A 55,702-nucleotide genomic window follows, 5' to 3' on the forward strand; every position below is an offset into this window, starting at 1 on the left:
CCAAGGGCGAAAAGCCCGGCCGCAAGGGGCTGTTTTCGAGCGAGAAGACGACCCAGGAATTCTTCATCAACACCGACGACCTGGAAGCCGCGCGCCAAGGCGTGTCCAGCTACGAAAACCATGCGCTGATCCCGCACGAAGCCTACCAGGCGCTCTACGCCGCCGGCGAAGCACAGAAGGTCTTTGCCGGCTACAAGGTCCACATCCTGTCCAACGGACAGGTCATCTCAGATGTCTGACCGTCACACCACGGAGCACACTTCATGGACACCGGCCTGACCACCATTCCGGAAGCTTCGATCGAAAAGCACCGCGCCACCGCGCAGAGCTTCATCACCCGCATCGTCGTGCTGGAAGACCCGTCGCGTGAATCAGGCACGGCGCTTGCCGGCACCAACCGCCGCTTCGTCTCGACCGTCTCGGTCGGCTCGGTGCGCCGCACGCGTGAGGTCGAGCTGTCGAAAACCGTCGGCGCCATCCATCCCGACGACCAGTTGCTGACCATCCCGCAGCACACGCTGTTGTTCCGCGCCCGGCGTGGCACGGCAATTGCGCTGGCCATATCGGACGTCTTTGCCGAAGGTTCGGACCTCGAAAGCCTGCAGGCCAGGAACACCCGCGCCCCGCTCGAAGGCGACGAGGCGTCCACCTTCAAGAAGCTCTTGTCGGCCTCGGCCTACATCTCGGCCTTCAGCCTCGCTTCCTATCTGTTCCAGCTGATCGACAGCGACGGCGAGGCACCCAACGACATGCCCGAGCCAGACTTCCTGTTCGACACGCCCCAGGATGCGGTGAAATCGATCCTCGCCGGCCTCGATAAGGCGATATCGGGCTCGTCCGACGATACCGACCTGACGACCAGGGCACGCGCCTTCGCGCGCGTCGCCATCGACGGGCTGCTGGCGCGCAAGGGCCGCTTCGACGGCATTGGCCCGTTCGAGAACGCCCATATCCGTATCGATTCGGACGACTTCACCCTCGACGGTTTCGACGTCGCGCCCGGCAAGCGCTCGAAGCCACTGGTGATGACCTTCAAGAAGCCGGAAGAGGTGGTCGGCAACCACATCGCCAAATACCAGTCGGTCAAGCTCGCCAGGATGCTGATGGCCTACGACTTCGAGCGGGAGCTGAACCCTTTCGTCGAACTCGGCGGCTTCCTGTTCACCTTCATCGGCGACGGCGCGCCCGGCACCGGCAAGACGACGCTGATCCAGATGATCGCCGGTCTCGTCAACGGCTACTGCCAGGTCGCCGGCTATCCCTTCGCCTACGAGAATTTCGGCGTCGACCAGATCTCGTCCTACCAGGGCAAATCGGGCCAGAACTGCCGCCAGTTCATCAACAATGTGCTCAATCCGCGTGTCATCGGCTTCGGCACCATCGACGACATCGACCAGGTGGCGGCGCGCCGTTCAGACGACCGCGCCTCGGCCGGCCAGCAGGAGATCACCGGCGTTTTGATGGATGCCTTCGCCGGCGCCGGCACCGTGGTGCGCGGCAACTGCGCATTCGGCATGTTCTCCAACTATCCCGAAAATGTCGACGATGCGCTGCGCCAGCGTGCCGGCGCCCGTTGGCTGGTCGACGGACCGCAGACCCGCGACGACTACATCGACATCTTCGTGCTGCTTGCCGGCAAGAACCACAAGATCCCGCTCGGCGACCACGATCTCTACGCCGCGCAGGAAATCCAGCGCGCCGTGACCGAGGCCTATGAGGAGCACGAGAAGCCGCAGGAAGACGGCCTGATGAAGGTCTACGAGCGCTACATGAAGGAGAACGGCGCGCCGAAATCGATGGCCGATATCGGCACCTATCTGCATCTGATCAAGGATGCCGAGCCGCGCTTCACCGGCCGCGCCATCAAGAACGTCACCGACGCCATCAAGATGCGCGCCATGGACATTGAGCTTCCCGACGACTGGTTCGAGAAGCCGGAAGCCTTCATGCACAAGAGTTATGACGAGAAGAAAGCCATGATCGAGGAACTGCGCGGGCCGTTCTCGATGGACATGGTCATGCAGGAGATCAACCGCTACGCCGACAGCGAGTTCCGCTATTCCGACAAGTCCGACGACGCCGCGGTGGAAAAACTGCTGCGCGACGCACGCCTGCGCGAACGGGCGGCGCGCGAGATGGAGGAGATGAAGAAGAAGGGGCTGTGGAATGCGTAATGTTCCGACCTCTGCAAAAGCTCGTCGTCAACGAACAGGCTGCAATCACAACGCTGAAGGCCGAGGCGCAAACGGTGACGCCCCCCTCTCCCCGTTCTTCACGGGGAGGGGGGCGTCAGCGTTGACGCTTTCCAGGCAAAGCCACTCGGAACTTTCCGCATGACCGCCAAGAAACCCGACCTTTTGCGCGACAATGAGCTGATCTATGGCCGGTTGCTGACGGTCGACGAGCCGCACCTGATCCAGCGCTACAACAAGGCGCTGGCCGCGTTCGGCTTGAAGCCCACCAAACTGAAGGGCTTCCAGATCGACCGCACCGGCTTTTCGCCCGAAGTGGCCGAGGAATGTGACGACTACGATTATCTCGACCCCAACGAGGTCAATCGCCGCTTCATCATCCTGACGCCGTCGCAGATCGACCTGCCGGTGGTGCACACCGCCTTCTCCAACACCTCGCAGCTGATGTTCGAGTTCATGTCCAAGAACCAGCGCGCCATCGACGCGCTGACCATCAAGGACGTCATCTACGGCGAGATCGAGGATTCCGTTCCCAAGGTCAACGACATCGAGGACCTGCTGTCGATCAGCCAGGTGGAGTTCAAGGTGCTGTCGGCCGAGGACGTGCTGGGCAAGGCCGCCGAGCTCGGCAAGCTGGTCGACCGGCTGAAGCAGGAGCCCGACGCCTGGCGCGACAACGCCATGCTGACGCGCATGGTGGAACTGGCGAAGGTCTGCGGCGACATCCGCGAGAACGCGCTGGTGCCCGACCAGGTGATCTTCCGCCACAATGCCTACTGGACCAGCCATTTCGGCGGTCTTTACGTGTTCGTCGACCCGGACATGACGACGGTGATCAGCGATCCGTCAGCACCCGGCTTCCGCCGCTCGCGCCCGTGGCAGGTCAGCTATCTCTCGATCAACGATGCCGACAAGGTGTTCAAGTTCCTCGCCACCACCGGCCGCATCGAGCTGCCGCGCGCCTCCTGGATCGAGGCCTCGGGCTATCTCGAGCACCGCGCCGAAATGGTGGTGCGCGCGCTGATCCGCGACGCCGAGCCCGACCGCAACCTGACCGATGTCGACAAGGTCTGGCTGCAGACCTGGATCCAGAGCCATGCCGACCTGATGACCCGGGACGGCAATTTTCCCTTCCTCAACGCCGCCAAGCGCGAGATCGCCCAGCTCGGCCACCTCAAGATCGAGGATGTGTTCCCGCAGCAGCGCTTCCTGGTCATCCGCGCCAAATCAGATCACCCCGACGCCTGGCTGACCAATCGGCTGATCTCGGATTTCGTGCCGTCGGACTTCGTCTCGCGTTACGTCTTCAACAAGCAGGGCTTCTACAAGGACTATGACGGCTTCAGCGACGCCTGGCGATCGCATGTTGTGGACGTTCTAAAAACCACATATTTGAAGGACAAGGTGGCGTTCCGCACACGCCTCTATGGCCTGACTGACTAGAACGAAATGAACCGTCATTTCGTTCTAACTTATTGTTTTAGCGTGTGATGCTACCCAAAAAGTCTGCAACTTTTTGGCATCATGCTGAGGGGGTGACATCGCCATGCTTGATCCGATCGTGAACTTCTTCACCCGGATTTTCCAGTGGATCGGCCGTGGTATCGGCCTCTTGATCGGCGTCATCCTGTGGCCGTTCCTATGGGCTGGGCGCTGGTATACGCAGCGCGGCTGGATCCTCAAGGCGGTGGTCGGTGTGGCCTTGCTGGTGCTGATCGGCCTCTATGCCAACTTCTTCTACGCCACCCAGTGGTGGAACAATTTCAACCCGAACTATCCCGACACCTACACGTTCGAGAAGCGCAACGTCTCCGCCGGCGAACAGGTTACCGCCGGCGCCGGCACTGATACCGCCAAGACCTGCGGCAACTCCGGTATTGCCCAGATCGCCGCTGACTTGACCGACTTCAACGTTAACCAGAATGCCTGGATCTCGTCGATGATCCTCTACAAGCTCGGCCTGTTCGGCATCGACTGGGACCACACGCCGTGGATGGACAACAAGGCTTCGTTCCAGCGCGGCATCAACCAGGCGGTGCGGCGCACCGCGACCGAACTCGCCGACAATCTCGGCCGCGTTCGCACCACCTCGCAGATCGACAGCGATCTGCAGAATGCCCGCGGCAATCTGCAGTTCGACGAGGAGACCTGGTATTTCGGCCTCAACCCGTTCGGCCCCAAGACGCCGACGCCAAGCTATTACCGCGACGCGGTGCGCATGCTGCGTTCCTTCAACGCTCGCCTCGCCACCTGCCAGGCGACCTTCGACGCCCGCGCCGACAATCTGAAGCAGTATATCGACCGCATCTCATCCGACATCGGCTCAACCTCGGCGATCCTCAAGGAACGCGCCGAGAACCACAACAATGGCTGGTTCGACTTCCGCGCCGACGACCGTTTCTGGTTCGCCTATGGCCAGCTCTACGGCTATTACGGCCTGATGAAGGGTGCCCAGGCCGACTTCGAGGACGTCATCAAGGAAAAGCATCTGCAGAACCTGTGGGACACGATGGACTCGCAGTTCGTCTCGGCGCTGAAGATCCAGCCCTTCATCATCGCCAATGGCCGCGAGGACGGCTGGATCATGCCGACGCATCTGACGACGATGGGCTTCTATGTGCTCAGGGTGCGCTCGAACATGGTCGAAATCAGCAACGTGCTGACGCAGTAAACGCCGTTCAGCTCAGGGCATGGCGCCCAAAAGTGGTCCCGGTTTTGGGACAACAACAAAGACCTGAAGCGCATCGCCTGAGTCCGATCGAACGCGATGCGCTTTGGCCAGACGATGGCGAATTTGCGCCGTCGCCTCTGTCGCATTCCGTGCATTGTGCGGCTGTTTTGAGACGGCGGAACGGCGCGTCCTCTGGCTTCTATACGGCGCGCAACGGAGCCGGAAAGAACCCGAGAACAGGTCGGCCGGTCCGCAGAGGAATTTTCTCTAGAGGAAACATAGTTGCATGCAAGTTGACGCCGCGGCAGCGACAGGGTTAGAACATGCCCGCGCCCGGTTCCAACCTGCCTGCCAGTGAGATCAAACCCGTCCCCTCCACAGTCCAATCCAGAGGAAAGCCGTCATGGCCGAAGTGAAGTCCGACATCGAGATCGCGCGCGGCGCCAAGAAGAAGCAGATCCAGGAGATCGGCCAGAAGATCGGCATTCCGACCGAACACCTCTTGCCCTACGGCCACGACAAGGCCAAGATTTCCGCCGAGTTCATCAAGTCGGTGAAGGGCAACAAGGACGGCAGGCTGATCCTCGTCACCGCCATCAACCCGACGCCCGCCGGCGAAGGCAAGACGACGACCACCGTCGGCCTCGGCGACGGACTGAACCGCATCGGCAAGAAGGCGATCGTCTGCATCCGCGAGGCTTCGCTCGGTCCGAACTTCGGCGTCAAGGGCGGTGCAGCCGGCGGCGGCTACGCACAGGTCGTGCCGATGGAGGACATGAACCTCCACTTCACCGGCGACTTCCACGCCATCACCACGGCGCACAACCTTTTGTCGGCGCTGATCGACAACCACATTTACTGGGGCAATGAGCTCGGCATCGACACCCGCCGCGTCGTCTGGCGCCGCGTCATGGACATGAACGACCGCGCGCTGCGCGAGATGATCTGTTCGCTCGGCGGCGTCGCCAACGGCTTTCCGCGCGAGGGCGGCTTCGACATCACCGTCGCCTCGGAAGTCATGGCCATCCTGTGCCTGTCGACCGACCTCAAGGACCTCGAGAAGCGCCTCGGCGACATCATCGTCGCCTATCGCCGTGACAAGTCGCCGGTCTATGCCCGCGACCTCAAGGCCGACGGCGCCATGGCCGTGCTGTTGAAGGACGCCATGCAGCCGAACCTGGTGCAGACTCTGGAAAACAACCCGGCCTTCGTGCATGGCGGCCCGTTCGCCAACATCGCGCATGGCTGCAACTCGGTCGTCGCCACCACGACGGCGCTCAAGCTTGCCGACTATGTCGTCACCGAAGCCGGCTTCGGCGCCGATCTCGGCGCGGAAAAGTTCTTCGACATCAAGTGCCGCAAGGCTGGCCTGAAGCCGGCGGCGGCCGTCATCGTCGCCACCGTGCGCGCCATGAAGATGAACGGCGGCGTCAAGAAGGAAGACCTCGGCAAGGAAAACATCGAGGCGGTGAAGAAGGGCTGCGCCAACCTTGGCCGCCACATCGAGAACATCCGCCAGTTCGGCGTGCCGGCGGTGGTGGCGATCAACCACTTCTATTCCGACACCGACGCCGAGATCCAGGCGATGAAGGACTATGTCGCTTCGATGGGCGAAGAGGCGATCCTGTGCAAGCACTGGGCCAACGGCTCGGCCGGCATCGAGGAACTCGCCAACAAGGTGGTGGCGCTGGCCGAATCCGGCGCCTCGCAGTTCGCACCGCTCTACCCCGATGCGATGCCGTTGTTCGAGAAGATCAACACCATCGTCCAGCGCATTTATCGCGGCTCGGAAGCGATCGCCGACAAGTCGGTGCGCGACCAGTTGCACGCCTGGGAGCAAGCCGGCTACGGCCACCTGCCGGTCTGCATGGCCAAGACGCAGTATTCGTTCTCGACCGACCCGAACCTGCGCGGCGCGCCGACCGGCCACACCGTGCCGGTGCGCGAGGTCAGGCTGTCGGCTGGTGCCGGCTTCGTCGTCATCATCTGCGGCGAGGTCATGACCATGCCCGGCCTGCCCAAGGCGCCGTCCTCAGAGAAGATCTTCCTCAACGAGATGGGCCAGATCGAAGGCCTGTTCTGAGAATTTCAAGATCGTTGCGAGACTTGAAAGGGCGGCTACTGGCCGCCCTTTCTGCTTTCCGAGGACAAACCTGGCTACGCGGCGCTGCGCGCCAGCGCCCGCTGGTTGGACGTATAGATCGTGTCGCGCTCGGGCAGCACGCCCGTCTTCAGGCACTCGATCCATTCGCCGGTCTTGAGCACCGCCGCGAAGCGCGACTGCAAGATGATCGTCACCACACGGTGGATCTCCTCGGCCGAGGCGTAGCCGGCGCTGTTGGCATAGGGCAGCGAGCCGGTGGCGTCGGACAGGAACTCGACGGCGAAGCCCATATGCACGGCGTGGATGATGGTCGACAGGTCGCAATTATGCGTCATGTAGCCGACGACCGTGATCGTATCGATGGCGTTAGCGCGCAGCCAGTCTTCGAGATCGGTGCCGGTGAAGGCACTTGGCATGGTCTTTTCGACATAGTGGTCGCGGCTTCGCCTCGCTATCTCGGGATGCAGTTCGGCGCCATGGCTGCCCTTGGCGAAAACTGGCGATGTCTCGGGTGCCAGTTGCTTGATCACCACCACCTTGACGCCGGCGGCGGCGGCCGCATCCATGGCCTGGGCCACATTGACGACGCTGTCGCGGAACGGCGGATGCTTGATCGCGAGATTGCCGCCATCATAATCGTTCTGGACGTCGACGACGATGAGAGCGCGGCGCGGTGCGGTTTTGACTGGGTCGGACATGATGTTTTCCTTTCCGGCTTGAATGCGATGGGCCGAAAATAGGTGGGTCGCCAAACGACCGAAAGTGTCCCGATTGACATCATTCGAAAGAATTGGGACAATTCACTTTCACTTGCTGGAAGCACCATGACCGATCCGATCGTTGCCGTCCTGGCCTTCGCCGGCATCAGCCCATTCCATCTCTCCGTGCCATGCCTGGTGTTCGGCGAGGACAGGACGGCGCTTGGGCTGCCGCGCTTCGAGTTCCGCATCTGCGCGGTCAAGGCCGGCCCGATCCACACCGAAGCCGGACTGACGGTTGCCGCGCCGCATGGGCTCGAAGGGTTCGACGGCGCCGACATCGTCATCATCCCAAGCTGGCATCATCTCGGCGAGGCGCCTGCGCCAGTGTTGATGGAGGCGCTACGCAGAGCACACGGGCATGGCACGTTGATTGTCGGCCTGTGCCTCGGAACCTTTGCCATTGCGGCGGCCGGGCTGCTGTCAGGCCGTCGCGCCGCGACGCACTGGGCCTATTCCGAGCGGCTGCAAGAACTCCATCCCGACATCGCCGTCGATGCCACGGTGCTCTATGTCGACAATGGCGATGTCGTGACATCGGCCGGCGTCGCGGCCGGCCTCGACTGTTGCCTCCACATCGTGCGCGCCCGCTACGGTGCGGAAGCAGCACTCCGGCTCGCCCGCCAGATCGTGCTTTCGCCGCATCGGCAAGGCGGGCAGGCGCAGTTCATCGAGCATCCGGTGGCAAAAAGTGCTGCCGCCGACCGGTTCACCCAGGCGCTCGACGCGGTTCGCGCGACGCTTGGCGAGGCGCACAGCCTGGACCGCGTTGCCGAAGCCGCCGGCCTGACACGGCGCACCTTCACCCGCCGCTTTCAGAAATCGATCGGCAGCAGTTTCGGCGATTGGCTGACCAGCCAGCGGATCGAACTGGCGCAACGGTTGCTGGAAGCGACCGAGAAGTCGATGGACATGGTGGCCTTCGAAGCCGGCTTCGGCAGCGCCACGTCGCTGCGCCAGCATTTTTCGGCGCGTCTCAAGACGTCGCCGGCGCAATACCGGCGTGAGTTCTCCAGGCGGGCCGATCAGGACGAACCAATGGCACACGCCTGATGATAGAGAACGGCCAAAGGCGCCGCATCACTGCGGCGCCTTGGGTATTCCCTGATCCAGACAGTCATGCGACGTCTTCCGACGATGGCGCGCGTTTGCGGCCGGTCAGCATGGCGCGAACCAGATTCTCATGATGCCGCAGGCTGGCCAGCAGTACGCCGCCGACATGAAGCCCAACGAGCACGAGAATTCCATTGCCCAGAATCTTGTGCGTGTCCTCCACCCAGGCCACGCCCCACCAGGCATCGGTGGTCTGCATCCAGCCGGTAAGCGCAATTCCCGCCACGCAGGCCAGAAGCGCCAGCACCATCGCGCCGCCGGCAGGGTTGTGGCCGAGATAGCGCCTTTCGAGACCCTGCGCCACATCGGCTATGTACAAGCTCACCGTGCGCGGCCCACGTACGAACTGACGGAAGCGTGTGTATCCCGATCCCGCCAGCCCGGCGATCAGCCGTGAGGCTATCAAGACCCCCGCACTGTAACCGGCCAGTTCATGCACCTTCATGATTTCGCCGGAAGAAAGCCACGCCACCGCAACGCACAGGACCAGCGACCAGTGAAAGAGGCGGACGTAAGGGCTCCAGACCTTGACCAATTGTTCCCGTGTCGACTCGACCGAGGTTTCCCGTGTCGAAACGGTGGCGTTCATGGCGATCAACCGTCGTCGGAATCGGCGCCGACCGACTCGAGCGTCTTGGGATTGAACACGGCTTCCAGCTTCTTGCCGTTGGCATCGAGGGCCTTGGCTTCATAGCAGCCGTTTTCCGTCTTGATGCTGCGGACCTTCCAGCCCTCGCTTTCAAGCTTCTTCTGCAGCGCTTCACGCGGCTGCCACTGGTCGGTCGGCACATCGCATTTGTCGGCAGCGAAAGCCGGTCCGGCAACAGCCATCACCAGCGCGGTCAGGATCAAAGTCTTCATCTTGTTTTCTCCATCGGCCAATTCCGATGTCGCGGACCCTGACCGTGAAACCTGACAGCAGCCTGAACGCGTATCGGATCGTTCAAAAGCCGCAGTTGGCTTTCATTCAGGTTCCTGTCAGCCTTGTTGCGCATGGAGACGGCGTGTTGCTGAACACGGAGGCAAGGTGCGCGTTCTGCTTATCGAAGACGACCCCGTGCTGGGCGAGGCGGTGCGCGATCATATCGCCGCCGACGGCCATGCCGTGGACTGGAGCACGACGCTTGGCGATGCCGGCGATCACCTGCATGTCGTCTCCTATGAACTCGTCCTGCTCGACCTGCATCTGCCTGATGGCAAGGGGCTCGAATTCCTGAAAGCGCTGCGCCGTGAAGGCACCGACACGCCAGTCATCATCCTGACCGCGCGCGACCAGCTCTCCGACCGGATAGAAGGGCTGAATTCCGGAGCGGACGACTATCTGGTCAAGCCGTTCGATCTCGGCGAACTATCCGCGCGCCTTGCCGCGGTCGCGCGCCGCTATGCAGGGAACCCCAATCCCTTGATCCGGCTCGGGCCGGTTGAAATCGACCAGGCCGCCCGCCGAGTCGTCGTGAACGGCAGGGAGGCCATTCTGACGTCCCGCGAATGGGCGGTGCTGGAGCAATTTTTGCGCCGGCCCGGCATGACCGTCGGCAAGAACCAGATCGAGGATGCGCTCTATGCCTTCGGCGCGGAGATCGAAAGCAACACCGTCGAAGTCTATGTCAGCCGGCTGCGCAAGAAAATCGGGCGCGAGGCCCTCACGACCGTAAGAGGGCTAGGCTACCGCCTGGCATTCCCATGAGGTTCTTCGACAGCCTTGCCGGTCGCCTCGTTGCCTCGCTGATCCTGGTCACGGTCGCCTTCGGGCTGGTCGCAGCCGGCACGGGAAGCATTACCCTGCATCGTGAAATCAACGAAGCCATGGACAGTTCCATGCAGGAAGCGGCCCGCCGGCTGCTGCCGCTGGTCATCGACGATCTTTTCGAGCGCGAGGTTTCGCAATCGCCGCGCAGGCTGGCAGAGGCCGTTTCGGACAATGGCGGTGGTCGCCTCATCTTCCAGGTGCGGGACGGCGGCGGCCGTGTTCTCATACACTCCTACAATGCTCCCGCGGAGCCGCTCACGGCTGAACTCGCACAGGGCTTTTCGGAGGCCGCCGGCTGGCGCATTTACACCGAGCCGGCGGTCAGCGGCACGGTTTTCATCCAGGTCGCCGAGCTCGATTCACGACGCAATGAGGAGACGCTCGAAGCCGCCACTGGCTTCCTGATACCGATGGTCATCCTCATTCCGTTGAGCGCGCTTGTCGCCTGGCTGACCCTGGCGCGTTTCCTGAGGCCGATTTCGACACTACGCGGCGAGATCAGCGCCCGTCACGGTGACAACCTCGCTCCGATCCGCACAGAAGACCTGCCCTCGGAACTTGCCGCCATTGCAAAGTCGGTCAACAGCCTGATGTGGCGCCTCAATATGGCGCTCGACGCCGAAAGAGAATTCACCGCCAATGCCGCGCATGAATTGCGCACGCCGATCGCCGGCGCGCTGGCCCAGACGGAGCGTCTGATTGCCGAAGCTCCCGACGAGGCCTCGCGAAAACGCCCCCGCCAGATCAAGCGTGCCCTCTCCGACCTCGCCGACCTGTCGGAAAAGCTGATGCAGCTGGCGCGAGCCGATGCCGGAGTAGCGGTCGCCGGCAAGTCAGCCGATCTTGCCGCGGTCGCGGCATTGGTGGTCGAAGACTTTGAACAGCACAGCGAAAACAAGGGCCGCCTACGCCTCGAGATGCCGGTGAAAGGCAAGGCGCTGGCCGCGATCGACACCGATGCACTGGCCATCGTCCTGCGCAACCTTGTCGAGAATGCCTTGCGGCATGGCCCCGAAGGTGGAGAGGTTGTCGTGCGCATCGACGAAGACGCCCGACTTGACGTGATCAACCAAGGCCCGGTGGTTCCAGCCCCAGGCAGCCTGATCAAGCGGTTCGAACGCGGCGCAACGCGCGCCGAGGGATCGGGCCTCGGGTTGGCAATCGTCAGCCGGATCCTGCAACAGATCGATGCGACGCTGGTTCTGAACTCGCCGGCATCCGGCCGGCAAGACGGCTTTGAAGCGACGATCCGGTTTCCCCCGCGTAGCGTCAGCCGCGCTTGACCGCCCGCGCCGGATTGCCGACCACCGTGGCGTTGTCAGGCACGTCGCGCGTCACCACCGCGCCGGCGCCGACGATGGCGCCCTCGCCGATGCTGACGCCGCCAAGGATGATCGCACTACCGCCGATCCAGGCATAGGCGCCGATCTCGACCGGCTTGGCGATCTCCAGTCCCGCTTGCCGCCCGGCGGCCTCCTGGTGATGCTCGGCGCAGTAGATCTGCACATTGGGGCCGAGCAGCGTTCCCCTGCCGATGCGCACGCTTGCCGTGTCGAGGATGGTGCAACCGGCATTGAGAAAGACGCCGTCACCAAGAAAGATGTTGAAGCCATAGGCGCAGTGGAACGGCGCCTCGATGCGGGCGCCCTCGCCCACACCGCCGAGCAGTGCTTTCAAGCCCGGCCCGAGGTTTCCGCGCTGCCGGGGCGGCAGGCAATTGTGCTCGAACACCGCGTCGCGCGCCGTGACGCGCAAGGCTTCCAGTTCGCCGTCGAGGCAGGTGTACCATTTGCCGGCCGCCATCTTCGCGCGCTCGCTTTCCGTCATGACGGCGTCTCCCTGTGAGGTCCTTGCCAAAGCACACTTGCAATGGACGGGAAAGTGCCAGCGTCTCGGCAACACCGGGCGCAAGAATCCGTCCCGATTTTGCGGGGTCATGTGCTGGTCAAATGCCCGGCCTATGCTAGCCTGCCCCTTGCTGGACGTCCGTCCGGCGATGAGGGGATCGACCATGCTGTATATTCTAGCACTTCTGATCGGCGTCATTGCCGGTCTTCGCGCCATGACCGCGCCCGCCGCCGTCGCCTGGGGCGCTTATCTCGGCTGGCTGCCGGTCGCCGGCACATGGGCCAGCTTCATGAGCCACTGGGCCGCTGTCGGCATCTTCACCATCCTGGCCATCGCCGAGCTGGTCACCGACCAGCTGCCGTCGACGCCGAGCCGCAAAGTGCCGCAGCAATTCGGCGCCCGCATCATCATTGGCGCCTTCACCGGCGCCGTGATCGGCGCGACCGGCGGCGCCACCATCGGCGGCCTGATCGCCGGCGCCATCGGCGCTGTCATCGGCACGCTCGGCGGTGCTGAAGCACGTGGCAGGCTGGCGGCCGCGTTCGGCAAGGATCCGCCCGCCGCCTTCATCGAAGACGCGGTGGCAATCATCGGTGGCCTGCTGATCGTAGCGGCGGTGGCATGACGGCGAAAACCTTCGACGCCATCATCATCGGCGCCGGACAGGCCGGCCCTCCGCTGGCCGGTCGGCTGAACGCGGCCGGCATGAGCGTGGCGCTGATCGAGCGCAAGCTGGTCGGCGGCACCTGCGTCAACACCGGCTGCATGCCGACCAAGACCATGGTCGCCAGCGCCTATGCCGCGCACCTCGCCCGCCGCGCCGCCGACTATGGCGTGACGCTCAGCGGCCCCGTCGGCGTCGACTACAAAGCGATCAAGGCGCGCAAGGACAAGGTGTCGAACGACGCCCGCGCCGGGCTCGAAACCTGGATCGCCGGCATGGACAAATGCACGCTCTATCGCGGCCATGCGCGCTTCGAATCCGCCAACACGGTGCGCGTCGGCGATGAGCTTCTGACCGCCGGGAAGATCTTCCTCAACACCGGCGGCCGCGCCTCGGTGCCGGACCTGCCGGGCATCCACGACATCGACTATCTGACCAACTCTTCGATGATGGATCTCGACGTGCTGCCGCGCCATCTCATCGTCGTCGGCGGCAGCTACATCTCGCTCGAATTCGCGCAGATGTTCCGCCGCTTCGGCTCGGAAGTCACCATTATCGAAAAGAGCCCGCGCCTGACCGGCCGCGAGGACGAGGATGTCTCGGCCGCCATCCTGTCGATCCTCGAAAACGAAGGCATTACAGTCCATCTCGGCTCCGACGACATCGCTTTCGCCAAACAGGGTGACGACATTGCCGTGACCTTTTCCGCCGGCAAACCTCCAGCGGTCGGCTCGCATGTGCTGCTGGCACTCGGGCGCACACCCAACACCGACGATCTCGGCCTCGACAGGGCCGGCGTCGAGGTCGACCGGCGCGGCTTCGTCACCGTCGACGACCAGCTGCGCACCAGCGTGCCCGGCATCTGGGCGATGGGTGACTGCAACGGCAAGGGCGCCTTCACCCACACCTCCTACAACGACCATGAGATCGTCGCCGCCAACCTGCTCGACGATGACCCGCGCAAGGTCAGCGACCGCATCGAAGCCTACGCGCTCTACATCGACCCGCCGCTCGGCCGCTGCGGCATGACCGAGGCCGCGGTGAAGAAATCCGGCCGCCGCGCATTGGTCGGCCAGCGGCCGATGACCCGCGTCGGCCGCGCCGTCGAAAAGGGTGAGACACAAGGCTTCATGAAGATCCTCGTCGACGCCGACACCAGGGAGATCCTCGGCTGTTCGGTGCTTGGCCCGGGTGGCGACGAGGCGGTGCACAGCGTGCTCGACCTGATGTACGCCAAGGCGCCCGTCGACACGCTGGCGCGTGCCGTGCACATCCACCCCAATGTCTCGGAACTGCTGCCCACCATCGCCCAGGAGCTGAAGCCGCTGGCGTGAGGCACTCGAGCCAAGCTCTCGACAATATGCATTGCTGCATTGCAGCAATGCATATTGCCCGTAGCACGGCTCCGCGTTCATTCTGGAATTGAACCGATTCAGTCTGGACGTTCCATGCCCTTGCCGATCCTTGCGCTTGCCATCGCGTCCTTCTGCATCGGCACCACCGAATTCGTCATCATGGGCCTGCTGCCGGAGGTCGCCGCCGACCTCGGCGTGTCCATCCCTTCGGCGGGCCTGCTGGTCACCGGCTATGCGCTGGGCGTCGTCTTCGGCGCGCCAATCGTGGCGATGGCCACCGCGCATCTGCCGCGCAAGCCGGTGCTGGTCGGTCTCGCCGCGCTGTTCGTCGTCGGCAATCTGTTTTGCGCCATCGCACCCAACTACTGGATGCTGATGGCCGCGCGCGTCTTCACCGCCTTCGGCCACGGCGCGTTCTTCGGCATCGGCTCGGTCGTTGCCGCCAGCCTGGTGCCGCGCAACAAGCGCGCCAGCGCCATCGCGCTGATGTTCGCCGGGCTGACGCTGGCCAACATCCTTGGCGTGCCCGCCGGCACCGCGCTTGGCGAAACCTTCGGCTGGCGCGCCACCTTCCTGGCCGTGGTCGGCATCGGCCTGATCTCGGTCGCTTGCATCGCCTGGCTGGTGCCATCCGACGTCACCGAACCGAGCGGTGGCGGTCTGCGTGGCGAGCTGCGCGTGCTGGGCAAGCTGCAGGTCTGGCTGGCGATGCTGATCGCCGCCCTTGCCTCGGCCAGCCTGTTTGCCGTCTTCACCTACATTAAGCCCTATCTGACCGACGTCTCCGGCCTGTCCACTTCAGCCGTCACCTGGGTGCTGCTGCTGTTCGGCGCCGGCATGACCATCGGCAACATCATCGGCGGCAGGCTGGCCGACTGGAAATTGATGCCGACCGTCATCGGCACGCTGCTGTTGCTGGCGCTCCTGTTTGTCGGCTTCATGCAGTTTGGCGCTATCGCCAGCGTCGCCATCAGCATCGTCTTCCTGTGGGGCCTGTTGATCTTCGTCGTCGTGCCGCCGCTGCAGATCCGCGTCGTCGAGGCGGCTTCCGAAGGGCCGAACCTCGCCGCCACGCTGAACCAGGGCGCCTTCAATGTCGGCAATGCCGGCGGCGCCTGGATCGGCGGCGCAGCCCTTTCCGCGGGCGTTTCCTATGCCAACCTGCCGCTGGTCGGCGCGGCATTGGCGCTGCTTGCGGTCATCGTCGCGGTGCTGTCGCAGACGCTGGATCGGCGCACGCCTGTCGTCGCTGTTCAGGCTCCGGCAGAATAACCGCTTGCGCCCATAGCGCGGCAAGCTGGACCAATCGACATCGGCCCCTTCGGATTGCATGTCCTGTCGGTCTTGATGGAGGAAAGTCATGCAGAAATCGATCGAGCGCATCGCCGGCGAAAGCGAAGGTGTTTCCTACGAATTTCCGCTGTTTAGCTTGGCCGGAACCGACAAGGCGGCTCCGTCAGCCTATCTGCAGGCGGCGCTCCACGCCGGTGAATTGCCGGGCGTCGTCGCCATCGACGCGCTGGTGCCGATGCTGGTCAAGGCAGAAGCCGAAGGCCGCATCAAGGGCGACATCACCATCGTGCCCTGGGCCAACCCGATCGGCCGGGCGCAATATCATTTCGGCGAGCATCAGGGCCGCTTCCATCTCGGCACCCGCACCAATTTCAATCGCGACTTTCCGCTGCTTGCCGCACCCGACGCTGCACTCTTGCCCGACACCACCCTTGGCACCGTCGACCAGCGGCTGAAGACCCGGCTGGTGCAGCTGTCGCTCGGCCACGACATCGTGCTCGACCTGCACTGCGACGACGAGGGCCTCGCCTATCTCTATGTCCACACCAGCCTGTGGCCGGCGATGGCCGACTGTGCCGCCGCCATGGGCGTCGATGCGGTCATGCTGTGGAGCGAGGACACCGACGGCACGTTCGAGGGCGCCTCGATCATGCCCTACCAGAACGTTCCCGACGACGTGGCGAAACTCGACCGTCGCGTCGTCACCACGGTCGAATATCGCGGCATACTCGATATCGACAGCGCCTTGGCCGCTGCCGACGCCGAAGGCCTCTACCGGCTGCTGGTGGCGCGCGGCGTGATCGCCGATACCACCCTGCCCGCACCCGGTCCTTTCACTGGCGTCGTGGCACCGTTGGAAAACATCGAGATGATGCCGGCGCCCCGGGCGGGTGCCGTGCTTTACGACGTGAAGCCCGGCGACCGCGTCGCCAAGGGCGCGCGGCTCGCCACCATCGTCCACGCACCGGGTGAAACCGATGGCCGCACCGAAGTCCTCGCGCCGCAGGACGGCATCATCCTGACCCGCCGCTCGCGCCGCATCATCCGCGCCGGCGAGGATCTTTTGAAATTGGTCGGCGACAGCAAAAGCGCCGACGCGCGGTCGGGGACACTGGAAGACTGAGTGCAGACCTTAAATCGCAAAGCTCAAGGGCGTGTTGAGATTAGGTCAGGCCGAGTCGAAAATGGTGGGTTCCGAGAACCGGAGCGGAGCGTACGTAAAGTACGTGAGCACCGGAAGCGCAGGAAACCGCCATTTGCAGGCCGGCATCACCTGAATATCAGAATGCCCTATCCCGAAATGGCCTGCCGCGCCTTCGCCTCGAGCCATTCGGCCATCTGCCGGTATGGCACCGGGCCGTGGCTGATGCGGGCGACGCCGAGTTCCGCCAGCCGCTGGCGCGGCGGCACATGCGCCAGCGCGATGATGTTGACCGGCAGCGCAATTGCCTTGCAGAGCGCCTCGATCAAGCCCTCATCGCCAAGGCCCGGCGCAAAGAAGCCGTTCGCTCCGGCCTTTTCAAAGGCATGCGCCCGTTCGATCGCCTGGTCGAGCAACGCCTTGTCGTGCGCATCCGGTTTCGCCTTGAGGAAGATGTCGGTGCGGGCGTTGAGGAAGGCCGGGATGCCCGAGGCCTTGACCGCCGCCGCCGCGGCTTCGATCCGCTTCACCTGCACCGCGATGTCGTGCAGGCCGGTGCCGCCGACGATCTGATCCTCGAAATTGAAGCCGATGGCGCCGGCCTGCACGGCACGCGTCACGGTGCGGGCGACGGTTTCCGGATCGACGCCGTAGCCACCCTCGAGATCCATGGTCACCGGCAAATCGACGGCAGCGACGATACGCTTGATGTTGTCGAGCGCCAGCTCCAGCGGGATTTTCTCGCCATCGGCATATCCAAAGGCAGCCGCCACCGGCCAACTCCCCGTGGCGATCGCCTTGGCCCCTGCTTTCTCGACGATCTTCGCCGAGCCCGGATCCCAGGCATTGTAGAGAACGATCGGGTTTCCCTTCACGTGGAGGGAATGGAACGTCCGTGCGCGGTCGATCTGCTCGGTCATTGAGGTCTATCCCGTGTTGCTGTTGTTGGATGCCAAGGTAGACGGCACCGCCGGCTCTGGCGATGTGCCATGACTTGCGGAAGCGACAGCCACTGAACAGACTTTTCAAACCTGTTGCGCATCCGGTTTTTCGCAGCTATGGATTTCGCCATGAACATGCGTTCGACCAAGACCATTTGGTGGTGGGCCTGCTGACAGCGGCCTGTTCGAACGCGTACGCGTGAAAATAGAGGGTGGCCGCAACGGAATGTCCGGGCGGCCATTTGTTTTTTCAAGCCATTCCCGGGTCCGTTGCCCCAAGAAGCTGATGGAGACGGCAATGACGATGAAGGTTCTGGAGAACGGGGCGGAAAGTTTCGTGACGGCGGGTGGCATCACCATCACCCGCGAGCGCCACGACCGGCCCTATGCGGGCGCCATCGACGCCTACGTCGACGGGCTGAATGCGCGCCGGGGCGCCGTGTTTTCCTCGAACTATGAATATCCCGGCCGCTATACGCGCTGGGACACCGCCATCATCGATCCGCCGCTGGTGATCTCGGCACGTGGCCGCACTGTCCGCATCGAGGCGCTGAGCGGCCGTGGCGAGGCGCTGTTGCCGGTCATCGGCAAGGCGCTCGGCGGCCTGGCCGATGTCGCCATCGCCGAGAACTCGAAGAAACTCATCCGCCTCGAGGTCGCGAAACCCGGCCGTGTCTTCACCGAGGAGGAACGCAGCCGCGTCCCCTCCGTCTTCACCGTGCTGCGCGCCATCACCGCTCTGTTCAAGACCGAGGAAGACGCCAATCTCGGCCTCTATGGCGCTTTCGGCTACGACCTCGCCTTCCAGTTCGACCCGGTCGACTACAAGCTCGAGCGCAAGCCAAGCCAGCGCGACCTCGTCCTGTTCCTGCCCGACGAAATCCTCGTCGTCGACCATTATTCGGCCAAGGCCTGGACCGACCGCTACGACTATGCCGGCGACGGGTTTTCGACCGAGGGACTGGCGCGCGATGAAATCGCCGAGCCGTTCAAGACCGCCGACCGCATCCCGCCGCGCGGCGACCATGAGCCGGGCGAGTACGCCAATCTGGTTCGCAAGGCTATGGATTCGTTCAAGCGCGGCGACCTGTTCGAGGTCGTGCCCGGCCAGATGTTCTATGAGCGCTGCGAGACGCAGCCGTCCGAGATTTCGCGCAAGCTGAAGGCCATCAATCCCTCGCCCTATTCCTTCTTCATCAATCTGGGCGAAGGCGAATACCTGATCGGCGCCTCGCCGGAGATGTTCGTGCGCGTCAACGGCCGCCGTGTCGAGACCTGCCCGATCTCAGGCACCATCAAGCGCGGCGACGACGCCATTTCGGACTCCGAGCAGATCCTGAAATTGCTCAACTCTAAGAAGGACGAATCCGAGCTGACCATGTGCTCGGACGTCGACCGCAACGACAAGTCGCGGGTCTGCGAGCCGGGTTCGGTGCGCGTCATCGGCCGCCGCCAGATCGAGATGTATTCGCGCCTGATCCACACAGTGGATCACATCGAGGGCCGGCTGCGCGAAGGCATGGATGCCTTCGATGCCTTCCTGTCGCATGCCTGGGCGGTCACCGTCACCGGCGCACCGAAACTATGGGCCATGCGCTTCATCGAGCAGAACGAGAAAAGCCCGCGCGCCTGGTATGGCGGCGCGATCGGCATGGTCAATTTCAACGGCGACATGAACACCGGCCTCACCCTTCGCACCATCCGCATCAAGGACGGCATTGCCGAGGTGCGCGCCGGCGCCACATTGCTCTTCGACAGCATTCCCGAGGAAGAAGAAGCCGAAACCGAACTGAAGGCATCCGCCATGCTCTCCGCCATCCGCGACGCCAAGACAGGCAACTCCGCCAGCACCGAGCGCACCACCGCCCGCGTCGGCGACGGCGTCAACATCCTGCTCGTCGACCACGAGGACAGCTTCGTCCACACGCTGGCCAATTATTTCCGCCAGACCGGCGCCAATGTCTCGACCGTACGCACGCCGGTCCCCGAAGAGGTTTTCGACCGGCTGAAGCCCGACCTTGTCGTGCTGTCGCCCGGCCCTGGCACGCCGAAGGATTTCGATTGCGCCGCGACCATCAGACGAGCCCGCGCCCGTGAGCTGCCGATCTTCGGCGTCTGCCTTGGGCTGCAGGCGCTGGCCGAGGCCTATGGCGGCGAACTGCGGCAACTGCATGTGCCGATGCACGGCAAGCCGTCGCGCATCCGCGTTTCGAAGCCGGGCATCATCTTCTCCGGCCTGCCCAAGGAAGTCACCGTCGGCCGCTATCACTCGATCTTCGCCGATCCAGTGCGCCTGCCCGATGATTTCATTGTCACGGCCGAGACCGAGGACGGCGTCATCATGGCCTTCGAGCACCGCAAGGAGCCGATTGCCGCGGTGCAGTTCCACCCGGAATCGATCATGACGCTCGGCCACAATGCCGGCATGCGCATCATCGAGAACGTCGTCGCCCACCTGCCGCGCAAGGCCAAGGAAAAGGCCGCCTGACGACCATGGCCGAAGCCGAGAACACGATGGCGATGGCGGCCAAGGCGGCCGCGAAGCGCAAGGTCGCCAACCTTGCCTTCTGGTCGATCGTCATTGCCGCAATCGTGCTCGGCCTGAAGCTCGCCGCCTGGTACATCACCGGTTCCGTGGCGCTCTATTCGGACGCGCTGGAATCGATCGTCAACGTCATTGCCTCGGTCGCCGCCTTCTGGGCGATCCAGGTCAGCCACAAGCCGGCCGACCAGGACCATCCCTTCGGCCATCACAAGGCCGAGTATTTCTCGGCGGTGCTCGAAGGCGTGCTGATCGTTCTCGCCGCGCTTTTGATCCTCAACGAGGTCTGGCGCTCCTGGCAGATGCCGGCGCCGCTCGAACAGCCCTGGAAAGGCCTTGCCGTCAACGGCGTCGCCACGGTGATCAATGCCTTCTGGGGCTGGACGCTGATCCGCACCGGCAGGGCCGAGAAGTCGCCGGCGCTGGTCGCCGACGGCAACCACATCGTGACCGACGTGGTGACTTCGATCGGCGTCTTCGGCGGCCTGGTCGGGGCAGTCCTCACCGGCTGGCAGATCGTCGACCCGGCACTGGCCGTCCTCGTGGCGCTGAACATCCTGTGGCAGGGCTGGCATGTCATCGGCTCGTCGATGGACAGCCTGATGGACCGCGCCGTCGACACGCAGGCGCACATGCGCATCCGCGACGTCATCTCGGCCAATTGCAAGGGCGCGCTTGAAGTGCATGACCTCAAGACGCGCATTGCCGGCCGCGCCACCTTCATCGAATTCCATCTGGTCGTCGACGCGGACATGTCGGTCGGCGCCAGCCATGTCATCTGCGACCGTATCGAGGACGCGCTGAAGGTCGAAATCCCCTCGGTGCGCGTCACCATCCATGTCGAGCCCGACGACGAGGCGAAGCTGCCGAAGGGCACGACGGCCGTGCCCTTCGCCTGATGCCCTTCAGCTCACGGTGCGCAGGCCGATTGCGGCATCGGCTGCAGCCGGTAGACCTTGTCGTCGGACTTCGTCTTGCCGTCGGCGGCCTTCGAACACAGGTCGACGATCGCCAGGCTGCTGTTGGGATTGGCCAGCATCATCGTGCCGTCGGCGCCGCGCTTGAGGAAAATCTCCTTCTGCGCGATGTCGCAGGAGAAGTCGCTCATCTTCGAACTCGCCGCACAGCGCCACTGGTCGGCCTCGCCCTGGCAGGTATAGGTCTGCGTCACCTCAGCCGATTTCTGCCGCGTGGTGACGGTGACGGCAATGTCGGCGCCGTCGGGCCAGTTGGCAGCGTCGCCCCCTGAAGCAAAAGACGCCAGTTCGACAGATCCGCGGAAAACCCGGATCGACTGCGTCAGCTGGTCGGGATGCGCAACGAGATGGGCCGCATCGTAGTCGCGCCCATAGCAGAAGGCCTGGTCCGGCTTCAGCCGCTCGCGCAGCGGCGGGCCGAGCGCCGGGTCGATCGGATCGATGCGCGCGAACTCCGCCTTGCAGGTCGCGGCCAGCATCGGGTCGAGGCGGAAATTGTCGTCCTCCTTGCCCAGCGCCTGCCTGTCATATTCGGCTGCGCCCAGTTCTTCTTCCGACCCGGCGTCGAGATAGAGATCTGGCTGCACGTCGGTGAGGATCAGGCGTCCCTTGTCATCGACTTTCAGCGAGGCCAGGGTGCGGTCGCAATCCATGCCGCAATGGATCGGGCCGGTCTTGCCGTCCTCGGACTCGTGGTTGCACCAGCCGCCGGCCCATTCCGGCGCCTTGGCGCCGCGCACGGTGGTGGCGACGAAGGCATTGTAGGACGAGTCGGAATTCGCGGCCGGCTCCTCGTTCGGCCTGCTGACCGGATCATGGCCGTAGTAGAAGAAGATCCGCGCCACCTTCTGCTTCGGATGCGCCTTGAGGTGCGCTGCGTCATAGACGCGGCCGAAACAGGCATCGGCGCCGTTGGGGCTGAGTTCGGTGAGCTTGAGTGCGTCATCGGCGAAGGCTGAACCGGCAAGCAGCACGACGCCAAATCCGGCGCTGGCTACTGTCTTCCATTTCCCAGATGCCATGTGACCCCTCCTCGCATCGACAGGACGTACCGTCAATTTATGCTAGTATTGCGGCCGCAGCCACGCATTTTGCGGTGAGCCGCCAAGCGGAGGAGAATGCGATGCGCCGGCGCGATATGTTCCGTGCGGTTCTTGCCGGAACCGGAACGCTTTTTGGCCTGCGGGTGGTGCAGGCAGCCACCACTGAGCCGGCCAGGTTGAAGGTCGCCTATCATCTCAGCGATCTCGGCAAGGTCAATTTCGTGCTCGGCAACATCAAGAACCACTATGACGGCACCGGCGGCAATGTCGACATCGCGCTGGTCGTGCATGGTCCAGCCCTTGCCGCCTTCAAGTCGAAAGGCATATCGGCCGCGGTTTCCGGGCGCTTCGCCGGCCTGGTGCAGCAGGGGCTCGATCCGCATGCCTGCGCCAACACCATGCAGGGCATGGATATTACGCTCACCGACCTGCTCGACGGCTTCCATGCCGCCGACAAGGGCGGCGTCGTCAAGCTCGCCGAACTGCAAAGCCAGGGCTATGCCTATCTGCGCCCCTGAGGCTTGAACACCGAGGTGGCAAAGGCCTACGAAGGGCGGCAGACATCCCGGAGGAACAACAGTGCCAGCCACCAATACGCTCAGCATCCCCGATCTCGCCGGCAAGGCGGTGCTGGTCACCGGCGCCTCGACCGGCATCGGCGCGGCACTCGCGCTGGCCTACGCCGCGCAGAAATCCAGGGTGGCGCTGCATTACAATTCGAGCCGCGAGGCCGCCGAGAAACTCGCCAAGACCATTCGCGACAGCGGCGGCGAGGTGTTCCTCGTCCAGGGCGATTTTTCCGTCCCCGCCGACGTCGAACGCGTCGTCGAGGACAGCGCGCAGCATTTCGGCCGCCTCGATGGGCTGGTCAACAATGCCGGCGGCATGCTTGGCCGCGTGCCCTATGCCGAGCAGACCGAGGCGCATTACGAGGCTGTGATGGACCTCAATGCGCGTTCGGTGCTGACCGCCTCGCGCAAGGCCATCCCGTGGCTGAAGAAACAGGGCGGTTTCATTGTCAACACCTCGTCGATCGCCGCGCGCAATGGCGCCGGCGGCGGTGCTGGCCTTTACGGCTCGGCCAAGGCCTTCGTCTCCAATGTGACGCGCGGCATGGCCAAGGAACTGATCGGCTTCGGCATCCGCGTCAACGCGGTGGCGCCCGGCACAATCCTGACGCCGTTCCACGAGCGCTATTCGACCGACGAGCAGATCAAGGGCATGGTCGCGACCATTCCGCAAGGGCGTGCAGGCACCGCGCAGGATTGCGTCGGCGCCTACCTGTTCCTCTCTTCCGATCTTCTGAGCGGCTACATCACCGGCCAGGTGATCGAGGTGAATGGCGGCCAGTTGATGCCTTGAGCCGCTATCTGCATACTGGCGATCTGCATATCTTGTCGAAAACCTTGAAGGGAGACAAAGGAATGTACGGACTGATCGGCAAGATGCGGGCGTCGCGCGGCCAGCGCGACGCGGTCATGGAGGTCCTGCGCGCCAGCACCAGCACCGGCGCCCTACCGGGTTGCCTGAGCTACATCATCGCCCGCGACCCCGCGGATGCCGATGCGATCTGGGTCACCGAAGTGTGGACCGACGCCGAAAGCCACAAGGCCTCGCTGCAGCTTCCCGAAGTCCAGGCGGCGATCGCCAAGGCGCGGCCGTTCATCGCCGGCTTTGAATTCCAGGTGGAAACCCACCCCGTCGGCGGCTTTGGCCTGGCCGACGCCAAGACCGGCTGAGGCAAACATCCTTTTTCGGCGCAGCGGGGTTCGCATCGCCCGGCTTCGAGTCTAAGACCAAACATGGATTCCTCGGCCGAGCCGCCACCCCCGGACCTGCCCGTTGTCGAACGCATGGCCCGGATGCGCAAGCTCTGGCAATGGCTGGCGATCCTTACCGTCTCCGCCCTGTTTGCCGGAGCGCTGGAACTCGCCGCCCTGCCGGCGGCACTGCTGATCGGGCCGATGCTGGCGGCCATCGTCGCCGGCACCAATGGCGCCACCGTGCGCGTGCCGCGTCTTCTGTTCGGCGCCGCCCAGGCGATTGTCGGCTGCCTCGTCGCCAGCTCGATCTCGGCCGATATCTTTCCGGTCTTCTACCGGGAGTGGCCGCTGTTTCTCGGCGTCGTGGTGGCCACGGTCACGGCCTCCAGCCTGCTCGGCTGGCTGATCAGCCGCTGGCGCATCCTGCCCGGCACCACCGCCGTCTGGGGCTCGTCGCCGGGTGGCGCCACCGCCATGGTGCTGATGGCCGGTGCCTTCGGCGCCGATCAGCGCCTCGTCGCCTTCATGCAGTACCTGCGCGTCATCTTCGTTTCGATGACTGCGGCACTCGTGGCAAAGATGTGGGTCGATACGTCGGGCATCGAGATCCCGCCCATCGTCTGGTTTCCACCGATCGATCCGCACCCCTTCGCCGCCACAATCGGCATCGCGCTCGTCGGCGGCCTTCTTGGAAAGCTGCTCAGGCTGCCCTCGCCGTTCTTCCTTGGCACCTTCATCTTCGGCACCGTCATCCACCTCGGCCTTGGGGTGGAGATGCAATTGCCGCAATGGCTGCTGGCGGTCAGCTACGCGATGGTCGGCTGGTCGATAGGCCTGAACTTCACGTGGCCAATCCTGCGCCATGCGACGCGCGCTCTGCCGCAGATCATCGCCTCGATTGTGGCGCTGATCGCCTTTTGCGGCGGCCTTGCCTTCATGATCAGCCATCTGCTCGGCATCGATCCGCTGACCGCCTACCTGGCGACCAGCCCCGGCGGCATGGACAGCATCGCCATCATCGCCGCCGCCGCGCAGAACGTCGACATCTCCTTCGTCATGGCGCTGCAATCGGCGCGCTTCCTGATCGTGCTGCTGATCGGCCCGAGCGTGGCGCGGCTGGTGGCGAGAAGCGTCAGGCAGTGACCCTCAGGACGCGAAGCCCTGGTACACATGCTTTAGCCCGCCCTCGGATGATGGCAGGCGACAAAGTGGTTCTTGTCGACGAGCGACAGCACGGGGCGTTCGTGGCGGCACACCGAAGTCGCCGCCACGCAGCGCGTATGGAAGCGGCAACCTGACGGCGGATCGAGAGGGCTCGGCAAATCGCCCTTGAGCATGATCCGCTGGGCCGGCCGGTTGTCGACGTCGGGAACCGGCACCGCCGAACGAAGCGCCATGGTGTAGTGGTGTCGCGGCGCCGAAAAGACGGCGTCGACCGGTCCGGTTTCGACGATCGAGCCCATATACATCACCGCCACCCGCGACGAGAACTGCCTGACCACCGAGAGGTCGTGGGCGATGAACACATAGGTCAGGTTGAACTCGTCGCGCAGGTCGCAAAGCAGGTTGATGATCTGCGCCTGGATCGACACATCCAGCGCCGATACCGGTTCGTCGGCTACGATCAGCCGCGGCCGCAGCGCCAGGGCGCGTGCGATGCCGATGCGCTGGCGTTGTCCGCCCGAGAATTCATGCGGAAAGCGCTGGGCATGCTCGGGAAGCAGTTCGACGCGGACTAGCAGCTCCTCAACGCGATCCGCCATTTCCGATCGCGACCGTTTTTCGTGCACGCGGAACGGGTCCGCCAGGAGATCGCCGACGCGGCGGCGTGGGTTGAGCGAGGCGGCGGGATCCTGAAACACCATCTGCATCTGGCGGCGTATCGGCCGAAGCTGCCGTTGCGAGGCCTTGGTGATGTCCCGGCCCTCGAATTCCAGCGACCCGGAGGTGATTTCGGTGAGCCGGACGAGGCAGCGTCCCAGCGTCGATTTTCCGCAGCCCGACTCGCCGACGATGCCAAGCGTCTCGCCGGGGAAGATGTCGAGCGAGATCTGCTCCACGGCATGGACGACCCGCCGTTGAAAGGGCGAGCGTCCCACCGGATAGTGTTTCGACAGATCGCTGGTCCGCACCAGCGGCTTTGGCCTGGTCTCGGTCATGCCGGCACGGCCCTGGCGGCGAGCGTCCTGCGCAGATCCTGGCGGCCATCCTGCGGAAGAAAACAGGCCGACCGGTGCCCGACCGCACCACCAAGTGAAGGCTGCGCGGCGCAGGCTTCATGCCGGAACAGGCAGCGCGGCCCGAAGGCGCAGCCCTGCGGCATCTGGCTCAGTTTCGGCGGACTGCCGGGAATGGCCGTCAGCCGTGCGGGACGTGGGCCGTGCATCGGCGGAATCGAGCCGAACAGGCCCCACGCATAGGGGTGAAGCGGCTCGCGGAACAACTGCCCCTTGCCGCCTTCCTCGACAACGCGCCCGGCATACATCACCAGCACGCGATCGGCGACTTCAGCGACCACGCCGAGGTCATGGGTGACCAGGATCACCGCGGATCCGAACTCATCGCGCAGTCGGCCGATCAGCTCCAGGATTTGCGCCTGCACCGTCACGTCGAGCGCCGTCGTCGGCTCGTCGGCAATCAGCAGCGCCGGATTGCATGACAGCGCCATGGCGATCACGGCGCGCTGGCGCATGCCGCCGGACAGCTGGTGCGGATAGCGGTCGACGGCGCTGTCGGGGCTCGGCAATCCAACCGCGTCGAGCAGGTCCACCGCCCGCTTGCGCGCGGCGGTGCGCGACACCCTCTCATGCGCGCGGATCTGCTCGGTGATCTGGTCGCCGATCGTATGGACCGGTGTCAGCGCCGTCATCGGATCCTGGAAGATCATCGCGATCTGCCGGCCGCGAATGGCGTCGAGCGCACGGCGCTTGAGCCCCAGCAACTCCTGGCCGAGAAAACGCACCGACCCGGTGATGACGGCACTGGGACTGCCGATCAGCCCCAGTATGGCAAGCAAGGTTTGGCTCTTGCCCGAGCCGCTTTCGCCGACGACGCCGAGGATTTCGCGCCGCTCGAGCGAAAACGAGACGCCGCTCACGGCAGGCACCACGCCACCCTCCGTGCGGAACGAGACGCAAAGGTTCTCGACGGCCAGCAGTGGCCTGTCAGTGGGCATCTTGTCAGTGGGCATCCCGAACCCTCGGATCGATGAAGACAAAGGCGACGTCGACGATGAAATTGGCCGTGACCACGAAGAACGAGGCATAGATGACCGTCGCCAGGATCATCGGCAGATCGAGCGTCTGCAAGGCCCCATAGGTGAGCTTGCCGACCCCTTGCAGGCCGAAGACCACCTCCGTCAGCAAGGCGCCGCCTCCGACCAGGGCGCCGAAATCGAGCCCGAACATGGTGACGAAGGCGACGAGCGAGGTTCTCAGCCCATGATGCAGCAGCACCCGCCGCTCGCCGATGCCCTTGGCGCGCGCGGTGCGGATGAAATCCTCCTGCACGGTCTCGATGATCGAGGCCCGCAGCACGCGGCCGTAAAGTCCGATGTAGAGCGTGGCGAGCGTGAACCAGGGAATGACCAGCGCCTTGAACCAGCCCCAGGGATCTTCGGTGAAGGGGATGTAGCCGAGCGGCGGCACCCACGAGAACAGCCAGCTGTCATGCCAGCGGCTCTGTGTGATCAGGTTGGCGACTTCGCCCAACCAGAAGACCGGGATCGATACGCCGATCAGGCTGAGGATCATCAGCGTGCGGTCGAGCCATGTGCCGCGCGTCGCCCCGGCGACCACGCCGACGATCAACCCGCCGAGAACCCACAGGACCGCGGCGCCAAACACCAGCGACAGGGTGATCGGGATCGCCTCGAGCACCGTTGGAACGACCTTCTGGCCGCGATTGACGAAGGAGGTGAGGTCGCGGCTGATGAAGAGCCGTTCCATCATCAGCGCGTATTGGACGGGCAGCGGCCGGTCGAGACCGAAATCGTGCCGTACCTGGACCAGCGTCTCCTGCGATGCGTTGCGTCCGGCAATGCGCGCCGACGGGTCGGCGCCTGGGGTGGCGAAAAAGATCAGGAAGGCGACAACGCTGATGCCGAACATCACCAGCACCATCTGACCGAGCCTGGACAGGAGCGCCGTCAGCATCAGGCGACTCTGATCGAGGATTTCGGGTCGAGTGCGTCGCGCACCCCGTCGCCCAATATGTTCAGCGCCAGCACGCAGATGACGATTGCCAGCCCCGGCGCCAGGGCGACGATCGGGCGCGAATAGAGAAGCCCCTGTCCGTCCTGGATGATGGTGCCCCAACTGGCGTCGGGCGGCTGCACGCCGATCGACAGGAAGGACAGCGAGGATTCGGTCATCATGTTCAGCGCCAGGATGAGCGGTACGAAGACGATGACCCGGGTGATCACATTGGGCAGGATATCATACAACAGGATGCGCCAGGGCGACGCGCCGATGCCGATCGCCGCGGTGACGAACTCGGCCTGCATCAGGGACAGGACATGGCCGCGGATGGGTCTGGCGGCATAGGGGACGTAGACGATGCCGATGATGAAGATCGGCAGCCAGAGACTGCCGGAGCGGATTTCGATCGGCCCGATGGTGATGCTCTGCGTGATCAGCACGATCGACAGCGAAATCGCCAGCAGGAAGATCGGGAACGCCCACAGAACGTCGAGAATGCGCGACAGCAAGGTATCGACCAGACCGCCGAAAAAGCCGGAGACGACGCCGAGCAATGTCGCCAGGCCAAGGCATATCAGCGCCGCGGCGCCGGCGATCAGCAGCGAACTGCGCCCGCCGTAAAGCAGGCGCGCGGCGACGTCGCGGCCCTGATTGTCGGCGCCGAGCATGTAAGGCCCGAAATCCCAGGTCGGTCCGAGCGGCGTGAAGCCCAGGCCGAGGCCTTCGGTCGAAGGCTCCAGCACCTGCCTGGTCTGGCCGTCCATGACGATCTCGCCGTTGAGGTTGGTGGCGAAGGGATCCGTCCGCGCCACATGGCGGGCGTAAAGCGGGGCCGCCAGGCAAGCAGCGGTGATCAGCACCAGCACACCGAACGCCATGATGGCTGCCCGATCGGCCTCGAGCTTGCGCCACGCCGTGCGCCATGGCCCCTCGGCGCCCCGGCGGCTCCGAACCAGCGCTTGTCCGCCACTCGAATTGTCCATGATGGGTATGAATTTCAGATCGGCGGGAAAAGCAACCGCGGCGGAAGATTGCGCATCGTTCCGCCGCGGACCGGATTGGGCCTGATCGCTCAACCCCCGATCACTCGACCCATGACTGGCTCATGATCCAGTAGAATTGCGGGCTGAAGACGAAATTCTTGAGCCGCGGCGAGATCAGGTCGACGCGCTTGGGCGTGAAGAGCACGGCCACCGGCGCTGCGTCGGTCACAGCCTTGTCGACCGCGGTCCACAGCTGCGCACCCTTGGCCGGATCCGCGATCGTGGCGGTCTGGGCATCGCTCATCTTCTGGTCGATCGCCTTGTCGCAGAAGCCGGAGATGTTGACCGAGGCGTCCGAGCCGGGCGTGAACGAGGCGCAGCTGAACAGCACCTGCAGGAAATCCGAAGGTGCTGGATAGTCCTGGAACCACTGCGAGACGGAAATCTGCACCTTGTTGTTGGTGTTCTGGATGTAGGTGAACTGGATGTTCTGAGAAATCGGCTTGACCGAGGTCTTGTAGCCCAGGCCGTTCAGCACATCCTGCAGATACACGCCGATCGATTTCGACACTTCGGTGTCCTCGGTGATGATCGTCACCTCCTGGCCGGCCGTTCCGGAGGCGGCGACCAGCGCCTTGGCTTTCTCCAGGTCGGGTGCGGACCATTTCTCGCCGGGATTGGCAGAGAACGGGCAATAGGGCGCGTAGGACGGGAAATCCGGCGGCAGGATCTGGCAGAACGGCTGTGCCAGATTGCTGCCGCCGAACAGCTTGACGATGGCCGCGCGATCGATGGCGTAGTTGACGGCCTGCCGCACGCGGATGTCGTTGAAGGGCGCGAGATTGGTGTTCATCGGCGCATACCACATCGCCGTCAGCGGATGCACGGACACCTGCTTGGCGTATTTCGTGCCCAGCTCCGCCAACCGGTCCGCCGGCGGCGGATCGAACATCCAGTCGGCCTGGCCGTTCTCCACGGCGGTGACCGCCGCCTCGTCGGTAAGACCGAAGCCATAGTCTATCTCGTCGGGATATCCGGCCGGCTGCGCCTCCTTGCTCCATTCCTTGAAATGCGGATTGCGCACCATCTTGAGCAGGCTGTTGGGATCGTAGCTGGCGATCATGTAGGGCCCGGTGCCGGGAATGGGCACGGTGCCTGAATCCTTGACAGGCGCTTCGGCGGGCAGGATCGCCGCATGCGGGATCGAAATCTTCTGCAGGAAGTCGGGATCGGGCGCGACCAGATTGAAGGTCACGGTGCTTGCCGCCTCATCGGCGACGACGCCGCCCTCGAGCGTGCAGGTCGCTGGCGCCTTGAGGCATTTGTCGGCGCCGACGATGCCATTGTAGAGCGTACCCGTGGTCGGGCCGCTGATCTTGAACATGCGCTGGAACGATGCCACGACATCGGCCGTCGTCAGGTCCGATCCGTCGGCGAACTTGATGCCCTTGCGCAGCGTGAAGACGTATTTCTTGCCGCCGCCTTCCGGCTTGGGCAAGCTCTCGGCCAGGTCCGCCACGACCTCGAAACCGGTCTTGTCGCCGGTCTTGCGGAAAGTCACCAGGCCATCATAGAGGACGTAGTTGATCTGGAAATATTGCAGCGTGTAGTTGATGTGCGGATCGATCGTGCCGGCAGCCGCGTTGGCGAGAAGCTTGAGCGTTCCGCCGACCTTGCCTTCCTGTGCGGCGGCACCGGTGATCGGCCCCATCAGCATGAGGCCAGCCAGGCCCACACCGGCCATCATTGCGCTAAAAGCCTTCCGGGATCGCATCGTCTTGCTCCTCTAGGGAAAGTGGGTGATTGCAAACCGTGACGTACGCCAGGTGGCGCACGTCGGATCGTGATCCATCGCACACAGCCTATGGCGCGCGAAAGCCGCCGGGATAGCTGTGAATTAAGATAGTTTTGGCCCTCCGATCCATCGCGGACAACAAGGCGTGATCGCATATTGCTCATTTGTTGGGCATTTGGCGAACATGCACGTTTGACAAACATAGGCTGGCGAGTAAGCTTTTGCTCATGCAGGGTGTGTCCGGCGATTTCGAAAGTGAATTTCATACGGGGATGGGTGTCGACGCCGCGATGGCGGCGGCGATGCGCGTGCTTGCGCCCGCTGGCTTCACCTCGCTGATCTACGACTATACGCCGGTCCCGGTCAGCCATGACGGCGAGCTGATCACGCCTTCCCTGATGGCGCTCGCCAACGTGCCGACCGGCATGCAGGACCTCTGGTGCAAGGGTGGCTACTATCAGCTCGATCCGGTGCAGGAGGCGGCACTCACGGTGTCACGACCGTTCCTGTGGTCGCACAAGGGGTCGCAGAGCCCGGTCATGCGGCGCATCCTCCAGCGCAAGCATGATCCGGTGGTAGGCTACCTCCTGGACACCAAGATGACATGCGGCGTGACCGTGCCGATCCGCTTCGGCGGCGGCGATCTCGCCACCTTCACCGCGATCCGCCTCGATCCGGAGCCGAATTTCGAAGCCGAGGCACAGAGGATGCTGCCCGGCATTGGCGACCTTGGCCACCTGTTCCATGATTGCGTCTATGCCGGTTTCGATCAGCGCACCAGGACAAGCCAGTATTTCCACCTGACATCGCGGGAACGTCAGTGCCTGAGCCTGGCGGCTAGCGGGTTGACGGCCAAGCAGATCGCCCATGAGATCTGCCGCAGCGTGCCGACCGCGACGCTGCATCTCAACGCCGCCAGCCGCAAGCTCGGCGCCCGCAACCGCTTCCATGCCATCGCCCTGGCGGCCCATTACCGGTTGCTCGGACCGATCGGCCAGGGCCAGAACCTGCCCCGCCAACACCGCCAAAACTAACGTTATTGCTAGCTGGTCGGCTGCCGGTCCGCCTCTATACCCTTTGCCGCGAACAACGTCGGAGACCGCTGATCGGCGGGTCGCCGCGGAGCCAGCCAGGCGGAGGGACACGATGGACGATCTTGCAATATCGGAAGGTTACAGCGTCTACGGGCCATACAGGACCTGGTACCGTGTGACCGGAGACCTGGGTTCCGCCAAGCTGCCGCTGGTCGTTGCCCATGGCGGGCCCGGCTGCACCCACGACTATGTCGACAGCTTCAAGGACATTGCCGGCTTCGGCCGCGCCGTGATCCATTACGACCAGATCGGCAACGGCCGATCCACCCATCTGCCGGACAAGGGCGGCGACTTCTGGACGGTCGAATTCTTCCTTGGCGAACTGGATGCGCTGCTCGCCCATCTCGGCATCCAGCAGCGCTACGCCCTGCTCGGCCAGTCCTGGGGCGGGATGCTCGCCGCCGAGCACGCGGTGCGCCGGCCATCGGGCCTCAAGGCTCTGGTGCTCGCCAACTCGCTTGCCTCGATGAAGCTGTGGGTCGAGGGCGCGGGGCAGCTGCGCGCGGAACTGCCTGCGGCGGTGCGGCAGGCGCTCGACCGCCACGAAGCGGACGGCACGACGGACCATCGCGATTACCTCTCGGCGACCCGCGCGTTCTACGACCGGCACGTCTGCCGCGTCGTGCCTTGGCCGGCGGAGGTGGCGCGCACCTTCGCCGCCATCGACGCCGATCCCACCGTCTATCACACGATGAACGGTCCCAACGAATTCCACGTCGTCGGCACCATGCGCGACTGGACGATCATCGACCGGCTGCCGTTGATCGAGGCGCCGACATTAGCCTTTCGCGGCTTTTTTGACGAAGCCACGCCAGCCTGTGTCCAACCCTTCCTCGACCATATTCCCACGGTCGAAGGCCACGTCTTTCCGCTCTCGAGCCACATGCCGCATGTCGAGGAAAGACAGGATTGCATGGCTGTCACCGAAGCCTTCCTGGCCCGTCATGACTGACGCGCGGTAGCGCGAACATCGACAGGAGACCGACTGGGATCCTGAGATCCAGGTCAGGTCGGCATCACCTGAATATCAATGCGCCTTAATCCAGTCTGTGCATCAGGTCCTCATCCAGCCAGCGGCCGAAGAAATAGACCAGTTGCTTGTGCCACCACGGCCAGTCATGGCTGACATCGCCGCCCCAATAGTCGACCCAGGCGGGAATCGACCTGTCGCGCAGGATCTGTTCCAGCTTGCGTGTCTCGACCAGCATCCGCTCTTCCCAGGCGCCCTGTCCGCAGCAGAAGATCAGCCTGAGCGCCTTCAGGCGGGCAAGCAGTTTGGGGTCGACGATGCCTGGCAGATAGTCGAGCGGCGAGTTGTAGAAGATATCGCCTTCAAGTGCCTTGCCGAAGAAGTCGCGGGCCGAATAGACGCCCGACAGCGAAATCACGCCGCTGGCGAGTTCGGGAAAGCGAAAGACGAAGTTCGACGAATGGTAGCCGCCCATCGAACAGCCGGAGAACAGCGGCTTCAGCTTGCGCCCACCATTGGCCGTTGCTGCCGTGGACAGGAATTCCGGCAGCGCCTCCTCGCGCACGTAGCGGAAATAGGCTTCGTGCCGGGCGATGCGATGCGCGGCGTCGGCATGCTTGTCGAAGAAGGATTCCGAATCGATGCCGTCGACCGTGAACAGCTGGATACGGCCGGTGTCGATGAACTCGGCCAGCGCGCCGACCCCGCCGGAATCCTCGAACTGGTAGAACCGCCCTTGCGAGGTCGGGAACACCACCACAGGCCGGCCGGCATGGCCGTAGCGCTTGTATTCCATATCGCGGCCGAGATTGCGGGCGAAGTTCTTGTGATAGGAGATGTCCATCGCCTCACGCCTTTTCCGCGTGGATGTAGGCGACCGCTTCGCGCAGCGCCGCCGCGTCCTTGGAGCGCATCTGGTAGGCGTAATTTCCCATGGCGCGGCTGAAAACCTCTTCGATGGCCTGATGGTGGACGATCTTATCGCGATGCGCGGCTAGCACGTCCTCATGGCTGTGCAAATAGCTGAGCCGCCGCTTGCGGCTGGCATAGGCGGTGAAATACTTGCCCTCGTAGGGCCCGCCGGCGGCATCTTTCACCACCATGTCGGCCCATGCCGCGTAGACGTCGATGTCGAACGTGTAGTTGATCGCATCGGTCATCCAAGCGCCGGGCGGACGCATGTTGACCTCCAGCGCGATGACGCGGTCGTCCTTGGTCTCGAACAGCTCGATGTGGAAGAAGCGTTCGCGCACGTCGAACGCCTTCAGGATCTTGCGGCCGGCCTCCTCGACCGCCGGGCTGATCCGGGGAAAGCAGGTGTAGCTCATGTGGCGGTCCTTGTTGACCACCTCCATGACGCTCTGGTCGTAGCGGTGGCTGGCGGCCAGCACCACCTCGCCATCGCGGTTGACCAGCCCGTCGAAAGTCACCACCAGCCCCTCGATGAACTGCTCCATGACGAAGGTCACGTCCTCGGGCTTGTCCCTGAAGAACTGGTCGAGCTCTTTTGCGTTGGAAATCTTGAAGGTGTTCGAGGCGCCGGAGCCGCTGTCGGGCTTGACCACCACCGGATAGCCGACACGGCGGATGAAGGTCATGGCGCCGGCCCGGTCGGAGCATTTGCGCTGCGCGATGGTGTCGACGCCGCTCTTGCGGAAGAAGGCGCGCATGCGGCTCTTGCGCTTCAAATTCTTCACGAAATCGAGCTTGGTGCCATAGATGTTGAAGTCGGTGCGGATGTTGGCTTCCAACTCCAGCCAATGCTCGTTGAGCGATTCAAAACGGTCGATGCGGCCCCATTTGTGGATGAAGTGCCCTATCGCCCGGAACACCGGATCGTAGTCCTCCATGTCGGCGACACGGTAGTATTCGCTAAGCGCCGCCTTCAGCTTGCCGTCGAGCGCGTCATAGGGTGCGTCGCCGATGCCGAGCACCCTGGCCCCGGCCTTCTTCAAACGGTCGCAGAAATCCGCGCCATTGGCGGGAAAATGCGGCGAGAAGAACACGAAATTCATGGATGACCCCCTCCCGGCAACAGCACATCGCACCCCGTCGACGCCCAAGTCTGGCGTATTTGCGGCGCGTGGGGAAGAGCACTCAGGTCAGGGACGATATCCAACGGATCCCGGCCCGCCATGCGGCCCCCACTTGCCTCTCACACGCCGCTCCTGTAAGAGAACCGCCATGAACACGCGCCCCACCAACGCTTCCCGTCCGACCGGTTTTTCCGGCGAGACGGTGCGCGCGCTGGCTTCGACCCTGCTTCTTCTCGGCCTTATCGGCGATCGCCGGGTTCGCTGAAGGAGCGCCCGGCGGTCGAACCGCCGCGCAAGCGCATGCTCCTTGGCCAGTCACAAAATTGGCAAGTCACGTCAAGCGAACGAAATTCTGATAAAGGCGCCGCTCGCTATCGATCCACCCCGAGGGTGGAACCTGTGAGCCGCCGGGAGAAACAACGATGAACGCACGAGAAGAGATCCGCTCCGATGCCGCGGCAGCCGGCAAGGACGCGGCAAAAGCCATGCCTGAGGCAGCCCGGGGCATGCCTGACGCAGCCCGCAAGTACCAACCTTACCCCACAGTAGGTCTCACCGATCGCACCTGGCCCTCGAAGGTCATCGACAAGGCGCCGATCTGGTGCTCGGTCGACCTGCGCGACGGCAACCAGGCGCTGATCGATCCGATGGGCCACGAGCGCAAGGCGCGTATGTTCGCGCTGCTGCTCGACATGGGCTTCAAGGAGATCGAGATCGGCTTCCCATCGGCCTCGCAGACCGATTTCGATTTCGCCCGCTGGTGCATCGAAGAGGGCAACGTACCCGCCGATGTCTCACTGCAGGTGCTGGTGCAGTGCCGGCCGGAACTGATCACCCGCACCTTCGAGGCGCTCAAGGGCGCCACCAACCCGATCGTCCATTTCTACAATTCGACCAGCGAGTTGCAGCGTCGCGTCGTCTTCGAAAAGGACGTCGGCGGCATCAAGCGCATCGCCACCGACGCCGCCAAGATGATCACCGACATGGCGGCCAAGGCTGGCGGCGGCTACCGCTTCGAATATTCGCCGGAGAGCTTTACCGGCACCGAGCTCGAGGTCGCGCTGGAGATCTGCAACGCCGTCACAGAGATCGTCAGGCCGACGCCCGACAACAAGCTGATCATCAATCTGCCGTCGACGGTCGAGATGTCGACGCCCAACATCTACGCCGACCGCATCGAATGGATGTGCCGCAACCTCGACAATCGCGAGAACCTGCTGATCTCGCTGCATCCGCACAACGACCGCGGCACCGGCATCGCCACCACCGAGCTCGGCCTGATGGCGGGCGCCGACCGCGTCGAAGGCACGCTGTTCGGCAATGGCGAGCGCACCGGCAATGTCGACATCGTCACGCTGGCGCTCAACATGTACACGCAAGGCGTCGATCCGGGGATCGACTGCTCCGACATCAACCGGATGAAGGACGTCTACGAATATTCGAACCAGCTGAAGATCCCCGAGCGCCACCCCTATGTCGGCGAACTCGTCTACACTGCCTTTTCCGGCTCGCACCAGGACGCCATCAACAAGGGCATGAAGGCGTTGAAGAAGGCCAACACGAGCCTGTGGGAAGTGCCCTATCTGCCGATCGATCCGGCCGATGTCGGCCGCAGCTACGAAGCGATCATCCGCATCAACTCGCAGTCGGGCAAGGGCGGCATCGCCTATGTGCTGCAGGCCGATTACGGCCTCAACCTGCCGCGCAATTTGCAGATCGAGTTCAGCCAGGAGATCCAGGCGATCACCGATGCCGAGGGCAAGGAAGTGCCGGTCAGGCGCATCTACGAGCGCTTTCTCGAGACCTATGTCGATCAGCCGGGCGCGCGGCTGAAATTCATCGACCACCACACCTATCCCAGCACCGAGATCAAGGGCCGGCGCGTGGTCGAGGCAGTCATCCTCGACAACGGCAAGGAAGTGACGATTACCGGCACCGGCACCGGTCCGATCGACGGCTTCGTCGATGCGTTGTCGCGCCATCTTGGCATCGAGATGTCGGTGCTCGACTATTCCGAGCACTCGATGCAGCGCGGCTCCAACGCCTCGGCCATCTCCTATGTCGAGATGGAATATCCCGGCGGCAAGCTGTTCGGTGCCGGCATCAACACCAACATCGTCGCCGCCTCGCTGGAAGCGGTGATGTCGGCGGCCAACCGTATCGTTGGCCGCAAGGCAGGCTGACGCATGTCACCCAAAAGTGTGCAGCGGTTTTGGGTGACCTGCATAAAGGCTTGAAGCGCGTCGACTGAATCCGTTTCAACCCTACGCGCTTTAGAGTCATCGGCACGAAGACCGGAACCCGGTTGTCGTGCCGCGATTCTTCGGGGCCGTTCAAGGCGGCGGTGCACGGCGCGCCTCGTCAGACGCTCGGCACTACGATCAGGCTGTCATTTTGCGACTGTTCTCAGGATCATTAACCACCGAAGAATTATCCGGTGGGGTACGTGATCGCATAATGGGTGTATACTTGTGTAGCGGTGCGAGAACTATATGATCGCACCTCAACCTGTGCCGACTTCGAGAGGATCGACACTTGCAGCATGCCACGCCTGCCGCCCCCGCAGTGCGCGAGACACTGGAGCGACTGCTTGCCAGCCAGACGTTCGGACGATCCGAACGCGCGCGCAAGCTGTTGCGTTATCTTGTCGAACGCGAACAAGCCGGCGAAGCCGACAGGCTCAAGGGCTTCTCCATCGCCATGGATGTTTTCGGCAAGGACGGCGATTTCGATTCGTCCACCGATGCCGTGGTGCGGGTTCAGGCGGGCAGGCTGCGCGAGCTTCTGCAGCATTATTTCGCCAATGAGGGCGTGGCCGAGCCTGTCCGCATCGCCATTCCGCGTGGCGGCTATGTTCCTGCCTATGAGTTGAACGCGATCCGGCTGCCGGCCGAGGCTATGCCGGAACTCAAGCTGGATGGCGCCGCGCCCTCGGATCCGACCAGTGACGCCGGCACGGACATGCCGGATGTGTCACCGGCCTCCGCGACGCCCACCCCCTCGGTGGTGCGCCATCTCCGCTTCTTCTGGATGGCGATCGCCCTGGTCATCGCCATGCTGGGCGTGCTGATCCTTCGTCAGGGCAGCAGCGCCTTGCTGGCCGGTGGCGACACGTCGGCGACGCTTGAGACCGCCGGCACAACCAGCAGCATCGCGCCATCGGCAATGGCTGACGCCCTGCCGCTCGTCTATATCGACGTCAAGGCCGAAGGCGCCGACGCCAGCCGTGTCGCCGCGTCGCTGCGCGCCGGCCTGAGCGGCTTCGATACGATCGACTTCATCGGCCGCGACACCGCCACCGATCCGGCCGACGATGCCACCAGCTTCATATTCGACATTCTGCCTGGACCGAATGCCGGCGATATCACGATCGAACTGCAAAGCATGGCCTCCGGACGCGTCCTTCTTTCACGCAATCTGACCCCTGCCGACAGCGCACCAGCCGTGGTCGAAGACCGTATCGCCGACATGCTGAGCTCGGCGCTTCCCGCCTCGGGCACGATCTACAACTATATCGAGCAGACCAGCGCGCCAAACGGTCTGACGCAATGCCTGCTGCTCAACGACAAATATTATCTCGACCAGAACGCTAAAACCCATGAGGCTGCCTATCGCTGCCTCGAAACATTAGCCAATGGCGGAACGAAATCCTCGCTCGTCTATTCGGAACTTGCCTCCCTGCATCTCGAAGCGGTTTCCGATCATTACGCCTATCCACCCAATGCGACGATTGAGAAGGCCGTGGAGTTTGCCCATCGCGGCGTGCAAATGGGCCCGACCAGTCCTTATGCGCATCGCTCCTACGGCTACGTCAGTTCGCGCCTCGGCAATACGGACGAAGCGATCCGCTGGATGCGCAAGGCCTACGAACTCAATCCCTACGATCTCGGCATGGCTGCCGCTTACGGCTACGGGCTGATCTTCGCCGGCCGATACGCGGAGGGAACGCCGATACTCGACCATGCGGCGGAGACCTTCAGCGGCCATTCGACATGGTGGGACTACGGGCTGTTCATCGGTGAATTCATGCTCGGCGACATGAACAAGGCCGTCGCGGCCAGCATCGCACTGAGGACGACGGCAACGAAATCGCACTATCTTGCGGCGCGGCTGATCGGCGCCAAGGCTGCCGGACAGGACCATCTGGTGAGCACGCTGCTGGACGAACTGAACACCGAATTCCCTAAATTTGCCGCCGATCCGCGCGCGACCTTCGTCGAGCGGAAATATCCGTCCGACCTGACCGACCGGTTGGTCCAGGCTCTGCGCGCCGCCGGGCTCGGCAACGCAAGCTAATACCAATCGACACCCAAGGATGGAGCGCGCCACGTCCCGATGGTTTTCCCGCGCTCCGGCCGCCGAATGCCGGTTGGTCGCCGAGTTCCGTCCGCAACTGTACAAATCGCGAAGATTTTACTGGTCATCACGCAAGACTGGGAGCAATTCAGCCACAGTTGGTATCGCGCATCCTGCAATAACAAAAAATCAGCTTTCATGACCGCATCGCTTTTTGCCGCCGAACAGGGTGTTGGCTCGAAGGCCATCGTCCTGCTGCATGGATTCGGCGGTTGCCACGATGTCTGGCGCGAGGTGATTTCCGCTCTGGCGCCTTCCACGCACACGCTGGCCTATGATCTGCCGGGGCATGGGCTGTCGCTCGATTTTCCCGCGGCCGGTCCGGCCAAGGTGGCGGCACGGGCCGTGCTTGCCGATCTCTCGCAACGGAGACTGAAGCGCGTTCATCTCGTGGGCCACTCGATGGGCGGTGCGGTGGCGATGCTGATGGCGTTGGCCGAGCCCGCGAAAGTCGCCTCGCTGACGCTTCTGGCGCCGGGCGGTCTTGGCCCCGAGATAAACGGCCCGTTGTTGCGCCGCTATGCCGGCGCAGCGGACCGGTCCGAGATTCGGGCTTGCCTTGCTGCCATGTCCGGCCCCAGCAGTCTGCCTTCGGAGCGCATCGTGGATGTGCTTTGCGAGATGCGCGGACATCCTGGACAGGTGCCGAAGCTCGTCGAGATCGCAGCCGCCATGACCATGGACGACCGGCAAGGTGTCATCCCGCACGATCGTCTTGATGGATTGAACATGCCGGTGATGGTGGCGTGGGGAACCGATGACGCGGTGCTGCCCTTTACCCAGGCGGATGATCTGCCGGCGCATTTCCATGTGCACCATGTGCTGGAGGCCGGCCATATGCTGGCCGAGGAAGCACCCGACCTCGTCGCCGAGATCATTCGCCGCAACACCAACCGGCGGGCCAGGCCACAGCGCCCGAAATTCGCCGCCGCAGCCGGTTGACCTTTTCGCGCTGACCTCGATCTCGCCAGTGCATTTTGCCGGCGGCTGTGTTAACCCCGTGTTAACCAAACCCGCGAGGCAAACGCCGATGAAGGAAGCAGGCGAGAAGACCAACGACCAGTCGAAGAAGCTGTCCGATGCCATCCGTGATGTGAAGAATGCCTTCGCCGACCGCGACGATGTCGTCGTCGATATGCGCGAGGCCCATCGCATGCGCCTCGATCTGCTCGCCGCCGAACTGGCGCCGGTTTTTGCCGACGTTCCCTCCGACATGGACAATTTCGACTTCGTCGTCTCGTCCGGCTTGCAGCCGCGCCTGTGGATCGACGCCGTCAGCCATGTCGCCATGGGACGCGACCGCCGCACCTATCGCTTCCTCAAGGACACCCGCATTGGCCGGGTGGTGTTTGCCGAATCGACTGAGATGAAGCACGTCGCCGATCAGGTCACGCGCTATGTCGCCGAGCGGATCGTCGAGCGTCAGAGGATGATGGAAGGCGGAGTCGAGCCGGCTGTCGCCGGCATGAAACGCGCCGATGTGCCGGAGGCCGAACCGCCACTGCGGGCGATGACGCGCAGCAAGGGCTGGTCGGCGTTTCTGTCCGGCCTTGGGTTGATCGCCGCCGGCGCGCTGGTCGGACTGGTGGTATCGGTCGTCCTGTTCTGGGACCGCATCGTGGCCATGGGTCTCAGCTTGCGGCCATAGCCGCGCCGGCATCAGCACCCAGTTCCAGCGTCTGCAGATCGGATGGCGGTATGGCCGGCCCGGTCAGGCCGCGTCGCGTCAGCCGGATCCGCCAATCGCCCTTTTCGCCGTCGATGTCGAACAGATTGTACTGCGCCGCCGGGTGCTTGCCGCCCGGCGCCTGGCCGGCGGCAGCGACGCCGACCACCGGAACCCTGGCGCTTCGGGTGCCGATGAAGAAGAGCGACGGCAGATGCGAATGGCCGTGCAGGACAAGTTCGGCGCCATGGCGGCGAATGATCTTGTGGAAGCGGGCAATGCCGAACAGCCGCTTGTGCTGCGGGACGGCGCCGCGCACCGGCGGATGATGGATCATGATCGCGCGAAACAGCCCTTGTCCGGCCGTGGTGTCGAGCAGCTTGCCGAGCCGTTTCGCCTGACCCTCCATGAAGAAGCCATTGGCCATGAACGGCGCCGTGGCACGCGCCGTCGAGACGCCAATCAGCGCGACATCGCCGCGCACCCGCAGATAGGGGAATGCGTTGCGGTCGACCGGCGTGTTGATGCCGTCGCCGCTCATCCACGCCGCCCAGGACCGGCAGGCCTTATCGAAGGCGCCGGGCACATAGGCATCATGGTTTCCAGGAACGACCGAAACATCATGCGGCGGTCCCAGTGTCTCCAGCCAGTGCCTGGCCATCTCGATCTCGCCGTCGAGCGCCAGATTGACCAGATCGCCGGTGATGGCGAGGTGGTCGGGCGTGTTCGCCTTGATGTCGGCGACGATCGTGTCGATGACGGCATCATGCATGTGGCGGCGGCGGTTGCGCTGCCAGTTGACATAGCCGAGCACGCGCTTGGAGGCGAGATCGCGATAGGATACATCGGGGAGCGGCCCCAGATGGACATCGGAAATATGCGCGAGCCTGAACATCCATCCTTCATAGGCGACGGGCGCCCCGCTTTCCACTCAAGGTTTCCTTTCCACCCACGGTTTTGCATCTGATGGCGACGAACCCGGACGATGCCTTCCGCCAGGCCGGTTGGGCGGGCCTCAGGGCCCGGCTGTTCCATCTCTATTTCGTGCTGAGGCGGCCGATGACGCTTGGAGTGCGCGGCCTGATCCACGACACCGCGTCCAATTCCATCTTCCTCATTCGTCACACTTACGTGCCGGGCTGGCAGCTTCCCGGCGGCGGTGTCGAAGCCGGCGAGACGTTTGTCCAGGCGCTGGCACGCGAACTGGCCGAGGAAGGCAACATCGCACTGACGTCGCCGCCAGCGCTGAAGTCGATGCATTTCAATCGTCACGCCAGCCGGCGCGACCATGTCGGTTTCTACCTGATCGAGCATTTCAGCCAGGCGGCGCCAAAGCTGCCGGACCACGAAATTGCCGAGGCCGGCTTCTTTCCCCTGGATCGTTTGCCGGACGGCATCACACCGGCAACGCTGCGCCGGATCGCCGAGGTTTTCGGCGGTGAGCCACCCTCGCCCTACTGGTAGGTCACGCCGCTTTCTTGAACCGCGCCCGGTCATGCGGCACGCCATAATCGAGTTCCGGGCCAACCGGCACGATCCGCGTCGGGTTGATGGTCTCGTGGCTGCCGTAATAGTGCGCCTTGATGTGGTGCAGGTTCACGGTCCCGGCGACACCGGGCACCTGGTAGAGGTCGCGCAGATAGTTCGACAGGTTCGGATAATCGGCGATGCGCCGCAGGTTGCACTTGAAATGGCCGACATAGACCGGGTCGAAACGCACCAGGGTGGTGAACAGCCGCCAGTCGGCCTCGGTGATATGGTCGCCGACAAGATAGCGTTGCCTTGAGAGACGGTCCTCCAACGTGTCGAGTGCCGCAAACAACTCGCCAAACGCTTCCTCATAGGCGCCTTGCGTGGTGGCAAAGCCGGCGCGGTAGACGCCGTTGTTGACCGCGGGATAAACCAGCGCGTTGATCGCATCGATCTCGCCGCGCAGCGCCCGCGGATAGAAATCCAGGCTGGCATCGCCCCATTCGTCGAAGGCCGAATTCAGCATCCGGATGATCTCGGAGGATTCGTTGGAGACGATGGTCTGCTGCTTTTTGTCCCACAGCACCGGCACCGTCACCCGGCCCGAATAGGCAGGATCGGCCCTGGTGTAGATCTGGTGCAGAAAGTCGAGGCCATAGAGCGTGTCACCGGTTGCGCCATCCTGCGCCGCGAACTTCCAGCCATTGGCGCCCATGAAATGATGCACCACCGACACCGAGATAATGCCTTCCAGTCGCTTCAGCGCTCGAAAGATCAGCGTCCGGTGCGCCCACGGACAAGCGAGCGAGACATAGAGGTGATAGCGACCGGGCTCCGCCTTGAAGCCTCTGCTGCGGCCCTCGGCCGGCCTGCCATCACGGGTGATCCAGTCGCGCCACTGCGACTGCGCCCGCACGAACTTGCCGCCGCTGTCCTTGGTGTCGTACCAGCGGTCCTGCCATTTGCCGTCGACCAGCAATCCCATCGCATGTCCTTTCCTGTTTGCGTTCCATGTAGGGCGCGAGGCCCCGCTATGGAATCGCCTGGCGCTGAACAGACCGTCAAGCGGTCGGGTGGACCATCAAGCCGCCGATTGCAGCGGCAAGAAATTGATGCTAGCGGACAATCCGCATGTTCGACTTTGCTTGGATCCGGTTTGACCGACGACGAAAGGGCGCCCGCGCTTGATGAAGCGCTGACTGGCGAATGCTGCCGTTTGCAGCAAACCTTTCCTCCTATACCGGAACGCAAAGACCATGAGCCTTGCCGACGTGAAATACCTGCCGGAAATCCCGGCGCATGACCTCCAGATCGAAGCCATCAACGACGAAGCCTTCGGGCCCGGCCGCTTCGTGCTGGCCGCCTACAAGATCCGCGAGGCTGGCGGACACGAACGCTCGCTGTCCTTCGTCGCCGTCGACGGCGACCTCGTCGTCGCCTCGGTGCGCATGACCCGCATCGCCGCCGGGGCCGGCCGCGCCTTGATGCTCGGGCCGCTTGCGGTGCGGCCAGCCTTCAAGAATCTCGGCATCGGCCGCCGGCTGGTGGCGATCGCGCTGGAGGCGGCCGCCAAGGCCGGCGCGCCCGCCGTGATGCTGGTCGGTGACGAGCCTTACTACGGTCCGCTTGGTTTCAAGCGGATTCCGCGCGGCCAGATTTCGATGCCGCGCCCTGTCGATCTCGACCGGCTGCTGTCGCACGAGATCGTGCCGGGCACGGTCGCCAGGCTCTCGGGCGAGGTCTGCCACGCCAATCAGGCCAGGGTTGCCGAGCATATCGCGGCGATGGCTTGACCTTCCCCGTCGATCTGGCGCCTGATCCGTCCCACTGTCCCTGAGATCAAAGGATGTCGGCATGAACCCGAATGGCCAGATCGCGATCGTTACCGGCGGCGGCTCCGGTCTTGGTGAGGCAACGGCGCGCGCGTTGGCCGCCAAGGGCGCCCGCGTCGCCATCTTCGATGTCGGTATTGACCGCGCGGTGAAGGTCGCGGCCGAGATCGGCGGTATTGCCGTCCAATGCGACGTCAGCAGCGCCGACAGTGGGGGTGCCGCTCTCGCCGATGTCGCGGCCAGGCTTGGCGAGCCGCGCATCCTGGTCAATTGCGCCGGCATCGCCATCGGCGTGAAGACGGTCGGCAAGGATGGTCCGCATCCGCTCGATCAGTACCGCAAGGTGATCGAGGTCAATCTGATCGGCACGTTCAACATGATCCGCCTCGTCGCCGACCGCGCGTCAAAGCTCGATCCGCTGCAAGGCGGCGAGCGTGGCGTCATCGTCAACACGGCCTCGGTCGCCGCCTATGACGGCCAGATCGGCCAAGCCGCCTATGCAGCCTCCAAGGGCGGCGTCGTCGGCATGACGCTGCCGGTGGCGCGCGATCTCGCCCGTTCCGGCATTCGTGTCTGCACCATCGCGCCCGGCATCTTCAAGACGCCGATGATGGCCGGCATGCCGCAGGACGTGCAGGATTCATTGGGCGCCGCCGTGCCCTTCCCATCCCGCCTCGGCGAGCCATCCGAATATGCGGCACTTGCGCTGCACATCATCGAAAACCAGATGTTGAATGGCGAGACCATTCGTCTCGACGGCGCCATTCGCATGGCGCCGAAATAGCCGGTCATGAGCGCCGGCTTGTCAACTGCCGGGAAGACCGGTCCGCTTGCCGGACTGAAGGTGATCGAGATGGCCGGGCTTGGCCCCGTGCCGCTGGCCGGCCTAATGCTGTCGGAGATGGGCGCCGAAGTGCTGCGCATCGAACGGTCGGGAACAGGCCGACCTCTCCTGTCGCTGCCGGATCAATACAACATCGACCGTCACGGCCGATCCATCCTGCGCCTCGACCTGAAGCGCCGGGAAGGCACCGATCTGATGCTGCGCCTTACCGAAAAGGCGGACATGCTGCTCGAAGGATTTCGCCCCGGTGTCATGGAGCGGCTGGCGCTCGGCCCGGAAGCGGTGCTGGCGCGCAATCCGGCGCTGATCTACGGCCGCATGACCGGCTTCGGCCAGGATGGACCGCTCGCGGGCCATGCCGGCCACGACATCACCTATCTCGCCTATTCCGGCCTGCTGCACGCAGTTGGCCACGCCGGCGGCCGTCCTGTCCCGCCGCTCAACCTCGTCGCCGATTATGGTGGCGGTGCCATGATGCTGGTTGCCGGCGTGCTGGCCGCCCTGTTCCAGCGCTCGCGCACGGGCAAGGGCGAGGTGATCGACGCGGCGATGGTCGAAGGTGCCTCGATGCTGGCGGCGCCCGTGCACGCCTTCATGGCGGCCGGGCTGTGGAGCGACAGCCGCGGCGCGAATCTTATCGATTCCGGCGCCCCCTTCTACGACACCTATGAGACATCAGACGGACGCCATGTCGCCATCGGCTGCCTCGAGCCGCAATTCTTCGCCGAATTCGCCGGTCTGCTGCCGCTCGACGAGCACTTCGTACGTGGTCAGTATGACAAGGCACTGTGGCCGCCGATGCGCGCAGCGATTGCCGATCGGATCCGGCAGAAATCACGCGACGACTGGGACCGGCTGTTTGCCGAAACCGATGCCTGCGTTGCCCCCGTCCTGTCCCTGAGCGAGGCGAAGCACCACCCACACAATCGGGCGCGCAACGCCTTTATGACGGCGGATGGATTTGAGCGCCCTGCCCCGGCGCCGCGTTTCTCCGGCTCGCGGCCGACACTGGCGACCAAACCCGCCGGCAACGATCTCGTCCCGTCGACAGTGCTGGCGCGTTTCGGGCTTTCGAAAAACGAGATTGACGGCCTTGTCAAATCCGGCTTGTTTGACAAATAAGCGGAGAGTGAAAATCAACTTATTGCGGTGGTGCCTTGGACGAACCGAAGAAGGACGTGATCCGCGAGACAGACGCCGAGGCGATCCGGCTGGGCAAGACGCTTCTGCGCAACGCTCGCTTTGGCGCGCTGGCGGTCATCGAACCACAGACAGGCTCGCCGCTGGCCAGCAGGGTCGGAGTGGCCACCGACATCGACGGCGCGCCGCTGATCCTGGTGTCGATGCTCTCGGCGCACACCGGCGCGCTGCTTGCCGATGCGCGCTGTTCTCTGTTGCTCGGCGAACCCGGCAAGGGCGACCCGCTGGCGCACCCGCGCCTGACACTGGTCTGCCAGGCGGCACGGCTTGAGCGCGGATCGAGCGAGCACGCCCGCGCCGAGCGCCGTTATCTCAACCGCAATCCCAAGGCGAAACTCTACGCCGGTCTCGGCGACTTTTCGATCTTCCGCCTCGAGCCGCAACGCGCCAGCCTCAATGGCGGATTCGGCAAGGCCTATCAGCTCGATCGATCGGATCTGCTCAGCAGCGGATCGATCGTCGAGGACCTTGCGGCGAGCGAACAATCCGCCATCGACCATATGAACGCCGACCATCTCGACGCGATTGCCGTTTATGCACAGCATTTCGCGAAAGTGTCCGGCAACGACTGGATCATTGCCGGATTCGACGCCGATGGCATGGATCTGGTGTCGGGTGACGATGTTTGCAGGGTTTTCTTCCCGCAACCTTTGCAGGCGGCACGCAAATTGCGGCCTGTTCTGGTCGATATGGCCAGGACCGGCCGCGCCGCGGCCGACGCCGAAACTGCACTTAATTATATTAGATAAAAAGCAACACTTGAGATTTGAAGGAAATGCTCTACCTTTTGTTGGTGACGCTGAATCGCAGCGCCTGGTCATAACTGAGTTTATGGAATCAGATGCCATTGCCCCCATGGTGTCAGGATGAACAAAAAGCATGGGGGATCGATGGTCTCGTCTAAGCTAATCGCCAATGCCGAATCGGCGGCCGAATTTCTGATGCTGATGGGCAATGAAAAACGGCTGCTGATCATGAGCTATCTGATCGACGGTGAAATGTCGGTCGGCGCCATCGCCGAGAAGGTGATGCTCAGTCAATCCGCCCTGTCGCAGCACCTGGCCAAGTTGCGGGCACTCGACCTCGTCGATACCCGTCGCGACAGGCAGATGATCTACTATTCCTGCAAATCGGATGCCGTGCGCGAACTGCTCGGCATGCTGGACGGCATTTTCGGCAGCGGCAAGGAGGACCTGTCCGAGATGGCGCACCGTTTGCGCCGCGCTGGAACCTGACCGCCGCCCTTGTAGCCACTTACCTCGCCGACGCTTTCAGGGCGGATGTGCGCCTATCCGGGCGCACAGAGGTAGATGATCGCCCTGAATTGTCGCATCGTGCTTCCCGAACCAAAGTAGGCTTCGGTGATCGGTCCGGATTTCCGGGCCGGTGCGCTGGGCCGCGAGGAATGCATGGATCCGATTCGTATCGACGACCCGCAAGACCCGCGCGTTGCCGCCTATCTCGATATCCGCGAGCGTGACCTCGCCGGCCGGCAAGGCCGCTTCATTGCCGAAGGCAAGGTGGTGCTCGACCTGCTGCTCTCGGCTGGGCATTTTGGCGCCGAATCGGTGCTGGTCCTGGAAAACCGGCTGGCCGGCCTCGAGGGTATCCTGCGCAAGGCGCCGGCGGACCTCCCGGTCTATGTCGCCACCGGCGCGGTGATGGACGCAATCGCCGGGTTTCATATGCATCGCGGCATCCTGGCCATAGGCCGCAAGGGGACGCCGCGGCCGGTCGAGGCCGTGCTCGATGCCTTGCCGGCGCGGGCGCTGGTCGTGGTGCTCGTCGGCATCGCCAACCATGACAATATGGGTTCGATCTTCCGCAACGCCGCCGCCTTTGGCGCCGATGCGATACTCATAGATGCGACATGCTGCGATCCGCTTTACCGCAAGGCGATCCGCGTTTCCGTCGGCGCCGCGCTCAAGATACCTTTCGCGTCATTCATCGACACCGCCGGCTTCACGGCAATGCTCGCCCAACGGAGCTTCGAACAATTCGCGCTGTCGCCGCGCGGGCAGACCGACATACGCGATGCGCGGCGGAGCGAGCGTTTGGCGCTCTATCTCGGCACCGAGGGCGAAGGCTTGCCAGACAGCCTGCTCGCACGCCTGCACACCGTGCGGATCTCCATGTCGGAAGGCTTCGACAGCCTGAACGTCGCCGCGGCATCAGCCATCGCGCTGCACCATTTCTCGGCGAACAGGAACTGATTTCAGCTCGTCGCGTCAGCCTTCTGCAGCGCTCGTACCCGATCCGCGAGGCTGCGGTCACCGTTGCCGGAGCGTGCATCTGACGGTGCCGCCAATGCCTTGGCGATCGGCGAATCGGGCCCCTCGAGCTTGGCCGTCAGGTGGACGACCTCCGCCGCCAGTTCGTTCATCTGCTCGCGCAAGGCGGAGCTGCTGTCCGCGGGATTCGACGCGGCCATCGCGCTGAGATCCGCCTTCAGCCGCTGGTTCTCGCGCGCCAGCGCCGTCAGCCTCGCCTCGAGCCGCTCACGGTCGCTGTCGAGCTTGGCAATTGCCTTGTCGACGTCATCGCTCTTCGCGACGTTGCCGACCAGCCGCAAGGCTGGCATGCCATCCTCGGCTTTCGACTTTTCGCGCAGCCGCGCCAGTTCCTTCTCGCGACGGTCGAGCTTGTCCTCGCGATCGGCAAGTGTCGCCAGCAGCCGTTCGACCTTCTTGTCGAGCTCGACGGTCTTTTTCTTCTCGGCCTTCAGGGCGTCGCGCGCGGCCTTGCTTTCGGCCGCGATCTCCTGGCCGCGCCTGTCCGCCTCCTTGCGCTGGCCGCGCAGCAGCGCAATGTCGCTGGCGAGTTTCTGCAGCTCGGATTCGCGCGCCACGAGTTCGATCTGTCGGCTGCTGGAGGAGAAGCTGGCGTCGTCATACATGAGCCCCAGCTTTTCGAGCTCGAGCGCGCGCTTCTCCAGCTTGCGTTCGGTTTCCTTGAGCCGGTCCGACAGACCGTGCAACTCCTCCTCGCGCTGCCGCAGCATGTCGCTCTTGGCGCCCAGTTCGCTCAGCACCTGGTTCTTCTCCATTCGCTCGACCGCCAGACCCTTGAGAGCTTCGTGGCCGCGACCGATCTCGACGAGTTGTTCGGCCGCCTTCTCGCGCAGCGCATTGACGCTGATTTCGAGGCGACGCGTCGACATGGCATACTCGGCGCGGATGCGATCCTTGTCCGCCAGGATCTCGGTTTGCGTCAGAGGTATCGAGGCTTCGATGCGTTTGCGCGTCAGAGCGACGGCACGGCGCCATATGGCCGGAGCAACCATAAGCGCCAGAAAGCCGGCACAGAGAAAGCCGAGGACGAAGAACAGGACCGACTGAACCAAGTGACTACCCGTTGTGGACGGCAACCGCCAAACTAATGCATGTCGCCCAAAAATGGGAGCCGGTTTTGGGACAACGACATGCAACAAGATAAAGCCAAAAGCGCGTGGAGCGCTTTTGATTGTGCCACGTTGGCATGGCGGAAATCCAGCGTTGCGGCAAGCGTTTGCCGCAACGGAGCGGGTTTAGCTCAGAACGGATTCCACGTGGCGCGTTCGGTAAGCTTCAGATAGCCGAGATTGACGCCGAGCCGGGCACCGACGCCGGTGCGGATCGGCACCAAAAGCACATTGTTGTTCTTCAGCACGTTGAAGCCGAGGCCCGCCACCACATAGGCCGAACCAGCGACGCCGCCATAGCGGTTATAGAGGTTGCTCACATCGTCAAGATTGTAGACCAGCATCATCACCCGCGACCCCTCGCCGCCGAAATCCCAGCCGAGCGACGGGCCTTGCCAGAACACTTTGTGATCGCCGGCGTTCTTGGTGTAGAGCGTGCCTTCGCCATAGGTCAGGCCGCCGATCAGCGCGCCCGAGCCCTCTTCGCCCAGCAGATAGCCGTTGGGCAGGCCGTAGGAGGCAAAAATCTTCTCGACGACCGTGGCGAGCCCGCCCGATGTCGCGCCGAAGAACTTGTGACCGGAATCGACGATCTCCTGAGCGGTATATTCCTGGGCCCGCAGGGCCGACGTCGAGAAGACGAGAACGCCCATGAGCGCGATCGCCATTGATACGACACGGACAAAAGTCCGGTCAGTGACACGGAAAAAACTCCGGTCGTAGAATCGGGAAAACATGCTTCCAATCTCCGTCAGGGAGCACTTTCGCCGACGCCTCGCACCCCGTACGGCTCTTTTAGCCGGCCGTTAAGGGTAACTGTTACGGGCAAACTATGCCGTAATCCTTTTTCAACCATTAAGCTCCCACATGAACATGGCGGTTCAAAGGCTGTTTGGGGTCGCTTGGGTGGGGTCGGCGGCCTGTGTGAACACGCCATTTGCCATACCACAATTTGGATTTGTTGCTGCACGCACGGGCGCTGTGTATTCAGAGAGCCCGAGGGAGAGCGTGATTCGTGCGGGCAGGCGACGATCGTCGCTCGGCCATGGGTTATGAAATTTTGCAGGGATTTTTGCCGATGGCCGATCTGTTCACCCTTTCCGCACCCGATCTCGCGGCACTTTTGTGCAGCCGGGTCTGCCACGACATCATTTCGCCGGTCGGCGCGATCAACAACGGGCTCGAACTGCTCGACGAAGGCGGCGCCGACGAGGACGCTATGAAGCTGATCCGCCAGAGCGCCCGCAACGCCTCGGCCCGTCTGCAGTTTGCCCGCATCGCTTTCGGCGCCGCCGGCTCGGCCGGCATGCTGATCGATACCGGCGATGCCGAAGCCGTCGCCATCGCCTTCCTCAAGAACGAGAAGCCGGAACTGACCTGGAACGGGACCCGCGCGCTGCTGCCCAAGAACAAGGTCAAGCTGCTGCTCAACCTGCTCCTCGTCGCCAACGCCGCCATTCCGCGCGGCGGCAAGCTTTCCGTGACGCTGGAAAACCTCGAAACCGAGCCGCGTTTCGCGCTTGCCGCGAGCGGCCCGATGCTGCGCGTTCCGCCGAAATTCCTCGAACTGCATTCCGGCCACAAGCCGGAGGAACCGATCGACGCGCATTCCGTGCAACCCTATTACACGCTGCTTCTGGCGCGCGAAGCCAACATGACGATATCTATTCACGCGACGCCGGAAGAAATCGTGCTTTCAGCGGCCTGAAATTCACGACAATTCCCTAGAGAAGCGAAGTATTTCAATCCGCAATACCGGTGGCGGCGCTTCGATCGAGGTGGGATGAGCTTCACCGAGCTGGTTGCGCCGAAGCATTGCGAAGAACAGCCCGCCAATGGCATCTTTAGCAAAAATTTTACCTAATGGCTTTTCGGCTTCTTTACCAGATCGGCTTATGGTGCCTTTCGGATACTCCGACGCTACCGGATTGCCAAAAGGCAAAAGGACCCGGAAATGAAACGCTGCATGTTCGTCGACGATTCAAGCGTCATCAGGAAGGTTGCAAAACGCATCCTGGGCGGCTCCGATATGATTGTCATCGAGGCAGCCAGCGGACTTGACGCGCTGGAGATGTGCGCCGCCGACATGCCCGACATCATCGTCGTCGACGGTGCCTTGCCTGACGTCGCGGCGGTCGATCTCATCCGTCGCGTGCGCGCCATGGAGAGCCCGACAAAGCCGCAGATCCTGATTTCGCTGGTCGAGCTCGATATCGCTTCGATCATGCGGGCCAAGCGCGCCGGCGCCCAGGGCTATCTCTTGAAGCCATTCAACCGGCCGCAACTGCTCGAGCGTTTTCGCGCCTTGAAGATCGCCGCCTGATTCGGCGGCCTGGAGCAGTTCCAGAAAAAGTGCGCGACGGTTTTCCGTCCAAAATCGCGTCAAATAAATAGCTATCAGCCCATCACGCAAAAACCCGGCCGGAGCCGGGTTTTTTGTCGAAGAAAAGTTTGAAGCGACTCGCCGCCCTAGGCGCTGACGCGGATGTCTTCCGGTTCGCGCAGCACATAGCCGCGACCCCAGACCGTCTCGATGTAATTCTGGCCGCCGGATGCCGCGTCGAGCTTCTTGCGCAGCTTGCAGATGAAGACGTCGATGATCTTCAGCTCGGGCTCGTCCATGCCGCCATAGAGGTGGTTGAGGAACATTTCCTTGGTCAGCGTGGTGCCCTTGCGCAGCGAGAGCAGCTCCAGCATCTGATATTCCTTGCCGGTGAGGTGCACGCGCTGGCCGCCGACTTCGACGGTCTTGGCATCGAGGTTGACCACCAGGTCGCCCGTGGTGATGACCGACTGGGCATGGCCCTTGGAGCGCCGCACAATGGCATGGATGCGGGCGACCAGCTCATCCTTGTGGAATGGCTTGGTCATGTAGTCGTCGGCGCCGAAGCCGAGGCCGCGCACCTTGTCCTCGATACCGGCCATGCCGGAGAGGATGAGGATTGGCGTCTTCACCTTGGACAGGCGAAGCGTTCTCAAGACTTCATACCCCGACATGTCGGGCAGATTGAGGTCAAGAAGGATGATATCGTAGTCGTAGAGCTTGCCTAGATCGACACCCTCTTCGCCGAGGTCGGTCGTGTAGACATTGAAACTTTCCGATTTCAGCATCAGTTCGATGCTTTGTGCGGTTGCACTGTCATCTTCTATCAGCAGAACACGCATTTCATTCCCCTTTTCTGCTGCCGGACCATTTCACGACCCGTCCGGACCCGGAGCAGTGGTTGCCTTGTGCAGAGGCTGCCATCAAATGGTTAACAAAATCTAATTTCCCGTCCATCACGGTACCAGATTTTTTAACCTCTTTCTACACCCTCTTGAATCTAATAACGAATCACAGAACCAAATTCCTAATGCAACACATTAACAACCTGGACTAAGTGACTCCAGGGACTCATTGACGCGGCTCCCGCATCGGCGGCCGGAATTTTTACCCGGCCTTAAGTCCTGAGCCGTATGATTAACAATGCCCGTAAACGAATGGTTACCGCCGGCAAAAAACTTTAGGGTTTTGTTTCCCATAGTTCGGGGAAAGGCGGTGGACACGGGTGATGCCTGGGCCTTTCCAGGTGGTTTGGACGATATGTGCGGGTGTGCGTTTCCGGGAGTACCGAATCATGAAGTCACGTGAAAACCTCGTTCGGCTGAAACAGTTTCAGGTGAATGAGAAGCGGCGGCAGCTGCTGCAACTCGACATGATGATCGCCGAGTTCGAACGCATGGCCGTCGAGCTGGAGCTTCAGATCACCGCCGAGGAAAAGAAAGCCGGCATCACCGACATCAACCATTTTGCCTATCCGACCTTTGCCAAGGCAGCGCGTTTGCGTCGCGACAACCTCAGAAATTCGCAAAGCGACCTCGCCCAGCAGCGAAGCACTGCCGAATCATTACTCGGCGAAGCTGAAGCGGAGCTTTCCAAGGCTGAAATGCTCGAATCACGCGACACCAAGATTCGCGAATCCGAGGTCGGCGGTCGCAGTGCCATGATCGGCTGAAATCCGGCCTGTCGGTGACAGTCGGTGCCTGTCCCTCGGGCATGCGCAAGCATCCAGGTTTCGGCCAGGCCAACCGAAAGCTGCCTTGAAGCGCATCGCGCTTGAACGGATTCAGCCGACGCGCTTCAGGTCTTCGTTTTTATGCATGTCGTGCTCCCTTAACCGGGGCCACTTTTGGGCGACATGCATCAGGCGGCCAAACCGCCTTCATTTGCGGCAGCTGACCGCGCCCTGGCATCCTTGATGTCCGACGCATGCTGTTCCGACCACGACCTGATCTGGTTGAGCAGTCCTGCAAGGTTCTGGCCGAGCTCGGTCAATTCATATTCGACACGCGGCGGAATGACCGGGAATATCTCGCGCCGCACCAGACCGTCGCGCTCGAGCACACGCAGCGTCTGCGTCAGCATCTTCGGCGTGATGCCTTCGAGCTTGCGGGCTAGCTCGCCATTGCGCAGCCGGCCTTTGCGCAGCGCGCAAACCACCAGATAGACCCATTTGCTGGCCAGCATCTCGAGCACGGTATGCGAAGCGCATGTCCGCCGGAACGCATCATAGCCGAAAGGGGAATCGTCATCACTATCCATGAGGTATCTATATATCAGGCAGGTACATACTGGACAAGAGATTATTACTATCCAAATGATAGTGGCGCCAACCAAGCAGGAGATATCCCATGCGTGCCGTTATCCAGAACTCCGTCGGCGGACCCGACGTCCTTGTCATTGCCAATCAGCCCGACCCCGCACCAAAGGCCGGCGAGGTGCTGGTCCGTGTCAAGGCAGCCGGCATCAATCCGGTCGATGGCGCCGTCCGCGCCGGCTACTATCCCCTGCTCGGCGAGCCGCCCTTCATCCTGGGCTGGGATATCTCGGGAACCGTCGAGGCGCTTGGCGCCGGTGCCTCCGGCTTCAAGGTCGGCGACGAGGTGTTCGGCATGCCGCGCTTCCCCAAGCAGGCCGCGGCTTACGCGGAGCTGACGGCCGTGCCTGCCGATGAAATCGCGCTGAAGCCGGAGCGCGCCGACCACATCCAGGCAGGCGCATTGCCGCTGGCCGGCCTCACCGCCTGGCAGGGTCTCGTCCGCCATGGCGAACTGCAATCGGGCCAGCGCGTGCTGATCCATGCCGCAGCCGGTGGCGTCGGCCATCTGGCGCTGCAGATCGCCAAGGCGCGCGGCGCCTATGTCATCGCCACCGCCAGCCCGCAAAAGCTCGATTTCGTCCGCTCGCTCGGCGCCGATGAGGTTCTCGACTACACCAAGGGCGATTTCGCCGACACGGTTCGCGACGTCGATCTCGTGCTGGATCCCTTTGGAGGCGACCATGCCGATCGTTCGCTAAGGGTGGTCAGGAACGGCGGCGGGCTGGTGTCCTTGCTGAACGTGAACGACGCCACCAGGGCGCACGCCAGCGCGCGCGACATAAGGGTCGAGCGCATGTCCGTGGTACCCGATCGCGAAGGCCTGCTGGAACTCGCCCGGCTGATCGATGCGAAAAAGCTCGCCGTCCATGTGGCGAAAAGCCTCCCGCTCGAGCAGGCAGGTGCGGCTCACGCCTTTCTAGCCACCAGGCCGATCGGCAAAGTGGTGCTGACGGCCTGAGCCAAAAGACTCGCTCGAAAATCGAAAAACAATGGGCGCGGAGTGCCGCGCCCTTTGATCTTTGTTCTGATCGGCTCTAATGCCGATATTGCTGGATGCGCGTG

General features: G+C 63.3%; 55 protein-coding genes and 1 pseudogene (1 of these 56 cut by a window edge). 35 read left to right on the forward strand and 21 right to left on the reverse strand.

The window, feature by feature from the left end; translation table 11 throughout:
• The 5 genes and pseudogenes from ACFSQT_RS16785 to ACFSQT_RS16805 form a co-directional block, all read left to right on the forward strand.
• A pseudogene (locus ACFSQT_RS16785) lies at positions 1-239 on the forward strand (hypothetical protein); the annotation flags it as partial.
• Positions 240-263: 24 nt separating this feature from the next.
• Positions 264-2,174: an AAA family ATPase gene (locus tag ACFSQT_RS16790; RefSeq protein ID WP_379020474.1), complete on the forward strand. Its 1,911-nt coding sequence runs from the start codon at positions 264-266 to the stop codon at positions 2,172-2,174.
• 159 nt (positions 2,175-2,333) lie between these two features.
• Entirely contained in the window at positions 2,334-3,635 is a 1,302-nt protein-coding gene (locus ACFSQT_RS16795) for a DUF6638 family protein (protein ID WP_379020476.1), read from the forward strand.
• A gap of 103 nt (positions 3,636-3,738) precedes the next feature.
• Entirely contained in the window at positions 3,739-4,863 is a 1,125-nt protein-coding gene (locus tag ACFSQT_RS16800) for a DUF2333 family protein (protein ID WP_379020478.1), read from the forward strand.
• 403 nt (positions 4,864-5,266) lie between these two features.
• Positions 5,267-6,946: a formate--tetrahydrofolate ligase gene (locus ACFSQT_RS16805; RefSeq protein WP_379020480.1), complete on the forward strand. Its 1,680-nt coding sequence runs from the start codon at positions 5,267-5,269 to the stop codon at positions 6,944-6,946.
• A 74-nt stretch (positions 6,947-7,020) separates the two neighbouring features.
• On the opposite strand, the gene ACFSQT_RS16810 is transcribed toward ACFSQT_RS16805, so the two are convergent.
• Complete coding sequence (locus ACFSQT_RS16810) at positions 7,021-7,665, reverse strand: cysteine hydrolase family protein (protein ID WP_379020482.1); 645 nt, start codon at positions 7,663-7,665, stop codon at positions 7,021-7,023.
• A 126-nt stretch (positions 7,666-7,791) separates the two neighbouring features.
• Between ACFSQT_RS16810 and ACFSQT_RS16815 the strand changes: the two genes are divergently transcribed.
• Positions 7,792-8,778, forward strand: coding sequence for a GlxA family transcriptional regulator (locus tag ACFSQT_RS16815; protein WP_379020484.1), 987 nt, complete (start codon positions 7,792-7,794; stop codon positions 8,776-8,778).
• A gap of 64 nt (positions 8,779-8,842) precedes the next feature.
• Here the strand turns inward: ACFSQT_RS16815 and ACFSQT_RS16820 are convergent, their stop codons facing one another.
• Entirely contained in the window at positions 8,843-9,427 is a 585-nt protein-coding gene (locus ACFSQT_RS16820) for a cytochrome b/b6 domain-containing protein (protein ID WP_379020486.1), read from the reverse strand.
• A 5-nt stretch (positions 9,428-9,432) separates the two neighbouring features.
• Positions 9,433-9,699, reverse strand: coding sequence for a PepSY domain-containing protein (locus ACFSQT_RS16825; protein ID WP_095091693.1), 267 nt, complete (start codon positions 9,697-9,699; stop codon positions 9,433-9,435).
• A gap of 166 nt (positions 9,700-9,865) precedes the next feature.
• Between ACFSQT_RS16825 and ACFSQT_RS16830 the strand changes: the two genes are divergently transcribed.
• Together ACFSQT_RS16830 and ACFSQT_RS16835 are read left to right on the forward strand one after the other, a co-directional pair.
• A complete protein-coding gene (locus tag ACFSQT_RS16830; protein ID WP_379020489.1) occupies positions 9,866-10,525 on the forward strand; it encodes a response regulator in 660 nt (219 codons plus the stop codon).
• The gene (locus ACFSQT_RS16835; protein WP_379020491.1) at positions 10,522-11,871 is read left to right on the forward strand and encodes an ATP-binding protein; all 1,350 of its coding nucleotides are present in this window, start codon (positions 10,522-10,524) and stop codon (positions 11,869-11,871) included. Before ACFSQT_RS16830 ends, ACFSQT_RS16835 begins: the two co-directional genes overlap by 4 nt.
• Here the strand turns inward: ACFSQT_RS16835 and ACFSQT_RS16840 are convergent.
• Positions 11,858-12,415 (reverse strand): sugar O-acetyltransferase, encoded by a 558-nt coding sequence (locus tag ACFSQT_RS16840; RefSeq protein ID WP_379020493.1) that lies wholly within the window; start codon positions 12,413-12,415, stop codon positions 11,858-11,860. The genes ACFSQT_RS16835 and ACFSQT_RS16840 overlap by 14 nt on opposite strands.
• A gap of 184 nt (positions 12,416-12,599) precedes the next feature.
• On the opposite strand from ACFSQT_RS16840, the gene ACFSQT_RS16845 reads away from it, so the two are divergent.
• From ACFSQT_RS16845 to ACFSQT_RS16860, 4 genes are all read left to right on the forward strand, one after another.
• Entirely contained in the window at positions 12,600-13,061 is a 462-nt protein-coding gene (locus ACFSQT_RS16845; RefSeq protein ID WP_379020495.1) for a DUF4126 domain-containing protein, read from the forward strand.
• Positions 13,058-14,434 (forward strand): FAD-containing oxidoreductase, encoded by a 1,377-nt coding sequence (locus ACFSQT_RS16850; protein WP_379020497.1) that lies wholly within the window; start codon positions 13,058-13,060, stop codon positions 14,432-14,434. The genes ACFSQT_RS16845 and ACFSQT_RS16850 overlap by 4 nt, the downstream gene beginning before the upstream one ends.
• Before the next feature lie 114 nt (positions 14,435-14,548).
• Entirely contained in the window at positions 14,549-15,727 is a 1,179-nt protein-coding gene (locus ACFSQT_RS16855; protein WP_379020499.1) for an MFS transporter, read from the forward strand.
• An 88-nt stretch (positions 15,728-15,815) separates the two neighbouring features.
• A complete protein-coding gene (locus ACFSQT_RS16860; protein ID WP_379020501.1) occupies positions 15,816-16,871 on the forward strand; it encodes a succinylglutamate desuccinylase/aspartoacylase domain-containing protein in 1,056 nt (351 codons plus the stop codon).
• 167 nt (positions 16,872-17,038) lie between these two features.
• Here the strand turns inward: ACFSQT_RS16860 and ACFSQT_RS16865 are convergent, their stop codons facing one another.
• Positions 17,039-17,809: an isocitrate lyase/PEP mutase family protein gene (locus ACFSQT_RS16865; RefSeq protein ID WP_379020503.1), complete on the reverse strand. Its 771-nt coding sequence runs from the start codon at positions 17,807-17,809 to the stop codon at positions 17,039-17,041.
• A gap of 319 nt (positions 17,810-18,128) precedes the next feature.
• Between ACFSQT_RS16865 and ACFSQT_RS16870 the strand changes: the two genes are divergently transcribed.
• Together ACFSQT_RS16870 and ACFSQT_RS16875 are read left to right on the forward strand one after the other, a co-directional pair.
• Positions 18,129-20,318, forward strand: a complete 2,190-nt coding sequence (locus ACFSQT_RS16870) for an anthranilate synthase (RefSeq protein WP_379020505.1) — start codon at positions 18,129-18,131, stop codon at positions 20,316-20,318.
• 5 nt (positions 20,319-20,323) lie between these two features.
• Positions 20,324-21,271, forward strand: coding sequence for a cation diffusion facilitator family transporter (locus ACFSQT_RS16875; protein ID WP_379020507.1), 948 nt, complete (start codon positions 20,324-20,326; stop codon positions 21,269-21,271).
• Positions 21,272-21,282: 11 nt separating this feature from the next.
• Here the strand turns inward: ACFSQT_RS16875 and ACFSQT_RS16880 are convergent, their stop codons facing one another.
• Positions 21,283-22,371, reverse strand: a complete 1,089-nt coding sequence (locus ACFSQT_RS16880) for a hypothetical protein (RefSeq protein ID WP_379020509.1) — start codon at positions 22,369-22,371, stop codon at positions 21,283-21,285.
• A gap of 101 nt (positions 22,372-22,472) precedes the next feature.
• On the opposite strand from ACFSQT_RS16880, the gene ACFSQT_RS16885 reads away from it, so the two are divergent.
• The 4 genes from ACFSQT_RS16885 to ACFSQT_RS16900 all read left to right on the forward strand — a co-directional run bounded on the left by ACFSQT_RS16885 (position 22,473) and on the right by ACFSQT_RS16900 (position 25,298).
• Positions 22,473-22,910: a DsrE family protein gene (locus ACFSQT_RS16885; protein WP_379020511.1), complete on the forward strand. Its 438-nt coding sequence runs from the start codon at positions 22,473-22,475 to the stop codon at positions 22,908-22,910.
• 61 nt (positions 22,911-22,971) lie between these two features.
• Positions 22,972-23,754: an SDR family NAD(P)-dependent oxidoreductase gene (locus ACFSQT_RS16890; protein WP_379020513.1), complete on the forward strand. Its 783-nt coding sequence runs from the start codon at positions 22,972-22,974 to the stop codon at positions 23,752-23,754.
• A 62-nt stretch (positions 23,755-23,816) separates the two neighbouring features.
• On the forward strand, positions 23,817-24,131 hold the full coding sequence (locus ACFSQT_RS16895) for a putative quinol monooxygenase (protein WP_379020515.1): 315 nt from the start codon (positions 23,817-23,819) through the stop codon (positions 24,129-24,131).
• Between the two features lie 63 nt (positions 24,132-24,194).
• Positions 24,195-25,298 carry an AbrB family transcriptional regulator gene (locus ACFSQT_RS16900; protein WP_379020517.1) on the forward strand — a complete coding sequence of 368 codons (1,104 nt, stop codon included), beginning with the start codon at positions 24,195-24,197 and terminating at the stop codon, positions 25,296-25,298.
• 32 nt (positions 25,299-25,330) lie between these two features.
• Here ACFSQT_RS16900 and ACFSQT_RS16905 read toward each other — a convergent pair whose 3' ends face one another.
• The 5 genes from ACFSQT_RS16905 to ACFSQT_RS16925 form a co-directional block, all read right to left on the reverse strand.
• A complete protein-coding gene (locus ACFSQT_RS16905) occupies positions 25,331-26,314 on the reverse strand; it encodes an ABC transporter ATP-binding protein (RefSeq protein WP_379020519.1) in 984 nt (327 codons plus the stop codon).
• A complete protein-coding gene (locus ACFSQT_RS16910; protein WP_379020921.1) occupies positions 26,311-27,330 on the reverse strand; it encodes an ABC transporter ATP-binding protein in 1,020 nt (339 codons plus the stop codon). Before ACFSQT_RS16910 ends, ACFSQT_RS16905 begins: the two co-directional genes overlap by 4 nt.
• 4 nt (positions 27,331-27,334) lie before the next feature.
• On the reverse strand, positions 27,335-28,309 hold the full coding sequence (locus tag ACFSQT_RS16915; protein ID WP_379020521.1) for an ABC transporter permease: 975 nt from the start codon (positions 28,307-28,309) through the stop codon (positions 27,335-27,337).
• Complete coding sequence (locus ACFSQT_RS16920) at positions 28,309-29,337, reverse strand: ABC transporter permease (protein WP_379020523.1); 1,029 nt, start codon at positions 29,335-29,337, stop codon at positions 28,309-28,311. Before ACFSQT_RS16920 ends, ACFSQT_RS16915 begins: the two co-directional genes overlap by 1 nt.
• Before the next feature lie 100 nt (positions 29,338-29,437).
• Positions 29,438-31,084 carry an ABC transporter substrate-binding protein gene (locus ACFSQT_RS16925; RefSeq protein ID WP_379020525.1) on the reverse strand — a complete coding sequence of 549 codons (1,647 nt, stop codon included), beginning with the start codon at positions 31,082-31,084 and terminating at the stop codon, positions 29,438-29,440.
• A gap of 275 nt (positions 31,085-31,359) precedes the next feature.
• Here ACFSQT_RS16925 and ACFSQT_RS16930 point away from each other — a divergent pair, with 275 nt between their 5' ends.
• Both ACFSQT_RS16930 and ACFSQT_RS16935 read left to right on the forward strand, forming a co-directional pair.
• Positions 31,360-32,166 (forward strand): autoinducer binding domain-containing protein, encoded by an 807-nt coding sequence (locus ACFSQT_RS16930; protein ID WP_379020923.1) that lies wholly within the window; start codon positions 31,360-31,362, stop codon positions 32,164-32,166.
• A gap of 112 nt (positions 32,167-32,278) precedes the next feature.
• Positions 32,279-33,178 (forward strand): proline iminopeptidase-family hydrolase, encoded by a 900-nt coding sequence (locus ACFSQT_RS16935; protein ID WP_379020527.1) that lies wholly within the window; start codon positions 32,279-32,281, stop codon positions 33,176-33,178.
• Positions 33,179-33,263: 85 nt separating this feature from the next.
• Here ACFSQT_RS16935 and ACFSQT_RS16940 read toward each other — a convergent pair whose 3' ends face one another.
• Complete coding sequence (locus tag ACFSQT_RS16940) at positions 33,264-34,040, reverse strand: esterase family protein (protein ID WP_379020529.1); 777 nt, start codon at positions 34,038-34,040, stop codon at positions 33,264-33,266.
• Between the two features lie 4 nt (positions 34,041-34,044).
• Positions 34,045-35,211, reverse strand: coding sequence for an ATP-grasp domain-containing protein (locus ACFSQT_RS16945; RefSeq protein ID WP_379020531.1), 1,167 nt, complete (start codon positions 35,209-35,211; stop codon positions 34,045-34,047).
• 527 nt (positions 35,212-35,738) lie between these two features.
• On the opposite strand from ACFSQT_RS16945, the gene leuA reads away from it, so the two are divergent.
• The 4 genes from leuA to ACFSQT_RS16965 all read left to right on the forward strand — a co-directional run bounded on the left by leuA (position 35,739) and on the right by ACFSQT_RS16965 (position 41,236).
• Positions 35,739-37,415, forward strand: a complete 1,677-nt coding sequence (leuA, locus tag ACFSQT_RS16950; RefSeq protein ID WP_379020925.1) for a 2-isopropylmalate synthase — start codon at positions 35,739-35,741, stop codon at positions 37,413-37,415.
• Between the two features lie 352 nt (positions 37,416-37,767).
• Positions 37,768-39,528 carry a tetratricopeptide repeat protein gene (locus tag ACFSQT_RS16955; RefSeq protein ID WP_379020533.1) on the forward strand — a complete coding sequence of 587 codons (1,761 nt, stop codon included), beginning with the start codon at positions 37,768-37,770 and terminating at the stop codon, positions 39,526-39,528.
• A gap of 198 nt (positions 39,529-39,726) precedes the next feature.
• The gene (locus tag ACFSQT_RS16960) at positions 39,727-40,530 is read left to right on the forward strand and encodes an alpha/beta fold hydrolase (protein WP_379020535.1); all 804 of its coding nucleotides are present in this window, start codon (positions 39,727-39,729) and stop codon (positions 40,528-40,530) included.
• Positions 40,531-40,618: 88 nt separating this feature from the next.
• Positions 40,619-41,236, forward strand: coding sequence for a hypothetical protein (locus ACFSQT_RS16965; RefSeq protein WP_379020537.1), 618 nt, complete (start codon positions 40,619-40,621; stop codon positions 41,234-41,236).
• Here the strand turns inward: ACFSQT_RS16965 and ACFSQT_RS16970 are convergent.
• The gene (locus ACFSQT_RS16970) at positions 41,220-42,149 is read right to left on the reverse strand and encodes a metallophosphoesterase family protein (protein ID WP_379020927.1); all 930 of its coding nucleotides are present in this window, start codon (positions 42,147-42,149) and stop codon (positions 41,220-41,222) included. The two genes, ACFSQT_RS16965 and ACFSQT_RS16970, sit on opposite strands and share 17 nt — an antisense overlap.
• Positions 42,150-42,220: 71 nt before the next feature.
• On the opposite strand from ACFSQT_RS16970, the gene ACFSQT_RS16975 reads away from it, so the two are divergent.
• A complete protein-coding gene (locus ACFSQT_RS16975) occupies positions 42,221-42,718 on the forward strand; it encodes an NUDIX domain-containing protein (RefSeq protein ID WP_379020539.1) in 498 nt (165 codons plus the stop codon).
• 1 nt (position 42,719) lies between these two features.
• On the opposite strand, the gene ACFSQT_RS16980 is transcribed toward ACFSQT_RS16975, so the two are convergent.
• Positions 42,720-43,709 (reverse strand): glutathione S-transferase family protein, encoded by a 990-nt coding sequence (locus tag ACFSQT_RS16980; protein WP_379020541.1) that lies wholly within the window; start codon positions 43,707-43,709, stop codon positions 42,720-42,722.
• 271 nt (positions 43,710-43,980) lie between these two features.
• Between ACFSQT_RS16980 and ACFSQT_RS16985 the strand changes: the two genes are divergently transcribed.
• The 6 genes from ACFSQT_RS16985 to ACFSQT_RS17010 all read left to right on the forward strand — a co-directional run bounded on the left by ACFSQT_RS16985 (position 43,981) and on the right by ACFSQT_RS17010 (position 48,813).
• Positions 43,981-44,517 (forward strand): GNAT family N-acetyltransferase, encoded by a 537-nt coding sequence (locus ACFSQT_RS16985; protein WP_379020543.1) that lies wholly within the window; start codon positions 43,981-43,983, stop codon positions 44,515-44,517.
• A 61-nt stretch (positions 44,518-44,578) separates the two neighbouring features.
• Positions 44,579-45,340, forward strand: coding sequence for a 3-hydroxyacyl-CoA dehydrogenase (locus ACFSQT_RS16990; protein WP_379020545.1), 762 nt, complete (start codon positions 44,579-44,581; stop codon positions 45,338-45,340).
• A gap of 18 nt (positions 45,341-45,358) precedes the next feature.
• Complete coding sequence (locus tag ACFSQT_RS16995) at positions 45,359-46,522, forward strand: CaiB/BaiF CoA transferase family protein (protein WP_379020547.1); 1,164 nt, start codon at positions 45,359-45,361, stop codon at positions 46,520-46,522.
• Positions 46,523-46,557: 35 nt separating this feature from the next.
• On the forward strand, positions 46,558-47,349 hold the full coding sequence (locus ACFSQT_RS17000) for a HugZ family pyridoxamine 5'-phosphate oxidase (protein ID WP_379020549.1): 792 nt from the start codon (positions 46,558-46,560) through the stop codon (positions 47,347-47,349).
• A gap of 141 nt (positions 47,350-47,490) precedes the next feature.
• Positions 47,491-47,835 (forward strand): ArsR/SmtB family transcription factor, encoded by a 345-nt coding sequence (locus tag ACFSQT_RS17005; RefSeq protein ID WP_379020929.1) that lies wholly within the window; start codon positions 47,491-47,493, stop codon positions 47,833-47,835.
• A gap of 174 nt (positions 47,836-48,009) precedes the next feature.
• Complete coding sequence (locus tag ACFSQT_RS17010) at positions 48,010-48,813, forward strand: TrmH family RNA methyltransferase (RefSeq protein WP_379020551.1); 804 nt, start codon at positions 48,010-48,012, stop codon at positions 48,811-48,813.
• 2 nt (positions 48,814-48,815) lie between these two features.
• On the opposite strand, the gene ACFSQT_RS17015 is transcribed toward ACFSQT_RS17010, so the two are convergent.
• Positions 48,816-49,943, reverse strand: coding sequence for a coiled-coil domain-containing protein (locus tag ACFSQT_RS17015; RefSeq protein ID WP_379020553.1), 1,128 nt, complete (start codon positions 49,941-49,943; stop codon positions 48,816-48,818).
• 188 nt (positions 49,944-50,131) lie between these two features.
• A complete protein-coding gene (locus ACFSQT_RS17020; protein ID WP_379020931.1) occupies positions 50,132-50,668 on the reverse strand; it encodes a DUF1134 domain-containing protein in 537 nt (178 codons plus the stop codon).
• Positions 50,669-51,078: 410 nt separating this feature from the next.
• Here ACFSQT_RS17020 and chpT point away from each other — a divergent pair, with 410 nt between their 5' ends.
• Positions 51,079-51,708 carry a histidine phosphotransferase ChpT gene (gene chpT / locus ACFSQT_RS17025; protein WP_379020555.1) on the forward strand — a complete coding sequence of 210 codons (630 nt, stop codon included), beginning with the start codon at positions 51,079-51,081 and terminating at the stop codon, positions 51,706-51,708.
• A gap of 3 nt (positions 51,709-51,711) precedes the next feature.
• Here chpT and ACFSQT_RS17030 read toward each other — a convergent pair whose 3' ends face one another.
• Entirely contained in the window at positions 51,712-51,942 is a 231-nt protein-coding gene (locus ACFSQT_RS17030; RefSeq protein WP_379020557.1) for a hypothetical protein, read from the reverse strand.
• 12 nt (positions 51,943-51,954) lie between these two features.
• Between ACFSQT_RS17030 and ACFSQT_RS17035 the strand changes: the two genes are divergently transcribed.
• Positions 51,955-52,323, forward strand: coding sequence for a response regulator (locus ACFSQT_RS17035; RefSeq protein WP_379020559.1), 369 nt, complete (start codon positions 51,955-51,957; stop codon positions 52,321-52,323).
• A gap of 146 nt (positions 52,324-52,469) precedes the next feature.
• On the opposite strand, the gene ctrA is transcribed toward ACFSQT_RS17035, so the two are convergent.
• Positions 52,470-53,165, reverse strand: a complete 696-nt coding sequence (ctrA, locus tag ACFSQT_RS17040; protein WP_006203583.1) for a response regulator transcription factor CtrA — start codon at positions 53,163-53,165, stop codon at positions 52,470-52,472.
• 452 nt (positions 53,166-53,617) lie between these two features.
• Between ctrA and ACFSQT_RS17045 the strand changes: the two genes are divergently transcribed.
• Positions 53,618-53,995: a flagellar export protein FliJ gene (locus ACFSQT_RS17045; protein ID WP_111542795.1), complete on the forward strand. Its 378-nt coding sequence runs from the start codon at positions 53,618-53,620 to the stop codon at positions 53,993-53,995.
• A 188-nt stretch (positions 53,996-54,183) separates the two neighbouring features.
• Here the strand turns inward: ACFSQT_RS17045 and ACFSQT_RS17050 are convergent, their stop codons facing one another.
• The gene (locus ACFSQT_RS17050; protein ID WP_379020561.1) at positions 54,184-54,582 is read right to left on the reverse strand and encodes a winged helix-turn-helix transcriptional regulator; all 399 of its coding nucleotides are present in this window, start codon (positions 54,580-54,582) and stop codon (positions 54,184-54,186) included.
• 89 nt (positions 54,583-54,671) lie between these two features.
• Here ACFSQT_RS17050 and ACFSQT_RS17055 point away from each other — a divergent pair, with 89 nt between their 5' ends.
• Complete coding sequence (locus ACFSQT_RS17055; protein WP_379020563.1) at positions 54,672-55,598, forward strand: NADP-dependent oxidoreductase; 927 nt, start codon at positions 54,672-54,674, stop codon at positions 55,596-55,598.
• A 76-nt stretch (positions 55,599-55,674) separates the two neighbouring features.
• Here ACFSQT_RS17055 and sciP read toward each other — a convergent pair whose 3' ends face one another.
• A protein-coding gene (gene sciP / locus ACFSQT_RS17060; RefSeq protein ID WP_006203587.1) for a CtrA inhibitor SciP crosses the window boundary here: on the reverse strand, positions 55,675-55,702 show its end. It continues 248 nt past the right edge of the window; 28 of the gene's 276 nt are visible here — the last part of the coding sequence; its start codon lies off the right edge, out of view; the stop codon is at positions 55,675-55,677.

Source organism: Mesorhizobium calcicola (genome assembly GCF_042682105.1).
Classification (GTDB): Bacteria; Pseudomonadota; Alphaproteobacteria; order Rhizobiales; family Rhizobiaceae; genus Mesorhizobium; species Mesorhizobium calcicola.

What these genes read in the sequence shown, in the direction of transcription:
- ACFSQT_RS16790 (WP_379020474.1), top strand. Translation starts at nt 264, where the DNA reads ATGGACACCGGCCTGACCACCATTCCGGAAGCTTCGATCGAAAAGCAC.
- ACFSQT_RS16795 (WP_379020476.1), top strand. Translation starts at nt 2,334, where the DNA reads ATGACCGCCAAGAAACCCGACCTTTTGCGCGACAATGAGCTGATCTAT.
- ACFSQT_RS16800 (WP_379020478.1), top strand. Translation starts at nt 3,739, where the DNA reads ATGCTTGATCCGATCGTGAACTTCTTCACCCGGATTTTCCAGTGGATC.
- ACFSQT_RS16805 (WP_379020480.1), top strand. Translation starts at nt 5,267, where the DNA reads ATGGCCGAAGTGAAGTCCGACATCGAGATCGCGCGCGGCGCCAAGAAG.
- ACFSQT_RS16810 (WP_379020482.1), bottom strand. Translation starts at nt 7,665, where the DNA reads ATGTCCGACCCAGTCAAAACCGCACCGCGCCGCGCTCTCATCGTCGTC.
- ACFSQT_RS16815 (WP_379020484.1), top strand. Translation starts at nt 7,792, where the DNA reads ATGACCGATCCGATCGTTGCCGTCCTGGCCTTCGCCGGCATCAGCCCA.
- ACFSQT_RS16820 (WP_379020486.1), bottom strand. Translation starts at nt 9,427, where the DNA reads ATGAACGCCACCGTTTCGACACGGGAAACCTCGGTCGAGTCGACACGG.
- ACFSQT_RS16825 (WP_095091693.1), bottom strand. Translation starts at nt 9,699, where the DNA reads ATGAAGACTTTGATCCTGACCGCGCTGGTGATGGCTGTTGCCGGACCG.
- ACFSQT_RS16835 (WP_379020491.1), top strand. Translation starts at nt 10,522, where the DNA reads ATGAGGTTCTTCGACAGCCTTGCCGGTCGCCTCGTTGCCTCGCTGATC.
- ACFSQT_RS16840 (WP_379020493.1), bottom strand. Translation starts at nt 12,415, where the DNA reads ATGACGGAAAGCGAGCGCGCGAAGATGGCGGCCGGCAAATGGTACACC.
- ACFSQT_RS16845 (WP_379020495.1), top strand. Translation starts at nt 12,600, where the DNA reads ATGCTGTATATTCTAGCACTTCTGATCGGCGTCATTGCCGGTCTTCGC.
- ACFSQT_RS16850 (WP_379020497.1), top strand. Translation starts at nt 13,058, where the DNA reads ATGACGGCGAAAACCTTCGACGCCATCATCATCGGCGCCGGACAGGCC.
- ACFSQT_RS16855 (WP_379020499.1), top strand. Translation starts at nt 14,549, where the DNA reads ATGCCCTTGCCGATCCTTGCGCTTGCCATCGCGTCCTTCTGCATCGGC.
- ACFSQT_RS16860 (WP_379020501.1), top strand. Translation starts at nt 15,816, where the DNA reads ATGCAGAAATCGATCGAGCGCATCGCCGGCGAAAGCGAAGGTGTTTCC.
- ACFSQT_RS16865 (WP_379020503.1), bottom strand. Translation starts at nt 17,809, where the DNA reads ATGACCGAGCAGATCGACCGCGCACGGACGTTCCATTCCCTCCACGTG.
- ACFSQT_RS16870 (WP_379020505.1), top strand. Translation starts at nt 18,129, where the DNA reads ATGACGATGAAGGTTCTGGAGAACGGGGCGGAAAGTTTCGTGACGGCG.
- ACFSQT_RS16875 (WP_379020507.1), top strand. Translation starts at nt 20,324, where the DNA reads ATGGCCGAAGCCGAGAACACGATGGCGATGGCGGCCAAGGCGGCCGCG.
- ACFSQT_RS16880 (WP_379020509.1), bottom strand. Translation starts at nt 22,371, where the DNA reads ATGGCATCTGGGAAATGGAAGACAGTAGCCAGCGCCGGATTTGGCGTC.
- ACFSQT_RS16885 (WP_379020511.1), top strand. Translation starts at nt 22,473, where the DNA reads ATGCGCCGGCGCGATATGTTCCGTGCGGTTCTTGCCGGAACCGGAACG.
- ACFSQT_RS16895 (WP_379020515.1), top strand. Translation starts at nt 23,817, where the DNA reads ATGTACGGACTGATCGGCAAGATGCGGGCGTCGCGCGGCCAGCGCGAC.
- ACFSQT_RS16900 (WP_379020517.1), top strand. Translation starts at nt 24,195, where the DNA reads ATGGATTCCTCGGCCGAGCCGCCACCCCCGGACCTGCCCGTTGTCGAA.
- ACFSQT_RS16905 (WP_379020519.1), bottom strand. Translation starts at nt 26,314, where the DNA reads ATGACCGAGACCAGGCCAAAGCCGCTGGTGCGGACCAGCGATCTGTCG.
- ACFSQT_RS16910 (WP_379020921.1), bottom strand. Translation starts at nt 27,330, where the DNA reads ATGCCCACTGACAGGCCACTGCTGGCCGTCGAGAACCTTTGCGTCTCG.
- ACFSQT_RS16915 (WP_379020521.1), bottom strand. Translation starts at nt 28,309, where the DNA reads ATGCTGACGGCGCTCCTGTCCAGGCTCGGTCAGATGGTGCTGGTGATG.
- ACFSQT_RS16920 (WP_379020523.1), bottom strand. Translation starts at nt 29,337, where the DNA reads ATGGACAATTCGAGTGGCGGACAAGCGCTGGTTCGGAGCCGCCGGGGC.
- ACFSQT_RS16925 (WP_379020525.1), bottom strand. Translation starts at nt 31,084, where the DNA reads ATGATGGCCGGTGTGGGCCTGGCTGGCCTCATGCTGATGGGGCCGATC.
- ACFSQT_RS16930 (WP_379020923.1), top strand. Translation starts at nt 31,360, where the DNA reads ATGCAGGGTGTGTCCGGCGATTTCGAAAGTGAATTTCATACGGGGATG.
- ACFSQT_RS16935 (WP_379020527.1), top strand. Translation starts at nt 32,279, where the DNA reads ATGGACGATCTTGCAATATCGGAAGGTTACAGCGTCTACGGGCCATAC.
- ACFSQT_RS16940 (WP_379020529.1), bottom strand. Translation starts at nt 34,040, where the DNA reads ATGGACATCTCCTATCACAAGAACTTCGCCCGCAATCTCGGCCGCGAT.
- ACFSQT_RS16945 (WP_379020531.1), bottom strand. Translation starts at nt 35,211, where the DNA reads ATGAATTTCGTGTTCTTCTCGCCGCATTTTCCCGCCAATGGCGCGGAT.
- leuA (WP_379020925.1), top strand. Translation starts at nt 35,739, where the DNA reads ATGCCTGACGCAGCCCGCAAGTACCAACCTTACCCCACAGTAGGTCTC.
- ACFSQT_RS16960 (WP_379020535.1), top strand. Translation starts at nt 39,727, where the DNA reads ATGACCGCATCGCTTTTTGCCGCCGAACAGGGTGTTGGCTCGAAGGCC.
- ACFSQT_RS16965 (WP_379020537.1), top strand. Translation starts at nt 40,619, where the DNA reads ATGAAGGAAGCAGGCGAGAAGACCAACGACCAGTCGAAGAAGCTGTCC.
- ACFSQT_RS16970 (WP_379020927.1), bottom strand. Translation starts at nt 42,149, where the DNA reads ATGTTCAGGCTCGCGCATATTTCCGATGTCCATCTGGGGCCGCTCCCC.
- ACFSQT_RS16975 (WP_379020539.1), top strand. Translation starts at nt 42,221, where the DNA reads ATGGCGACGAACCCGGACGATGCCTTCCGCCAGGCCGGTTGGGCGGGC.
- ACFSQT_RS16980 (WP_379020541.1), bottom strand. Translation starts at nt 43,709, where the DNA reads ATGGGATTGCTGGTCGACGGCAAATGGCAGGACCGCTGGTACGACACC.
- ACFSQT_RS16985 (WP_379020543.1), top strand. Translation starts at nt 43,981, where the DNA reads ATGAGCCTTGCCGACGTGAAATACCTGCCGGAAATCCCGGCGCATGAC.
- ACFSQT_RS16990 (WP_379020545.1), top strand. Translation starts at nt 44,579, where the DNA reads ATGAACCCGAATGGCCAGATCGCGATCGTTACCGGCGGCGGCTCCGGT.
- ACFSQT_RS17005 (WP_379020929.1), top strand. Translation starts at nt 47,491, where the DNA reads ATGGTCTCGTCTAAGCTAATCGCCAATGCCGAATCGGCGGCCGAATTT.
- ACFSQT_RS17010 (WP_379020551.1), top strand. Translation starts at nt 48,010, where the DNA reads ATGGATCCGATTCGTATCGACGACCCGCAAGACCCGCGCGTTGCCGCC.
- ACFSQT_RS17020 (WP_379020931.1), bottom strand. Translation starts at nt 50,668, where the DNA reads ATGGCGATCGCGCTCATGGGCGTTCTCGTCTTCTCGACGTCGGCCCTG.
- chpT (WP_379020555.1), top strand. Translation starts at nt 51,079, where the DNA reads ATGGCCGATCTGTTCACCCTTTCCGCACCCGATCTCGCGGCACTTTTG.
- ACFSQT_RS17035 (WP_379020559.1), top strand. Translation starts at nt 51,955, where the DNA reads ATGAAACGCTGCATGTTCGTCGACGATTCAAGCGTCATCAGGAAGGTT.
- ctrA (WP_006203583.1), bottom strand. Translation starts at nt 53,165, where the DNA reads ATGCGTGTTCTGCTGATAGAAGATGACAGTGCAACCGCACAAAGCATC.
- ACFSQT_RS17045 (WP_111542795.1), top strand. Translation starts at nt 53,618, where the DNA reads ATGAAGTCACGTGAAAACCTCGTTCGGCTGAAACAGTTTCAGGTGAAT.
- ACFSQT_RS17050 (WP_379020561.1), bottom strand. Translation starts at nt 54,582, where the DNA reads ATGGATAGTGATGACGATTCCCCTTTCGGCTATGATGCGTTCCGGCGG.
- ACFSQT_RS17055 (WP_379020563.1), top strand. Translation starts at nt 54,672, where the DNA reads ATGCGTGCCGTTATCCAGAACTCCGTCGGCGGACCCGACGTCCTTGTC.